Raw genomic sequence first — 56,661 nt, 5'->3', positions numbered from 1 at the left:
GGCCGATCACCTGGACCACTTCGGCACCACCGAGGCCTACGTACAGGTGTTCGACGACTTCGCCGCTGTGCTGCGCCCCGGCGGCGTGCTCGTGGCATGCATGGACGATCCTGGTTCGGCAGCCCTGGCTCGCCGAGTGGTCCAGAAGAATCTGCCCGGCGTGACCGTGCTCGGCTACGGGTCGTCCGACGTAGACGCCGGACCGGTCGACATGGCCGTTCGTCTGTTGGCGTGGGAGCCCGAGGACATCGGCGGCGTCGCGCAGCTGCAGATCGCCGGCGAGGATGCGGCGCGGACGGTTCGGCTCGGTGTTCCCGGACGGCACACCGCACTCAATGCGCTCGCAGCGTTCGTCGCCGCTCGTCAGGTGGGTGCCGGCACCGAGGAACTGTTGGCCGGGCTCACCGGCTTCGGCGGGGTTCATCGGCGTTTTCAGTTCACCGGCCGAGAGCACGGCGTCCGAGTGTTCGACGATTACGCACACCATCCCACCGAGGTGCGTGCGGTGTTGACCGCAGCGCAGGCTCTCGTCGCGGGCCAGGACCGCGCAGGTCTCGAGCGGGGGCGGGTGGTGGTGGTGTTCCAGCCGCACCTGTATTCACGGACCGCCACCTTTGCCGAGGAGTTCGGAGCGGCGTTGTCGTTGGCGGACGAGATAGTGGTGCTCGATGTCTACGGTGCACGTGAGGAGCCGTTGCCCGGTGTGACGGGTGCGCTGGTTGCAGCCTCGGTGACGAAACCGGTGAATTACCAACCGGATCTGTCGATGGTGGCCAAGCAGGTCGCGCAGCTGAGCAGGCCGGGAGACGTGGTCATCACCATGGGGGCGGGTGACGTGACGATGCTCGGTGGTCCGATTCTGGACGCACTTCGCTCGAAAACCGATTTCGGTGCTGCGACCGGCCGCAGTGAACCGAAGGATCGGCCGGCTCCGTGACCCGCCGCTCCGATCGAGTTCGTTCTTCCAGATCGGGAACAGCTGCAGTACAGGATGATTCGACGTCGCCGATGAGTGACAAGCAGGCGCGCGCCCGGGCCAGGGAAGACGAACGTACTCGGGTGAAGCGGTCGCGTCGCAAGGCCGTGCTGATTGCGCTTGCTGTCGTTGTCGTGGTGGTGGGATCGGCTGCGCTGGTGTACTTCACGCCGTTTCTGTCGGTTCGGAGCGTCACGGTCGCGGGGGAGTCCTCGGTGTCCGAGCAGGAGGTCCTCGACCTGCTCGACGTTCCCGCCGGTCTTCCACTGGTTCGAGTGGACACGGCTGCGGCGGCGCAGCGGGTGGCGACTATTCCGGCGTTGGCCTCGGTGCGCGTGCAGCGCAAGTATCCGTCGACCGTGCAGGTGACCGTCGAGGAGCGAACGCCCGTGGCGTTCTTCGATTCTCCGGACGGCACCCATCTGCTCGATTCCACCGGGGTCGATTTCGCGATCGCACCTCCGCCGCCGGGGGTTGTGCGGCTGGTGACCGAGAACCCGGTGTTCGGTGATCCCGTGACGAAAGACGCTCTCGCAGTGCTCGATACGCTGCCGCCGCTGTTGCGAGATCAGGTGGGTGAGTTGCGAGCGAGCACCCTGTCCGACATCTCGATTCTGTTGCTCGACGGACGAACCGTCGTGTGGGGTAGCAAAGACAACTCCGAACGCAAGGCCGCGGTGGCGATCGCGTTGCTGTCGCAGCCCGGGCAGATCTTCGATGTGTCGAGTCCGGATCTACCCACCACGAAGTAGTTCCAGCGCGAGTGACGCATATTTCCGGCGCGGCGTCGGCGCGCCTAATGGCGATAGCCGTCGGGGATGAATAGCGTTCCGAGCAGTTCAGTACTTGACATAACTCTAAGCCTGTGGTTTAGGTTGAGAGTTTTCCACATTTCACGCAACAACCCACGGAAGGCGAGAGCCCATGACGCCCCCGCACAACTACCTCGCCGTAATCAAGGTCGTCGGCATCGGCGGCGGCGGCGTGAACGCGGTCAACCGCATGATCGAACAGGGACTCAAGGGAGTCGAGTTCATCGCGGTCAACACCGACGCTCAGGCCTTGCTGATGAGCGACGCAGACGTCAAGCTCGACGTGGGTCGCGAACTGACCCGCGGGCTCGGCGCAGGAGCCGATCCCGAGGTGGGTCGCCGCGCAGCAGATGATCACAAGGACGAGATCGAAGAGGTGCTCAAGGGTGCCGACATGGTCTTCGTCACCGCAGGAGAGGGTGGCGGCACCGGTACCGGCGGCGCTCCCGTAGTCGCTAACATCGCGCGCAAGCTCGGCGCACTGACCGTCGGAGTCGTCACGCGGCCGTTCTCCTTCGAAGGCAAGCGTCGCGGCGGACAGGCCGATACCGGCATCCAGCAGCTTCGTGAGTCCTGCGACACGCTCATCGTCATCCCCAACGACCGTCTGCTTCAGCTCGGCGATGCCGCGGTGAGCCTCATGGATGCATTCCGCAGCGCCGACGAGGTTCTGCTCAACGGTGTCCAGGGCATCACCGACCTCATCACCACCCCGGGCCTGATCAACGTCGACTTCGCCGACGTCAAGGGCGTCATGTCCGGCGCAGGCAGTGCGCTGATGGGCATCGGCTCCTCCCGCGGCGAAGGTCGCGCGATCAAGGCCGCGGAATCGGCGATCAACTCTCCGCTGCTCGAAGCGTCGATGGAAGGCGCACGCGGAGTGCTCCTGTCCATCGCCGGCGGCTCCGATCTCGGTCTGTTCGAGATCAACGAGGCTGCGTCGCTGGTGCAGGAAGCAGCGCACATCGATGCCAACATCATCTTCGGAACGGTCATCGACGATTCGCTCGGTGACGAGGTTCGGGTGACCGTCATCGCCGCAGGCTTCGACGGCGGCACACCGACGCGCCGCCCGGTGGAAGCGGCCACGTCCACGCGCGGTCCGATCGGATCGGCCCGCTCCGGTGAGGTGTCCTCGCGCACGAACGAGAGCTCCGAGGGTGCTGTGTTCCGCGACCCGGTCGGTGCACCGAGTGGCAGCAGCCTGCCGCCGCTCAACTCGTCGAGCTCGTCCAACCGTGAGTCGTCCAGCCGTGAATCCGGCGGCGGTCAGGGTCGCGAGGGTGTCGGCTCCGGCCGTCGGGTGCCGATCGCCGAGGACGAGGGCGAAGACGAAGTCGACGTACCGTCCTTCATGCGGCGGTGAGCGGTACCGCATCCGCTGGTCCGTTCCGCGTTCGACGGGTGTCGACGTCGAGAGCGGGCGGTGTCTCGGCACCCCCGTTCGACACGTTCAATCTCGGTGATCATGTGGGCGACGATCCGTCCGCCGTCGAGGCCAACCGCCGTCGTCTCGGTGAGAGACTGGGGATGGGGGTCGAGCGGCTCGTCTTCATGGAGCAGGTTCACGGACGTACCGTCACGGTGGTCGACGGTCCCGTGGCCGAGCCGGTGCCTATGACCGACGCGTTGGTGACGACGCAGCGGGACCTCGGGCTTGTGGTGTTGACTGCTGATTGCGTACCGATCCTGCTGTCCGACGAGGAGGCCGGAGTTATCGCGGCCGTGCACGCGGGCCGGGTCGGTGCCCGTATCGGCATCGTGCCCCGAGTGGTGGAAGCGATGGTCGAGCTCGGTGCGCTGCCCGCGAGGATCGGTGCCTTTCTCGGTCCGGCCGCGAGTGGACGCCAGTACGAGGTGCCCTCAGTCATGCGTGCGGACGTCGACAAGCATCTTCCCGGCAGCGCGACGACGACGGTTCGGAATACGCCGGGACTCGACATTCCCGCCGGTGTCCGGGCCCAACTACTCTCGGCCGGAGTGTCCGCAGTGGCGCAAGATCCGCGCTGCACCATCGAGGACCGAACGTTGTTCAGCCATCGCCGGGAAGGGTCGACCGGCCGGATCGCCAGTGTGGTGTGGATGGACAGTGCATCGACAGACGATCGGCCTGCGACGGTCGATCGCTGAGCCGGCGGAAGAGGGATGTCATGACTGAACCCAGCGATGACGGCGGGCCGGTAGCCGACCGTGCCATCGAGATCGAAACGGCGTTGACGACGGTCCGGGAACGGTTGACCCGCGCGTGCGCCGACGCCGGACGCAACCCCGCCGAGGTCGCTCTTCTTCCGGTGACCAAGTTCTTTCCGGCGTCGGACGTGCGCACCCTGTACCGGCTCGGGTGCCGCGACTTCGGTGAATCCCGCGAGCAGGACGCGTCGCCGAAGGTTGCCGAGACGGCCGAGGATTTTGCCGGCGATCCGCCGCGGTGGCACATGATCGGACACCTGCAGCGAAACAAGGCGAAGTCCGTCGCGGGCTGGGCCCATTCCATCCATTCGGTGGACAGCGCGCGGCTCGTGACGGCACTGTCGAAAGCGGCCACATCGGCTCTGGACGAGGGTGTGCGCCGGTCGGAACTCGACGTACTTCTTCAGGTCAGCCTCGACGGGGACGTACACCGCGGAGGCGTCGAACGAGACGAGCTCCGCGGGCTGGCCGAGGCTGTGTCCGAGGCCGCCGGGCTGCGTCTGGCCGGATTGATGGCGGTACCGCCCCTCGACGCCGAGCCGGACGCCGCGTTCGCCGACCTCGAGAATCTCCACCGTCGTCTGTTGCTCGATCACCCCGAGGCGCTCGAGCTGTCTGCAGGTATGACCGGAGATCTGGAAGCTGCTGTGCGCCACGGATCGACGTGCGTGCGTGTCGGTACCGCAATACTCGGGGCGCGGCCGATAACCTCGCAATAACAGTCCAGGATCACATCAGTCACAACTGACACTTGCGAACCTGGGGATCGACGGTAGACACACTCCACGGAAGGCAGAACGATGAGCACCCTGCACAAGTTCAAGGCGTACTTCGGCATGGTTCCGCTCGCCGACTACGAGGACGACTACCTCGACGATCCGGACGCGCGACGCAACTCCCGTGGCGCGCGTGACGGTTACGACGACATCGACGAGCGCGAGTTCGTGAAGCCGTCCTTCGGCGGATCTCGGCACGCTCAGCTCGACGACGACTACGACGATTACGAGGCACCCCGGCCGGCGGCCACCCTGGCCCCGATCGGCGGCCGGGGACGTGCATCGGCACCGTCGACCCGAGGTACGGCCACGCGCGGAGCACTTGCCATGGACACTCGCATGGATGTGCGGGCGGAAACTCGTCGCAGCCCGATCGTCGACGACGGTGGTCCGTTGTCCAAGATCACCACGCTGCGTCCGCGCGACTACAGCGAGGCTCGCACCATCGGCGAGCGTTTCCGCGACGGCACCCCGGTGATCATGGACCTGGTGGAGATGAGCAACGCGGACGCCAAGCGACTGGTCGACTTTGCCGCCGGTCTGGCATTTGCGCTTCGCGGTTCGTTCGACAAGGTGGCGACGAAGGTCTTCCTGCTTTCGCCCGCCGATGTCGATGTATCGCCGCAGGAGCGCCGGCGCATCGCTGAGACCGGTTTCTACAGTCAGCAGTGAGAGTTTCTCTGTTCGGAGCGGTAGTTCGAGGCTGTGACCAGCGCACTTTGCTCAGCCTGTCGAAGTCAGGCAGAGTATAGCCGTGATCGTGTTCACGGTGATCAACATCGTATTGTTTCTTTTTTGGCTCCTCCTCATCGGTCGAATCATCGTCGAGTTCATCAGGACTTTCGCGAGGGATTGGCAACCGAGTGGAGTCGTCGTCATCTTGCTCGAGGCGATCTTCACGGTTACCGACCCGCCGGTGAAGTTTCTCCGCAGGATCATTCCGCCTCTGAATCTCGGTGGAGTTCGGCTGGATCTGTCCATCATGGTCCTGCTGTTCGTCGTGTTCATCGCGTGGAATGTGACCAGTGGTCTCGCGGCCTGAGGCCGAAGATGGAATGTTAGAACGCAGGACGCGCGCAAGCTGCGTGTCCTGTGTGACAGAATGGACGCCAGTTACAGTTTGATTGTTCTGCACTCGCGCGGAATGGCATATAACTGAATGCTTGCTCTACCGCCCCAAGACGCGTGAAGGGATCCTTCCATGCCGCTGACTCCAGCTGATGTGCACAACGTAGCGTTCAGCAAGCCGCCCATCGGTAAGCGTGGTTACAACGAAGACGAGGTCGACGCTTTCCTCGACCTCGTCGAGCAAGAGCTGTCGCGACTGATCGAAGAGAACGCCGATCTCCGGCAGCGAGTCGGTGAGCTCGATCAGGAGCTCGCGGACGCGAAGAGCTCGGTTCGGCAGAACCCGCAGCCTGCTCAGGTCGCGGCACCGAAGGTCGAGCCGCCGCGCCCGGTGGATCCCCCCAAGCCCGCGCCTGTGGTTCAGCAGCCGGCACCGGTGGCACCCGTGGCCGCAGCCCCGCAGCAGAGTGGCGACTCCAACATGCAGGCCGCAAAGATCCTCGGCCTCGCTCAGGAGATGGCCGATCGTCTCACCGGTGACGCCAAGTCGGAGTCCGAGCAGTTGCTCGGCAACGCCCGCACCAACGCCGAGCGTCTGGTGTCCGATGCACGTACGCGCTCCGAGTCGATGATGTCCGAGGCCCGGCAGAAGTCCGAGTCGCTGCTTTCCGATGCGCAGACACGCTCCGAGACCCAGCTTCGTCAGGCCAAGGAGAAGGCCGACGCACTGCAGGCCGACGCCGAGCGCAAGCACACCGAGATCATGGCGACCATCAACCAGCAGCGCTCCGTTCTCGAAGGCCGCATCGAGCAGCTCAAGACGTTCGAGCGCGAGTACCGAGTGCGTCTCAAGTCGTACCTCGAATCCCAGCTCGAAGAGCTCGAGAACCGTTCGTCGGCACTTCCTGTCGACAACGGCCAGGACAACTTCAATCAGGACAACCAGTCCTCCGGCTACAGCCAGTCGTACGCCAAGGGCAACTGACGCCCGACTGCGTCTGCCGACGCTGCCGTTGACGGCAGCGTCGGACCCGGTTGTCATGGCGAGTGGTGAGCGAGGAATCCCGTGTTGGTCCTGACTCTCGGCGCAGCGGCGATCGGCTTCGGATTCTTGGTTCTCGCCCTGATGACGGGGTCCGTCGTGTGGGCTTGGGCATGTATAGCGGTGTGTATCCTCGGAGCGATTCTGCTGCTGGTCGGTGCACTCACCGGCCGTCGACCACCGCCAGAGCTCGACGGGTAGCATCACCAACCGAATACACAGTTTCAGGTGCCGATCCGGCCATCACCGGGGAGCCTTCGGAAGAACGACGTGCTTGTGGAGCGCTCAGGTGCTTCGGATGGACGTTCAGTAGAACCGAACGGGTGAGCCCGTCACAGCTCACATGGAGTGGCTCGCGCCGCCGGTGACACCGGCGAGTGCGAGCAAGCGGGGTGGTACCGCGGTACTCGGCGTTCGACTCGCCGAGCGTCGTCCCCGTGCCAACAGATGTCGCGTTCCACGCGTCCGGCACGGAGGAGACAGAGATGACAGATTCGACCGCACGTCCCAAAGGCGATTCGTATCCATTGGTGGATCTGGCCGAGGGTCGGTCCGGAAGTGTTCCGTTCCCCGATCTCGAGCGCATCGTGCTGCACGAGTGGGCCGAGGACGGCACGTTCCGTGCCAGCATCGACAACCGCGCAGATGCCGAGGAATTCGTTTTCTACGACGGCCCTCCGTTCGCGAACGGCCTGCCCCACTACGGACATCTGCTGACCGGGTACGTCAAGGATCTTGTTCCGCGTTTCCAGACCATGCGGGGCAAGAAGGTCGAGCGGCGCTTCGGTTGGGACTGCCACGGTCTCCCCGCAGAGCTCGAAGCAGAGAAGCAGCTCGGCATCAAGGACAAGTCCGAGATCGACGAGATGGGCCTGGCGAAGTTCAATGCCTACTGCAAACAGTCGGTGCTGCAGTACACCGACGAGTGGCGGGACTACGTCACGCGACAGGCCCGGTGGGTCGATTTCGACAACGATTACAAGACGCTCGACGTCGACTTCATGGAGTCGGTCATGTGGGCGTTCAAGACGCTGCACGACAAGGGCTTGATCTACCAGGGCTACCGAGTGCTGCCCTACAGCTGGTACGAGCAAACCCCCCTGTCCAATCAGGAGACCCGTCTGGACGACGCGTACAAGATGCGTCAGGATCCCGCGGTCACCGTGACGATGCCGTTGACGGCACCCGGCTCACCGTTGGACGGTGCGAACGCACTGATCTGGACCACCACTCCGTGGACCCTTCCGTCCAACTTGGCGATGGCGGTTCACCCCGAGGTGCACTACGTGCAGGTGCGAGGCACCGACGGTGAGCGTTACGTGCTCGCCGCGGCGCGACTGGCGCACTACGCGAAGGAACTGGGGGAGGAGCCGGAGGTGCTGTCGGAGCACACCGGTGCCGAGTTGGTAGGACTCACCTACGCGCCGCCGTACGACTTCTTCCTCGGCCACGAGAACGCGCACCGCATGTTGCAGGCCGACTACGTCACCACCGATTCGGGCACCGGAATCGTGCACCTCGCACCCGCTTTCGGCGAAGAGGACATGGACGTGGCCACCGCGAACGGGATCGAGGTGGTGCAACCGCTCGATGCGGGCGGCAAGTTCACTTCCATGGTGCCGCCGTACGAAGGCCTGATGGTGTTCGACGCCAATCCGGTGATCATCAAGGATCTCAAAGCCTCGGGCCGCTTGCTGCGCCACGAGACCATCGAGCACTCGTACCCGCACAGTTGGCGTAGTGGTCAGCCGCTGATCTACATGGCGGTTCCGTCGTGGTTCGTCGCGGTGACGAAGTTCCGCGATCGAATGGTCGAGCTGAACCAGGAGATCACCTGGGTGCCCGAGCACATCAAGGACGGGCAGTTCGGTAAGTGGCTCGAAGGTGCACGCGATTGGAACATCAGCCGAAACCGGTACTGGGGCAGCCCGATTCCGGCGTGGACCTCGGACGATCCTGCCTACCCCCGTCTGGACGTCTACGGCAGTCTCGATGAACTCGAGCGCGATTTCGGCGTACGACCCAGCGATCTGCACCGGCCGTACATCGACGACCTGACGCGACCCAACCCGGACGACCCGACCGGTAAGTCCACGATGCGTCGCGTTCCCGAGGTGCTGGACTGCTGGTTCGAGTCGGGGTCGATGCCGTATGCGCAGGTGCATTTCCCGTTCGAGAACGAGGAATGGTTCCAAACGCACAACCCGGGCGATTTCATCGTCGAGTACAACGGGCAGACCCGTGGCTGGTTCTACACGCTGCACGTGCTGGCGACCGCGCTCTTCGATCGACCTGCGTTCAAAACTGTTGCCGCACACGGCATCGTGCTCGGCGACGACGGTCTGAAGATGAGCAAGTCCAAGGGTAACTACCCGGACGTCAAGGAGGTCTTCGACCGCGACGGCTCCGACGCCATGCGGTGGTTCCTGATGTCGTCGCCCATCCTGCGCGGCGGCAACCTGATCGTCACCGAGCAGGGCATCCGTGAGGGCGTGCGGCAGGCACTGCTGCCCATCTGGAATGCGTGGAGTTTCCTTCAGCTGTACGCCTCGACACCCGGCCGGTGGCGGACCGATTCGCCGCACGTGCTCGATCGCTACGTTCTCGCCAAGCTGTCGGCCACCCGCGACGCGATCACCGATGCGCTCGAGGGCAACGACATCGCCGGTGCGTGCGACGAGCTGCGCACGTTCTGCGATGCACTCACCAATTGGTATGTGCGACGGTCTCGTTCGCGGTTCTGGAGCGAGGATGCCGACGCGATCGACACCCTGCACACCGTACTCGAGGTGCTCACCCGCATCGCAGCTCCCTTGTTGCCGCTGATCAGCGAAGTGGTGTGGCGGGGCTTGACCGGCGGCCGCTCGGTGCACCTGACGGATTGGCCCGCGGCCGACGAACTGCCGTCGGATCCGGAACTCGTCGAGAGCATGGACGAGGTTCGTACCGTGTGTTCCACGGTGCTGGGTCTGCGTAAGGCCCAGAACCTGCGCGTGCGGTTGCCACTGCCCGAGGTCACGGTTGCCGCGGCCGATGCGGAGCGCCTGCGCCCGTTCGTCGACATCATCGCCGACGAGGTCAACGTCAAGAAAGTCGATCTCACCGAAGACGTTGCCGTGCACGGAAAGTTCGAGCTCGTCGTGAACGCACGCGCGGCCGGACCCCGGATCGGCAAGGATGTCCAGAAGGTCATCAAGGCCGTCAAGGCAGGCGATTGGGAAGAGGACTCCGACGGTGTCGTGAGTGCAGCAGGTATTGCGTTGCTACCGGAGGAGTTCACCCGCAAACTCGTTGCCGCGGAGCCGGAGTCGACGGCACCACTGCCCGGAAACGCCGGCCTGGTGGTGCTCGATTCCGCCGTCACCGAGGAGCTCGAGGCGGAGGGCTGGGCCAAGGACCGTATCCGCGAACTGCAGGACGCGCGTCGTAATCACGGACTCGACGTCTCGGACCGCATCGACATCGTCATCGAGGTGCCCGAGCACCGACAGGCGTGGCTGGACACTCACCGGGATCTGATTGCGCGTGAGGTGCTCGCACTCTCGCTCGTCGACGGACGTGTCGGAGACGACGGCAGTGATCTCGGTGAGGGAGTTCGGGCAGCGGTCACGAAGTCGTCGTGAGCGAAGGGCAGGTGACCGAGCAATCGGTGGACGGCACCGTCCGCGAGCTTCTGAACGGAGCCCGCGGCGGTGTCGTGCCGATCGTCGCCGCCGGTGATCCGGTTCTACGCTCGCGGGCAACCGCATACGACGGGCAACTCGACGCCGATACGTTCGCGGAGTTGATCCAGGTGATGCGGGCGACGATGCACGCCGCACCGGGCGTCGGGCTCGCTGCGCCGCAGATCGGCATCCCGCTGCAGATTGCGGTGATCGAGGATCTGTTCGACGTCGACCCGGCTGTCGCTCGGGCGCGGGAGCGAACCCCGCTGCCGTTCCGAGTGCTGGTCAATCCCCGGTACACCCCGGTCGGATCACGGACCGCCGGTTTCTACGAGGGGTGCCTCAGCGTTCCCGGCTACCAGGCCGTCGTGACCCGAGCAGCCGAGGTGCGGCTCGAGTGCACCGACGAATTCGGTCACGAGATCGACGAGGTGGTTCGCGGCTGGCCGGCCCGAATCGTGGCTCACGAGACCGACCACCTCGGCGGCACGCTGTATATCGACACCGCCGACACCCGATCTTTGACCACGACCGAGAACTACGGCGAGCTGTGGTCGGATCCGGCACCCGAACGCGCTGCTCGGGCGCTCGGCTTCACCGTCGACCCTCGCTGACCGTGCCGAACCTCGCCGACGACACCCTGCGGAGTCGCCGATGGGTGCTGCACCTGGACATGGATGCGTTCTTCGCCTCCGCCGAGCAACTGACTCGGCCCACACTCCGGGGCCGCCCCGTTCTCGTCGGCGGTGCGGGTGGGCGAGGTGTGGTGGCGGGCTGCAGTTATCAGGCGCGTGCGTTCGGGGCCCGCTCGGCGATGCCGATGCATCAGGCGCGTCGACTGGTCGGTGCGAGTGCGGTCGTACTGCCGCCGCGGTTCCCGCTGTACTCCGAGCTGAGCAGACGTGCCTTCGAGGCGCTTCGGGTTCGGATGCCCGTTCTGGAACAGCTCTCGATCGACGAGGCCTTCGGTGAGCCGCCCGAACTGGCCGGCGGGACGGTGGCCGAGGTCGAGCGGTTCTGTGCCGACCTACGTGCTTTGGTGTTGGCCGAGACCGGTCTGGTGGCCTCGATCGGTGCCGGATCGGGAAAACAGATCGCCAAGATCGCGTCGGGCCTGGCGAAGCCCGACGGAATCACCGTCGTCGCTCCGGGGATACAGGCCGAGCTGATGGCTGATCTGCCGGTGCGAAAGCTGTGGGGGATCGGCCCGGTAGCCGGAGAACGGTTGCGGCGCTTGGGAATCGATACGATCGGCAAGTTCGTGGCCACCCCCGAATCCGAGGTGGCATCGATTCTAGGTGCCACGATGGGGCCGAGCCTGCATCAGCTGGCGCGCGGCATCGACAACCGGGTGGTGGCCGAGCGCGCCGAGGCTAAGCAGGTCAGCGCCGAGACCACGTTCGCGCAGGATGTCATCTCGCTCGCTCAGCTACGGCCTGCCATCGAGGCGATCGTCGAGTCGACGCATCGCAGACTGCTGAAGGACGGTCGGGGAGCCAGGACGGTAGTGCTGAAGCTGCGCAAGTCCGACATGAGCATCATCACGAGATCGGCGACGTTGCCCTACGCGACCGTGGACAAGCACACCATCGTGGCCACCGCCCAGCGGCTGGCAGTCGATCCCGTCGACGTCGGACCGATCCGGCTGGTCGGCGTCGGTCTGGCCGGTCTGTCGGCCGTTCGGCAAGGATCGCTGTTCCCCGAGCTCGAACACGAACCGGTCGTGGACGTGGCAGCCGCGACGGAGGAGTCGGCGGCGCTGGTCGAGGCCGCCGCGGACGTCCTCGGTTCGGACGGCCCGCGGTGGCAGCCCGGCCTGGACGTCCGGCATCCTGAATTCGGTCATGGCTGGGTCCAGGGTGCCGGGCACGCGGTGGTGACCGTACGATTCGAGACGCGCACCACCGGGCCGGGGATCGCGCGTACCTTCGCCGAATCGGACGAGAACCTGGTCGTTGCCGATGTTCTCGACAGCCTGAAGTGAGTTGTGGCAGAGCTGTGGAAACTCTGTGAGGTTTCACAGGTAGGCGTTACGGGTTGTGTCTCGACCGATCCGAACTGACATAGTGGACTCCGGTCCGAGACGACCACTACCCGCAACGACCGACGAGTCACAGAACGATCGAGACGTGACTCAGAGTGAAAAGGACAAGCACTTGAAGCTTCGCAACACCCGACGGGCAATGGTTGCCGGTATCGCCATTGCCGGCGCACTGACTATGACCGCCTGCAGCTCCGGTGGCGACGAAACACCGACCGCGACGACGTCGGCTGTCACCACCTCTGCTTCTGCTCCCGCTCCCGCGGGCGGCGCTTACCCGCCGGCACCCACGGTCGAGGAGCTCAACACCCAGCTCATGCGTGGACTGGATCCCAACGTCCCGGTCGAGGAGAAGGCGGCTCTGATCCAGGGCGCGTCCGAGGACCCGGATCTGATCAACCAGGTCGCCGCGGCTGCTGTGGCCAACAACGCTCAGATCGAGATCACCAGCATCGACGACCTCGGCACCGGAGTTCTCAACGCGGGAATCACCATCACCCTCAACGGGCAGGCCAACCCCGGCACATTCCAGTTCGTCCCCGAGGACGGCGTGTGGAAGCTCTCCAAGGAGAACGCCTGCGGCATCGTTTCGCTCGCGCAGCTGACCAGCCCGGCGTGCCCCGCACCCTGAGTCCTGCCGATCGTCTCTGACCGAACCCGAACTGCCGGTGACATCTCCCCTGGGGGAGATGTCACCGGCAGTTCTTCGTTCGAGGGTTCGTTCCTACTCAGGCGCTCGGCGTGGCCGTTCGGATGCGGTTTGCAGCGGCCTCCGCCACAGCCGTGACAGTCGCGGGTTCGAGTCCACTCTGATCCGAGACGACGATCTGCACAACCGTCGAATCGACAACGGCCACCACGACGTCGGAGATCAACGTGAATCCCTCGCTGCTGGTGGTCAGACGAATGGAAGCGGACGCATCGCCGATCTGTGGCTGCTCGCGGCCTGCCAACGCGTACTCGACGCTCACCCCGTCCGCATCCGTGCCGGTGAACTCGGCGCATCCGGTCCACGCCTGCTGCACCGACGCGAACGCCTCTGCGGTCCCGGTCCCCGTGTAGCTCGCCGCGTCCTCGTCGATCGACGAGAAATTGGGACCCGAGAAGCGAGCCACCGCGGACGACGCCGCGCCGCCCAGTTGTTCCGAGACCGGGGCCAGTACGGCAGCGCATCCGGCCGGGTCGGTACTGGACTTGTCGGGTGAATCGTAGTCGGGGGCCGGGTCCAGCCCCAGGTCTCGGACCGGATCCGGAATCGAGGAGAAGCCGTCCGGCAGGTCGCTCGGGCCCAGCATCGATGCCGTCAGAACGCCGCTGTCGGTGATGGGCACGCCGAGCAGGGGATCGGGAGCGGCGACGGCTGCGGGTGCAGGTCCAGTGGCCTGCGACGGTTCGTCCGAGCTACATCCGGCGGCCGCGGCGAGTCCGACCATCGACAGCCCGGCCAGAAGACGTGTCGCGGTTCGTGTCATCGGTCACCCCAGGTGATCGAATCTCCGACCGTCTGCCGCAGCACTGTCGTGCTGTCCGGATCGGTGTACATCTGATCGCCACCCGCGGTGATCGACCCACCGACGGGAAGTGGCTGCGTCAGATCGATGTCCAGGGTTCCCGAGCCGGTATAGGTGTACGACGCGATGTTCAGCGTGCCGGAATTGTCGGGGAGGTTCCATACCGAAGATTCGGGCGTCTGCGTGATTGCGACGTCCACGGTCGCCCGGTCGCCGTCGAGGGCTCGCAGCGTGACGGTGGTGCGTTGGTTCAGTGTGATTCCGCTCAGCACCTGCTGATCGATGGTCCACACGGCACCGACACCGACTTCGGCGTCGGGAAAGGCGACCGAGCGGTACACCGCGGCGTTGAACGAGCGTTCGATCGCCGCCCTGGCGGTATCGAGCGCGGCATCGGCCGGCGTGATGTGCAACGCGGTGATCGCTCCGGAATCGGTGGCCGCCAGCCGCGCCGTCGAGCCCTCCGACGCGGACAGTGCATCGGTCAGTCCCTCGTCGGGAGACGTGGCAGCCCCGATGGTCAGGTCGATCGACCGCGTCGCGCCGGTCGAGGCGTCCTCTTCGGACACGGCATCGGCCGTCGACGCGCTCAGGGGCACCGTCAGTTCGGGACTGGAGAAGTCCTGCGCTGCACCGATATCGATCTGTTGTTGGACGCTGGACGTGGTCGTGAGGTCTATGTTCTGCGCGTCCGATTCGGCCGTGTCGAACGCCAGCACGCGTCGTGGCTCGGTACCGGGGTCGACGACGGTGGTGGTCGTCGGCGTCACCGCGATCGTCACCTCGTTCGTGGACGCCTGCTGCTCGGCTGCGGGTTCGGTGTCGGTACTCGAACATCCCGCCACCAGAGCCACCGCGCAGCATGCAGCGAGGAAACCGGCACGGACGGTGCTGGAGTGGACAGTGCTGGCGCGATCGGTCGACTTCACGGCCACCAGGCTACTGACAGCCCGTATCGCGCGACACGGATGAGTGTCCACCGCCGCCGATGCGCCATGATGGACGGGTGAGTGAAGACCGCGCCGACGACCCGACACCCGAGACCAGCGGTGTCTCGGCACCGAACGAGACCGCGGACGCGAAGGGGACCGACTCCGACAGCGCTGTCGCCAGGCCCGTGAAGCCACTGAAAACTCGACTGCTGATCGCCATCGCGGCGGTGATTCTGGTGTTCGATCTGGTGACCAAGATTCTGGTCGTGCACTTCGTGAAGCCCGGAAATCCGATCGAGATCTTCGGCGACGTGGTGACGTTGCGGTTGGTACGCAACCCGGGTGCGGCGTTCTCCATGGCCACCGGCATGACCTGGTTGCTGACGGTGGTGGCCGTCGCGGTCGTCATCGGTGTGATCAAGATCGGTCGTACCTTGCGGTCACCATGGTGGGCGCTGGGATTGGGTCTGGTTCTCGGCGGCGCACTGGGCAACTTGATCGACCGCTTCTTTCGCGCCCCCGGTCCGTTCCAGGGCCACGTCGTCGACTTCGTCTCGGTGGGCTGGTGGCCGGTGTTCAATGTCGCCGACTCATCCATCGTCTGTGGGGCGATTCTGCTCGTTGCGCTGAGCCTGTTCGGTTTCGAGCCGAACGGCGAACGGGTGACGAAGTCCGACGATCCGAAGAAGGCCGACTCATGAGGGAATCGCGTTCCATGCCGGTGCCCGACGGCTTGGACGGAATGCGGGTCGATGCCGGGCTTGCTCGATTGCTGGGGCTCTCGCGTACCGTCGCCGCAGCACTGGCCGAGGAGGGTTCCGTATCGGTCGATAGCGGTGCCGTCGGCAAGTCGGATCGTTTGGCTGCAGGTTCGTGGCTCGAAGTGACGCTGCCCGAGCCTGCGCGTGAGTTGACGATCGAAGCGGAACCGGTCGAGGGCATGGAGATTCTCTACGCCGACGACGACGTCGTGGCCGTGGACAAGCCCGTCGGTGTCGCCGCTCATGCCAGCGTGGGCTGGACCGGCCCGACCGTGATCGGCGGTCTGGCTGCTGCCGGGTTCCGAATCTCCACCTCCGGTGCACACGAGCGGCAGGGTATCGTGCACCGCCTCGACGTCGGAACCTCCGGGGTGATGGTGGTCGCGACGTCCGAGCGGGCGTACACCGTGCTCAAGCGCGCGTTCAAAGCGCGGACCATCGACAAGCGTTATCACGCTCTTGTGCAAGGACATCCGGATCCGAGCAGTGGAACCATCGATGCCCCGATCGGACGACACGGCAGCAACGACTGGAAGTTCGCTGTGCGCGCGGACGGCAAGCCGAGCGTGACCCACTACGACACCGTCGAGGCGTTCCAGGCCGCGAGTTTGCTGGACGTGCACCTGGAAACCGGCCGCACGCACCAGATTCGAGTGCACTTCTCGGCGCTGCGGCACCCGTGCTGCGGGGATCTGACCTATGGTGCCGATCCGCGCCTGGCCGAACGGTTGGGCCTCGAACGCCAGTGGCTGCACGCACGTTCGCTCGGCTTTGCGCATCCGTCCGACGGCCGCTGGGTGGAAATCGAGAGCAAGTATCCGGCCGATCTCGAACATGCCCTCGAGGTGCTACGGAAGGCGTGATGCGCGGATTCTCGGGCGTGGTCCGTCTCCTCACCGCCGCCCTTCTGGTGGTCGGGGGCCTGGCCGTCGTCGGGCACCTGAACCCGCAACGCCAACTGGGTGTCGGTACCGACCGGCTCGGTCCGGACAGCGGTGAGCAGGTCACCGACTACCTGGCTCGTGCCGAGACAAGCCTGCTCGCCGACGATGCCGAACCCCGCTGGGGCTCTGTGTCGTTCGATCGCGAACTCACCGCCGAACAGGCCTATGCCGCCGCGAACGACGTGCGCATCTCGATGGTGCTCTTCCGGGTACCGCTCGATCGCGTGCAAACTCCGATCCTCACGGTCGGCGTTCCGGGCAGTGAACGGTCGGTGCTGAACTCGACCGCACGCGCTGCCGGCCAGATCCAGGAATCGTTCGGCGCAGGGGACCGGCAGGCGCAGATAGAGGCCGTGTCGCAGCGCCGGCTGCTGGCCGGATGCGCGTGCGTGGTGACATTGGTGGTGCGGGGCACGCCGGCCGAGCTGAGCGAGGTGGCAGGCCGCGACGGAGTGCGAGCGGTGGAGGCGCTTCCGCCCGACGCGGTGTCCGGGAAGTTCGCCGTCGAGCCGTTGCTTCCGGAGTACGTCGACATCGTCGGACCGCTACCGGACGACGGGCCGATTCCAACCGAATGAGGTCAACTCCAGTCTCGTTCGTCACACGCGTCACGTCCTCCCAGGACACACCGACAGCTACGAAAATTCTGTCGGTTCCACCGCTTAGAGTGAGTTCATTCGCGGCTCGTATTTTCGAAAACGCGCGACCTTCAGGAGAGAACCTTCGTGGCCGATTCGTTCGTTCATCTGCACAACCACACCGAATATTCGATGCTCGACGGTGCCGCCAAGATCGGGGCCATGTTCGCCGAGGCGGCGCGGTTGGAGATGACGGCGGTCGGGATGACCGACCACGGCAACATGTACGGGGCCAGCGAGTTCTACAACGAGGCCAAGAAGGCCGGTATCAAACCGATCATCGGTATCGAGGCCTACATTGCCCCGGAGTCGCGGTTCAACAAGAAGCGCGTGCTGTGGGGCGATCGGAGCCAGAAGTCCGACGACGTCTCCGGTAGCGGTGCGTACACGCACATGACTATGGTCGCCGAGAACGCCACCGGCGTCCGGAACCTGTTCAAGTTGTCGTCACTCGCCTCGATCGAGGGTCAGCTCGGCAAATGGGCGCGCATGGACGAGGAGATCATCGCCTCGCACGCGGAAGGCATCATCGCCACCACCGGATGCCCGTCCGGGGAGGTGCAGACTCGGCTTCGTCTCGGTCAGGAGCGCGAGGCACTCGAAGCTGCCGCCAAGTGGCAGGAGATCTGGGGACCGGACAATTTCTTCCTCGAACTGATGGACCACGGCCTGTCCATCGAGCGACGTGTCCGCGAGGGCCTGCTCGACATCGGCAAAAAGCTCTCCATCCCGCCGCTGGCCACCAACGACTGCCACTACGTCACCAAGGACGCTGCCGAGAACCACGAGGCGCTGCTGTGCATTCAGACCGGTAAGACGCTGAGCGATCCCACCCGCTTCAAGTTCGACGGTGACGGCTACTACCTCAAGTCGGCCGCCGAGATGCGCGCACTGTGGGACGACCAGGTGCCCGGTGCCTGCGACAGCACGCTGCTCATCGCCGAGCGAGTACAGCCGTACGACGAGGTGTGGGCGCACCGAGACCGGATGCCCATCTTCCCGGTTCCCGAGGGTCATACACAGGGCACCTGGTTGCGTCACGAGGTCATGACCGGGCTCGAGCGTCGGTTCCCCGACGGCCCGGCCGAGGACTACCTCGCGCGGGCCGAGTACGAGATCAAGGTCATCCTCGAGATGGGCTTCCCGGCCTACTTCCTCGTGGTCGGCGACCTGATCAACCACGCCAAGGCCGTCGGCATTCGCGTCGGGCCGGGCCGAGGCTCGGCCGCTGGATCGCTGGTCGCGTACGCCATGGGCATCACCAATATCGACCCGCTGCCGCACGGTCTGCTGTTCGAGCGATTCCTCAACCCCGAGCGCGTGTCGATGCCCGATATCGATATCGACTTCGACGATCGTCGCCGCGGCGAGATGGTTCGCTACGCCACCGAGAAGTGGGGCAGCGATCGTGTCGCCCAGGTGATCACGTTCGGCACCATCAAGACCAAGGCCGCCATCAAGGACTCCGCGCGTGTGCAGTTCGGCCAGCCCGGTTTCGGCATCGCCGATCAGATCACCAAGGCGCTGCCGCCGCCCATCATGGCCAAGGACATCTCGGTGGCGGGCATCACCGACCCCGCGCACGAGCGCTACAAGGAAGCCGTCGAGGTCCGAGCGCTCATCGACTCGAATCCCGACGTCGCGACCATCTACAAAACGGCAAAGGGCCTCGAAGGCCTGATCCGTAATGCGGGCGTGCACGCCTGCGCGGTCATCATGTCCTCCGAGCCGCTCACCGACGCCATTCCGGTGTGGAAGCGCGCGCAGGACGGCGCGATCATCACCGGCTGGGACTACCCGTCGTGCGAGGCCATCGGCCTGCTCAAGATGGACTTCCTCGGCCTGCGCAACCTCACCGTCATCGGTGACGCGATCGACAACATCAAGGCCAACCGCGGAATCGACATCGACCTCGACGCTCTGCCGCTCGACGATCCTGCGACCTTCGACTTGCTGTCGCGCGGTGACACTCTCGGCGTCTTCCAGCTCGACGGAAGTGCCATGCGAGACCTGCTCCGCCGCATGCAGCCCACCGGCTTCGAGGACATCGTCGCCGTTCTCGCGCTGTACCGCCCGGGTCCGATGGGCATGAACTCGCACAACGACTATGCCGACCGCAAGAACGGTCGACAAGAGGTCAAGCCGATTCACCCCGAGCTCGAAGAGCCACTCAAGGTGATTCTCGGTGAGACGTACGGCCTGGTGGTCTACCAGGAGCAGATCATGCAGCTGGCGCAGAAGGTCGCCGGGTACACCCTCGGCCAAGCCGACCTGCTGCGTCGCGCCATGGGTAAGAAGAAGCTCTCCGAGCTCGAGAAGGCGTACGCCGGGTTCCGGCAGGGCATGTTGGACAACGGTTTCTCCGAGGCGGCCATCAAGGCCCTGTGGGACACCGTGCTGCCGTTCGCCGGTTACGCGTTCAACAAGTCGCACTCGGCGGGCTACGGCCTGGTGTCGTACTGGACGGCCTACCTCAAGGCGAACTACCCGGCCGAGTACATGGCCGGCCTGCTCACCAGCGTCGGCGACGACAAGGACAAGGCCGCGATCTATCTTGCCGACTGCCGCAAGCTCGGCATCACCGTGCTGCCTCCCGACGTCAACGAATCCGAGCTGAACTTCGCGTCGGTCGGCAAAGACATTCGGTTCGGCCTGGGTGCGGTGCGCAACGTGGGCACCAACGTGGTCGCCTCGATCATCAGGGCGCGATCGGAGAAGTCGAAGTACACCGATTTCTCGGACTACCTGGGCAAGATCGACGCCATTGCCTGCAGCAAGAAGGTCACCGAATCTCTCATCAAGGCAGGCGCTTTCGACTCGCTCGACCATCCGCGCAAGGGCCTGATGCTCATTCACGCCGACGCGATCGACGCAGTGATGGGCACCAAGAAGGCCGAGGCGATAGGTCAGTTCGATCTGTTCGGCGGCGAGGACGCCGACGAGTCCATCTCCGCGGTGTTCAACGTTCGGGTGCCGGACGAGGAATGGGAATCCAAGCACCGGCTCGCTCTCGAACGCGAGATGCTCGGCCTGTACGTCTCCGGCCACCCGCTCCTGGGCGTCGAGCACATGCTGGCCGCGAAGTCCGACTGCAACATCCCGACGATTCTCGAAGGTGACATCAAGGACGGCACTCAGGTCACCGTCGGCGGAATTCTGGCTTCGGTCAACCGTCGGATCAACAAGAACGGTCTGACGTGGGCGTCGGCTCAGCTCGAGGATCTGGCCGGTGGTATCGAGGTGCTGTTCTTCCCGCAGGCGTACTCGGTGTTCGGTGCCGATGTCACCGAGGACTCGGTGGTACTCGTCAAGGGTCGGGTGTCGGTGCGCGACGACCGGGTCTCCTTGATCGCGAACGACCTTGCGGTGCCCGATCTTTCGGCGATCGGTATCGACAAGCCGCTCGCGGTCAGTTTGCCGACGCGGCTGTGCACGGCGGACAAGGTCGGAGCCCTCAAACGAGTCCTGTCCAGCCACCCGGGAACCTCGGATGTGCACCTTCGGTTGGTCAGCGGTGACAAGATCACCACGATGAAGCTGGACGACAGCCTCCGCGTCACGCCGACATCGGCGCTGATGGGAGACCTGAAGGCGCTACTGGGACCCGGCTGCCTGACCGGGTGACGCAGGTGCCGTCGGGTGTAGCTCGGTGAGGCGCAGCGTCCACCAGGCCGCGACGGCAAGTGCAGCGCCGGCGAGTACCGCTGCGTGCAGCGAGCCGGAGAGGACGAGTGTTGCGACGAACACGAACGAACCCAGCGCCAGGGCCTCGAGTTTGTAGACCGGCCACGCGATGCCTGCCACGTCGACGCTGCGCAGGGCGGTGGGTCGATGGCTCATGCGGGTGCTCGTGAAGGTCATCGCGTTCTCCTCTGCTGCGCCCGGTGTGGTGATGATTCGGGTGTCCGGTGCGTGAAGTTCAGACTATACCCATCGAAAGATTCGGTTCACCGAACTTGACCGTCGGACCAGGCAATGTCGTCGATCTCGTGGCGTCACGCGCCCGGGAGGTGTTCACTCGAAGTCATGCCATTGACAGGAGAATACGAACCGAGTTCATCCGACTGGGCCCGTGAGCAGGCCGAGCGTTACGAGAACTCCGGCGGGACCGAAGGCACGACGATGAACGGGATGCCGGTCGTGTTGCTGACCACCAAGGGGAACAAGAGCGGCAAGCTGCGCAAGTCGCCGTTGATGAGGGTCGAGCACGACGGCGAGTACGCCATCGTGGCCTCTTTGGGCGGAGCCCCCAAGCATCCGGTCTGGTATCACAACGTCAAAGCCGAGCCGCTCGTCGAGTTGCAGGACGGAACCGAGAAGCACGACTACGTCGCTCGCGAGGTGACCGGCGACGAAAAGGCCGTGTGGTGGGAACGCTCGGTCGCGGCCTACCCCGATTACGCGGACTACCAGAAGAAGACCGATCGCGAGATTCCCGTCTTCGTTCTCGCGCGCGTCTGAAGGCGGTATCGCGCGCGTCTGCCCACTCGTTATTCGGATGCCCACCTGTCCAGCTGGGTATCCGAATATTCGGTGGGCACACGCTGAAGATCAGCACCGGTCGGCGCTCACCCGGTCCCGAGTGGGGGACCGTTCCACGCTGGTGGCAGCATGTGCTGGGTGTCTTCATCCCCTGACCTCGCCACCCAGCACCCATCGTCGGTAGCCGTCACCGCTGCCGATATCGATGCCGCTGCGGTGCGAATTTCGTCGGTGGTGGCTGCCACACCCCTGCAGTTGTGCGAGCGGTTGTCGGCGGAGACCGGTGCGAGGGTCTACCTCAAGCGCGAAGACCTGCAGATCGTGCGGTCGTACAAGATTCGTGGCGCCTACAACCTGATGGACCAGCTGACCGATGCGGAGCGGGCTGTCGGCGTGGTCACCGCGAGCGCGGGCAACCACGCTCAGGGAGTGGCGTTCGCGTGTCGCTCCATGCAGGTGCACGGTCGCATCTACGTTCCAGCGAACACCCCCAAGCAGAAACGTGACCGAATCCGAGTGCACGGCGGCGACTTCGTGGAGCTCATCGTCATCGGCGACACGTTCGATGCTGCGGCAGCTGCCGCAGCCGCGGATGTCGCCCGCACGGGTGCCACCATGGTCCCGCCGTTCGACGATCCGCGAACTGTTGCCGGGCAGGGAACCATCGCGGCCGAGATGATCGATCAACTGGGCGGGGCACCCGATGTCGTCGTGATGCCCGTCGGCGGAGGCGGATGCATCGCCGGCATCTCCAGTTACCTCCGTGAGCGCGCACCACAGACGTCGCTGGTGGGTGTCGAACCGTCCGGTGCCGCGTCCATGACCGCCGCGCTGATCGCCGGTGGTCCGGTGACGCTCTCCGAGATCGACCCTTTTGTCGACGGGGCTGCCGTCCGCCGCATCGGCGATGTGCCGTACGCAGCGTTGCAGTCCCTCGGCGCCACCGTGGTGTCCCATGCTTCGTTGCCGCTGATCACCGCTCCGGTGTTCGACAGTGCCGGCCCCGGTGCATTTCTGATCACCCAGATCGACGAGGGCGCGGTCTGCACCGCGATGCTCGAGCTGTACCAGAACGAGGGCGTCATCGCCGAGCCTGCAGGCGCGTTGGCTGTTGCAGCGCTGGAGCATCTCGACATCGCGCCGGGAAGCACCGTCGTGTGTTTGGTGTCCGGCGGCAACAACGACGTCTCTCGCTACGGCGAAATTCTCGAGCGATCGCTCGTTCACCTGGGCCTCAAGCACTACTTTCTGGTGGACTTTCCGCAGGAGCCCGGCGCTCTACGTCGTTTTCTCGACGAGGTGCTCGGGCCCGAGGACGACATCACGTTGTTCGAGTACGTCAAGCGCAACAACCGGGAGACGGGTGCCGCGCTCGTCGGTATTCAACTCGGCGCAGCTGACGGCCTTTCTTCCCTTCTCGAGCGCATGAGGTCATCGCACCTGCAGGTGGAGCAGCTGGAGCCGGGTTCTCCGGTGTACCGCTACTTGACCTGAGTCAGCGACCGAGCAGGCGGTCGACGACGCGTTTGTGCAGGTCGGGGTCCACGGCCGGTAGATCGAGTACGGCACCGAGGTAGATCCCGTCGCCGACAAGTCGGATGATTTCGGCCTGGACCGGATCGTCGATCTCCGTGCGTAAGCCCTCGTCCCACTGCTGCATCATGTCGGTGACGGCGTCTTGCACCTCGCCCGCATTCCCGTCGACGCTGCGCAGCGCCGCCAGTGTGGAGCGATACAGCGCGATTTCCTTCTCCGAGATGAGATCGGGTGGCTGCAGATACCATTCCGCCACGGAGGTGCCACCCTCGGCGGCGTCGGCGCGCTGTTGATCGGCCTGAACGGCGAGCCGCCGGACCATGGCCGCAACCAGGGCGTCCTTGGTCTTGAAGTGATATAGCAAGCCGCCCTTCGATACCCCGGCGGCTGCGGCGACGCTGTCCAGAGTCACTTTGGTCATGCCGTGCTCGAGGAGCAGCGTCTCGAGTGAATCAAGAATTCGGTCGCGGGTATCTGATGACATGTAAGTCACTTTACCGGCTGGACGGTTCGGGGTACTCTCGTTCACTGTACCGGCTGGACGGTTGGTGCGAGTGGACGCTACGGACCCGGTCATGGCCGGCACACCGAGCGCAGAACGTAGGAGACGTAGTGAGTGACATGCGCACCGGTTCGGTGCACGAGGCGACGGAAGCATTCGAGCATCGAGCCACCCCGAAGGACTGGGTGGGTTTGGTGGTCTTGGCGTTCGCCGTGTTGCTCATCGCTGTAGACGGCACCGTTCTCGATTTGGCGCTGCCCTTCATCAGTGCGGATCTGGCACCGACGAGCAATCAACTGCTGTGGATCATCGACGTCTACTCGTTCGTGCTGGCCGGCCTGCTCATCACCATGGGCACCCTCGGAGATCGAATCGGCCGTCGCCGATTGCTGTTGATCGGTGCCGCAGGCTTCGGTATCGCCTCGCTCATCGCGGCCGTTTCGACCAGCGCGGAGATGCTCATCGCAGCGCGAGTGTTGCAGGGCATTTCCGGCGCGACGCTCATGCCGGCGACGCTGGGCCTGATTCGGACCATCTTCCTGAACCCGCGGCAGCGAGTTGCCGCGATCGGCGTGTGGGGCGCGATGGCCGGTGGCGGTGCCGCTGCCGGTCCGCTCGTGGGCGGTTGGTTGCTCGAGCACTTCTGGTGGGGATCGGTGTTTCTCATCAATATCCCCGTGATGCTCGTGCTCATTGCGCTCGGCCCGCTGGTGATTCCCGAGTTCAAGGATCCGAACCCGGGCCGTTTCGACCTACCCAGCTCGGCACTGTCGATGCTGGCGATCGTCCCGATGGTGTTCGCGGTCAAGGAGATCGCAGCATACGGTCTTCATCCGGCCTACGTGGTGTCTGCCGTAGTCGGTGTGATCGCAGGTGTGCTGTTCGTCCGACGACAGCGAACTCTGGACGCTCCGATGATCGATCTGCGGCTGTTCGCCAATCGCGCGTTCTCGACGGGTGTGGCCACGAACTTCCTGTCCGTGTTCGCACTCGCCGGAGTGTTGTTCTTCGGTTCGCAGTACCTGCAGCTCGTACTGGGCAGCAGTCCGCTCGAAGCCGGGCTGCTGTTGCTACCGGGTACGGCCGCCAGCATCGTGACCTCACTGCTCGCCGCGGTTCTCGTTCGGTACTTCACCGTCGGCACAGTCCTCGGTGCAGGCATGTTCGCCGCTGCTGCGGGCGCAGGCATTCTGGTCGGTCTCGGAACGGACACCAGTCCGGCGTTGTTCATTGCCGGATTCGTTCTGGTGGGTGCAGGTGTCGGATTCGCGCTCACACTGACTTCGGACCTTGTGGTCAGTGCTGTCGAACCCGAGCGAGCCGGAGCTGCGTCCGCGGTGTCGGAAACCGCGTACGAGCTGGGGATCGCGCTGGGAGTAGCAATTCTCGGCACGGTCGTCATGGCGATCTTCCGCCGCGGGATCGATACCTCGCTGCTCACACCCGAACTCGGTGCCAGAGCCGCCGAAACGCTCGGTGGCGCGGACGCGGTGGCCCGGGAACAGCCGGACTCGGTGGCGACGGTTCTACTGGACTCCGCGCATGCTGCCTTCGTCTCGGGCATGCATGTCGCGGCCGTCGCCACCGCGGTGGTGCTGGCGATCACCGCCGTGTTCGTGCTGGTCAACCTACGGCAGCGTCAGGACTCCAGTACAGCGAAGGAGTGACCGGGAACCGTTGTGGCAGAGCCGGTCTTGTTCGATGTCGTGGGCTCCCACTCGAGCAGTGGTGAGCCGCCGACCGGCACGGTCACAGCGGATTCCGACAGGTTGCACACCACGCTGAGACGGCTGCGGCGAATGACGATCCACTTCGCGTCCTCGTCGTAGTCCACCTTCACGTGGTCCAGCCACGGGTCGGTCAGTTCGGTCCGGTCGCGGCGCAGCCTCAGCAGATCGCGGTAGACGGCCAGCAGTCGTGCGTGGTCGCCGTCGCCCAGTTCCGACCAGTTCAGCTTCGACCGGGTGAACGTCTCGGGATCCTGTGGGTCCGGGATATCGCTCTTGTCCCAACCGTGTTCGGCGAATTCCGCCTTGCGGCCCTCGGCGGTGGCCTTACCGAGCTCGGGCTCCGGGTGAGAGGTGAAGAACTGGAACGGCGTCGACGCTCCCCACTCTTCACCCATGAACAACATGGGAGTGTAGGGCGAGGTCAACACCAGTGCGGCCTTGATCGCAAGCTGGCCGGGGGAGAGGTAGAAACCCGGTCGATCGCCGATCGCGCGGTTGCCGACCTGATCGTGAGTTGTCGTATAGGTCACCAGCGAACTGGCCGGAATTCGGCGCGTATCCAGCGGGCGGCCGTGGACCCGGCCGCGGAAGCTCGAATACGTACCGGCGTGAAAGAACCCCTGCCGCAACGTGGTCGCCAAACCCTGAAGGGAACCGAAATCGCCGTAGTAGCCCTGCCGTTCACCGGAGACGGCCGCGTGGATCGAATGGTGAATGTCGTCGTCCCATTGTGCGTCGAGTCCGTAACCGCCACCCGACCGTGCGGTGATCAGCGAAGGATCGTTGAGGTCGCTTTCGGCGATCAATGTCAATGGACGACCGAGATGTGCTGACAGCTTTCGGGTTTCGATCGAGAGCTGCTCGAGCAGATGCACTGCTGTGTGGTCGACGATCGCGTGTACTGCATCCAGACGTAACGCGTCGATGTGGAACTCGGAGAACCAACGAAGAGCGTTGTCGAGGGCGTATCGCCGCACCTCGCCCGAGTCTGCGTCGGCATAGTTGATTGCCTGACCCCAGCTGTTGGCCCCTTCGGTCATGTAGGGGCCGAAGCGTTCGAGGTAGTTGCCGGACGGGCCGAGGTGGTTGTAGACCACGTCGAGGACGACGCCGATGCCGTGGCGGTGGCAGGCGTCGACCAAGCGCTGCATGCCTTCTGGGCCGCCGTACGCCTCGTGCACGGTGTACCAGAGCACGCCGTCGTATCCCCAGTTGTGTACGCCGTTGAATCCGTTGACCGGCATGATCTCGACGAACGTAACGCCGAGATCGACGAGGTGATCGAGCTTGCCGATGGCCGCGTCGAAGGTGCCTTCCTCGGTGAATGTCCCGATGTGCAGTTCGTAGATCGACGAGCCCGGTAGCTGACGCCCGGTCCAGGCCGCGTCGGTCCACAGCGTGGCATCGACGTCGAACACCTGGGACAGCTCGTGCACTCCGTCGGGCTGCCGCGGCGACCGCGGATCGGGCAGAGCTTTGTCTGCGTCGTCGAGCAGGAAGCCGTAACGAGAGTTCGGGGTGGCATCGACGTCGGCGCGCCACCACCCGTCGGAGGACCGCTGCATGGGATGCACCGTGTCGTCGAGTTGCAATCGGACCGTCTCGGGGGACGGTGCCCAGACCTCGAATGTCCGAGTCGCTGCCGAGGATGTCACTGCGCGGACCCTTCTTCGTTGTGACGCACCAGAAGTGCGACCGGGAGTGAGGCGAACAGCTCGGCCACCGAGACGGTGCCCGTGTGTTCGGAGTCTGTGATTCGATCGCGCCATCGGCCGTCGGGGAGCGTCACGGACGTCTCGCCCCAGCCCGTTTCGGATACGCCGAGCGAGAGTCTGGTCGCCAGTGCGATCACGTCGGCGTTTCCGGGAACCGGGCCGCGTGCGAATCCGACGAGGTGCTCGGCGGCAGATCCGTCCGCGACGATCGGCGCGTAGGTGCCGCCCACGAAGCTCTCCGGCCGCTCGCGGCGCACGTGCAACGCGGAGCGAACCACGGCCAGCTTGGCTGCACCCGTACTGATCGAGAGCGCATCGGTGTTCGACGCGGAGAGCATCGACCGACGGACCGAGTAATCGACCGGTCTGCGGTTGTCGGGGTCGACGAGCGAGTCCTCCCACAGCTCGGTGCCCTGATACACGTCGGGGATACCGGGGCCGGCCAGGTTCAACAACTTCTGCCCGAGTGCGTCGGAATGGCCGTGTGGAGCCAGCTTGTCGACCAGCATGGTCATCGAGCGAGCGACGGCACCGTCGAAGATGGCGTCGAGCCAGCCGTGTACCGCGGACTCGAACTCCTCGTCCGGAGCAGTCCACGTCGTGCGGAGGGCGGCCTCGCGAATTGCCTTCTCCGCGTAAGCATGAACGCGCTCACGGAACGTGGAGGTGATCACGCCGTCGACCGGCCAGACACCGAAAAGGTTCTGCCACAGGAACATTCCCGTTGTTCCGTCGGGGCTCGGGGTCAGCTCTTCCCAGTCGGTGATGCAGCGAGCCCACAACTCGGGGGTCTGTGACAGCACGCCGATGCGCGCCCGCACGTCCTCGCCGCGTTTGGTGTCGTGAGTCGACAGGGTGGTCATCGCCGCCGGCCAGCGTCGCGCCCGATCGGCATTGGTCAGGTGGTAGTAAGCAGTGCTGCAACCGAAGCGACTGGGATCGCCGCCGACTTCCTGCAGCGAGATGAGCCGGTTGGCTCGATAGAACAGGCAGTCCTCGACGCCTTTGGCGGTCACAGCACCACAGACCTGATCGAATCGGACCGGCGATTCTGCACCAGTGACCAGGGCGGTCGCCAGTGCGCCCAGACCGCCGGCCAGGTCCGGCTGCTCCTCGCCGACAGCAGCGATCACGCCCGGCAGCACACCGGCGAGCGGGGCGTAGTCGGTCCGGTAGACCGGGACGGCCACGACGACGGCAACTATCGCGTCGATGACGGACTCGAGTTCGACGGTGGTGCCGGACTCTCGAACCACGGCCCGAGCGAGGCGTCGCACCTCGGGTGACAGGTCGCCGCGCGCAACGGCGGTCTTGAGATCCAACTCTGTCTCGTGCAAGGTCTCGGCGTCGTAAGCGATGCCCGAGCGCACCTGGGACAGCGCGGTGAGCGCATGCACGCCCTCTGGGTCGACGAACACTCCGCCGACAGCGGCCAGGGCGTCGTATCCGGTCGTACCGTCGACGGGCAGCGACTCGTCCAGCGGTTCACCGTCGGCCAGAATCTTCTCGATGACCAGCCAGCGGTCGGGACCGAGCAGTCCACGCAGTTCGGTCAGGTAACCGGCAGGGTCGGCCAGCCCGTCGGGATGGTCGACGCGAAGTCCGTCGATCAGACCGTCCTCGATCCAGCCGGCCACCTGACGATGGGAGTCGGTGAAGACGTCGAGGTCTTCTTGCCGGATTCCTGCCAGGCCGTTCACGGAGAAGAACCGTCGGTATCCGATCAGCCCGTCGGACCAGCTCACTAATCGGTAGGCCTGACGGTCGTGTACGGCCTGCGCGTCGTCGCCGTCGGTGCCGTCTGCGATAGGAAAGCGGTGCTCGTAGAACGCGAGCAGAGGCTGCTCCTCGGAGCGGTCGACGGTCAGCTCACCCACGTCGCTCGAGCTACCGAGAACGGGGATCGCGATCTTGCCGTCGACGCCGTTGTCGGCTCCGAAGTCGATGTCGAAGTACGTCGCGTACTCGGAGTCGCGGCCGCGTCGCAGCACGTCCCACCACCACGCGTTCTGCCGCGGATCCTCCACTCCGACATGGTTTGGGACGATGTCGACGATTATCCCCATGCCCAGCTCTGCGGCACGAGAGTGCAACTGCGTCAACGCTTCTCGACCGCCCAGGGCGGGCGAGACCGTCGAGGTGTCGGTGACGTCGTAGCCGTGAGTCGACCCGTCGGTCGCGGTCAGGATCGGCGAAAGGTACAGGTGTGTGACCCCGAGATCGTGGAGGTAATCGACCACGTCGGAGGCGTCGGCCAGGGTGAAGGCATCGCCCCGCAGTTGTAACCGGTATGTACTGGTGGGCAGCGGCATGTGTCAGGCAGTCTTTCGTAGAACGAGCAAGGAACGAGCGGTGACTTCCACCGGTGTACCCGCTTCTATCGATTTCTCACCCGCTCCCGTTCGGGCTGCTGTGTCCAGGGCAACCGTCCACTCCTTGGCGTAGTTCCCGTCCGGGGTCACGAATTCGAGTGCCTCGTGATGTGCGTTGAAGCACAACAGGAACGAGTCGTCCACCACTCGCTCACCGCGCTGATTCGGTTCCGGAATTCCTTCGCCGTTGAGGAACACGGTCAGCGACTTGCCGAAGCCGCTGTCCCAGTCCTCGGGCGTCATCTCTTCGCCTGCAGGGGTCAGCCAGGCGATGTCACGTGCCTGCTCACCGGTTCGGATCGGACGGCCCTCGAAGAACCGGCGACGACGGAATACCGGGTGCTCGGCCCGCAGTGCGATGGCGTTGCGAGTGAACTCGATCAGTTCCGCGTTGGTCTCGGCCAACGACCAATCCATCCATGCCAGTTCGGAGTCCTGGCAGTACACGTTGTTGTTGCCCTGCTGAGTTCGCGCCATCTCGTCGCCGTGCGCGATCATCGGCGTGCCTTGGCTGAGCAGCAAGGTCGCCATGATGTTGCGGATCTGGCGGGCTCGAAGATCCAGAATTTCCGGATCGTCCGTCGGTCCCTCCACACCGCAGTTCCACGAGCGGTTGTGACTCTCGCCGTCGTTGTTGCCTTCACCGTTGGCCTCGTTGTGCTTGTCGTTGTACGACACGAGATCGTTGAGGGTGAATCCGTCATGGGCAATGACGAAGTTGATGCTGGCACCGGGGCGACGACCGTTGGACTCGTACAGATCCGAGGATCCGGTCAACCTCGACGCGAACTCGCCCAGAGTCGCGGGCTCCCCCCGCCAGTAGTCACGCACGGTGTCGCGGTACTTGCCGTTCCACTCCGTCCACAGCCCGGGGAAGTTGCCGACCTGGTAACCGCCCTCACCGATGTCCCAGGGCTCGGCGATCAGCTTCACCTGGCTGACTACCGGATCCTGTTGAACCAGATCGAAGAATGCGCTGAGGCGATCGACATCGTGCAATTCACGAGCCAACGTGGATGCGAGGTCGAATCGGAACCCGTCCACGTGCATCTCGGTCACCCAGTAGCGCAACGAGTCCATGATCAGCTGCAGCGTGTGCGGATGTCGCGCGTTGAGACTGTTGCCGGTACCGGTGTAATCCATGTAATGCTCGAGATCGCCGTCGACGAGCCGGTAGTACGCCGCGTTGTCGATGCCGCGGAAGCTGATGGTCGGGCCCATGTGGTTGCCTTCGGCGGTGTGGTTGTAGACCACGTCGAGTATCACCTCGATGCCCGCAGCGTGGAACGAACGAACCATGGCCTTGAATTCCGTGACCGCCGCACCGGGGGACTGCAGTGAGGAATACTCCGCGTGTGGGGCCAGGAAGCCGAACGTGTTGTAGCCCCAGTAGTTTCGCAGTCCCTTGTCCAGCAGAACCTGATCCTGCATGAACTGGTGCACCGGCATCAGCTCGATCGCCGTGACCCCGAGGTGGTTGAGGTGGTCGATGATCACCGGATGCGCCAACCCGGCGTAGGTGCCGCGCTCGGCCTCGGGAATCTCGGGATGGTTGATCGTCATGCCCTTGACATGGGCCTCGTAGATCACGGTCTCGTGATACGGGCGCTTGGGGGCGCGATCCGCCTGCCAGTCGAAGAAGGGGTTGATCACGACGGTGGTCATCGTGTGACCGAGCGAATCATGCTGGGGGAAGTCGTTGTTCGGCACGTCGTCGTGCGCGATGGGAGCTTCCTCGATGATCTCGTCGTCGGGATCGGCGAGATCGGTGGCGTCCTCGAACGGGGCTTCGGAGTCGAGTGAATCCGCGGATGCCTCGTCCATCTGCACCTCGGCCTCGGGCTCGGGGGCCGGCGCGTCCATGTTGTACGAGAACAGCGATCGGTCGCCGTCGAACGATCCCTCGAACGCCTTGCCGTACGGATCCACGAGCAGCTTGCTCGGGTCGCAGCGATGCCCGGCTGCCGGATCCCACGGGCCGTGAACGCGGTAGCCGTAGCGCTGCCCCGGCACCACCGTGGGCAGATATGCGTGCCAGACGTAGCCGTCGGACTCCTCGAAACGAATACGTGTCTCGGTGCCGTCCTCTCCGATCAGGCACAGATCCACTGCCTCCGCGACCTCGGAAAACAGTGCGAAATTGGTTCCTGCTCCGTCGTAGGTCGCGCCGAGCGGATAAGCGGATCCCGGCCATACTGCGATGGCAGGCGTGTCGTCGGAGGCTTCGTGCAGCATGGATCAACCCTACTGTGGCGGGTGGGCCCAGGCTTACCGAGCGCGAGCCGCTCGGCTCACGGTCCGGCCCACCAACCGGTGGCCGATCCGACCTGTCGGCCCAGCTCGGTGGTCAGAGTTCGCACGTAGGTGGCGGTGAGATGATGCTCGTCACGGTAGACGAGTACGTTGCCCTGCTCGACGCGGCAGACGGCGGTGTCGCAGACTGCATCGGACAGGTCGAGAGCGGAGAATCCGGGAAACCTGAACGAGGCCGCAAGCGCCGGATTGACCGGGTCGAGCGCTTCGTCCCTGGCAACGCCGCACGAGGTGGCGTCGCCACCGTCGGCCAGACAATCGATCGCCCGGTACGCAAGCCACGGGGTGTCCCGAACACCGAGTATTCCGACGCCGTCCGCAGCGAGTTGCTGCCACACCGCGGTGTACCAGGTGGGGGTGTAGTCGCCAGGGGAGTCCTCCCGCGGGCGGGTGGCGGTGGTGAACACGTAAGCAGGTTCCATGCCTGCGACCTCGGCGAGCACGGTTTCCGTCCAGTCGAGGCAATCCGGGTATTCGTTGGGGCCGAGCATCGGCATCGTGTCGATGCTCAACGGGCAGCCCATCTTGAGGAATGTGACGACCTTGAACCCGTGCTGGAGTCCGAGCGTATCGAGTGCCGTCACCCAGTGCTCGGCGTGTGAACTGCCCGCCAGCACGATGGTTCGGTTCGCTTCGAGGTCGCCGTAGCTACACGAGACCGCATCGCGTGTCTCGAAGTCGGCAATGCAGCCTTCGAGGGTGGTGGCGGGGAGATCCTCGGGAGCCGAGTACAACGGGGGACGGACGGCGGCCGGCTCGGCGCGAATCCCGTCGGTCAGTTCCAGTGCTCCCGGGTGAGACGGTTCGTCGACCGATTCGTCGGCCTGCACCGCGGTGATCGACCGGTCGATGTGGACGTTCCATCCGATCGAACCGGCCGTGACGACGACCGCGGCGATCCCAGCGCAGGCAGTGACCGCGATCCGTCCCGGCGTGAACGTGCTCGACTGTGTAGGGCGCTCGACCAGACGCACAGTCAGCCACGCGAGTGCAACCGAGGCTCCGACGATACCGAGACCCCCGAGCGCGTCTGCATGGGATCGTCCGGTCGCCGACAGATAGAAGATCAGCAATGGCCAGTGCCATAGATACAGCGGAAATGCGATCGATCCGACCCACGCAAAAAACCGGTTCGACAGTGTGGCCGCCACGGCGGTCTCGGACCCGGCGACGATCAACGCCAGGGTTGCGAGCACTGGAATCAGGGCCAGGGGACCGGGAAACGCCGTTACTCCGTCGACGACGAAACCGCACGCGACGATGACGGTCATGCCGACAACGGCCAGGACTCCGCGTGCCGCCGACGACAATCGGGTACGTCCGGGCGAGGCCGCAGCCACGGTGCCGTCGGTTCGCGCAGCGACAGTGCTGTCGCTTCGCGCTGCGAAGACCGCCGCGAGTGCGGCACCGAGCATGATCTCCCAGAGTCGCGCGCCGGTGTCGTAGTAGTTCCATGCCTGATGTCGCCGAATACCGTCCGCCGCGTACGCGAACGACAGCACGGCGATGAGCGCGAAGATCACAGCGAAGGTGCGTGGTCGAAGACTTCGTGGTCCCTCGGGACGGGCGATGCGTCGGACCCATGCGAGACCGAAGACGACGGCGATGGCCACCAGATAGAACTGGAACTGCACGGCCACCGACCACAGGTGTTGAACGGGGCTTACCGAGGGGTCAGCCGCCAGATAGTCGTTCGCCGTCGTCGCCAGCTGCCAGTTCACGTAGTAGAAAACACCGGATACGAGTTGATCGCCCAGGTCTGCCCAGCGGGTGCGCGGGAGCAGGAACACCGATGCGACAGCCACTGTGAGCAGCGTGATCAGCAGCGGCGGACCGAGTCTGCGCAGCACGCGCCTGATACGGGTGATCGGATTCAGGCTTGCACCGGCTTGGGCCGATCGGAGTAGAGATGCGGTGAAGAAGAATCCGGACAGCGTCAGGAAGACGTCGACGCCTCCCGATACACGACCCATCCAGATGTGGAACACGACGACGAGTGCGATCGCGACGCCGCGCAATCCGTTGAGATCTCGCCGCTGGGGTGCCCGACTCTGCTCTCGGGGAGTTGGATTCGACGCGTCCCGGACCGGTGTCGAGAGATCGACCGAGTCACTGTCGGTCGGGTGTAGATGCATGAAGGAGAAGTGGCTCCGGCTGTCGATCGACTACTCGGTCGGATGTGCGATACCGGGCAAACAATACGTGTACGGGCGGTGAAGCACTTCCCGGAGTCTGCTTCATGGCAATCGTCCCAGTTCGGGAGCGTCGACGTTGCTCGCGTGCATGGCCGTCTTGCGCACATAGAACGCGCGTGCAACTATTTGTGCAGCGCATGCAACTACACGCGAGCGCTAGATAATTACCTTCGCCACTCGTCTCAGGAGATTCGACATGCCACTCGGCCTGCTCGCCCTCGCAATCGGGGGATTCGGCATCGGCTTGACCGAATTCGTCATCATGGGCTTACTACCGGAGGTCGCGGCGGACTTCTCGGTCACCGAAGCCACTGCCGGCTGGCTCATCACCGGCTATGCGCTGTCCGTGGTTGTCGGCGCGCTCGTCGTCACCGCTGCGGTGACGCGGTTTCCTCGAAAGACCGTCTTGCTCGCACTGATGTGTCTGTTCATCGCCGGAAACCTGATTTCTGCACTCTCGGGCAGCTACGACGCGATGCTGCTCGGTCGTGTCGTCGCAGCGCTGTGCCACGGAGCGTTCTTCGGAATCGGTGCCGTGGTCGCGGCAGGGCTTGTCGAGCCTGCAAAGAAGGCGGGAGCGATTGCCATGATGTTTGCCGGCCTCACCGCCGCCAACGTTCTCGGTGTTCCGTTCGGGACGTTCCTCGGTCAGAGCTACGGATGGCGATCGGCGTTCTGGGCCATCACGGTGATCGGCATCGTCGCACTGATCGGCATTGCGGCCCTCGTTCCTCGCGAAACCGGCATCGGTGAGGAGAGCGATCTGCGCCGCGAAATGCGTGCGTTCCGGTCTACCCAGGTGTGGCTCTCCATCGTGACGACGGTGCTCGGATTCGGCGGCATGTTCGGTGCGTTCACCTACATCGCGTTCACTCTCACCGACGTCAGCGGTTTCGCCTCGAGCTCGGTGCCCTGGCTGCTCGTGCTGTTCGGCGGAGGCCTCTTCATCGGAAATTACCTAGGCGGCAGGGCCGCCGACCGCAACCTCACCGCCACGCTGCTGACTCTGCTCGGCGCATTGACTGTCGTTCTCGTCATCTTCGCGCTCACCGCAGAGAGTCGACCGGCCACTGTCGCCTCTCTCGTCCTGATGGGCGCTTTCGGTTTCGCGACGGTGCCGGGGCTGCAGATGCGGGTGATGTCGTTTGCTCCCGACGCCCCGACGATGGCGTCCGGTGCGAACATCGCCGCGTTCAACCTCGGAAATGCGCTGGGCGCGTGGCTCGGCGGCGTCACGATCTCGGCCGGCCTCGGCTACACCTCGCCCATCTGGGCCGGATCCGGTATCACGGTGCTCGCGCTGGTGGTCCTGTTGTTCGCAACCCGTTTGCTGCGCCGGTCCACTGCCGTGGCCGAGGTGGAGGGAGTGAGCGCAGCAACCAGTGCGGCGGGATCGTCCACCTGAACACCGAACGAGTGCGCGAAACCGGATATCTTCCATCGCTTCGATAGTGCGGGAACCACAACCTCTGTGGCAGTGGACAGTTCGATATCCACCGTGGTGCCGTCCTGGGTCGGCAGGACGAGCCGGCCTCCGTCGAGAGCGGGCGACACGATGCCGTAGCGACGGTGGATTCGGACCGACGAGATACTCGCGCGATGCACTCTCGCTACGACAGTGCCGGACATGCGCAGAACGAGGGCTTCGGTTGAGAGAACGTGGGGGTGCGCCCGACTCAGGGCGACCGATGTCGCGAGCAGAATCAGGGACGCGACCGACACGGCTGCAATCAGCGCACCGAGCCATAGCCACGGAATCAGCAGGTGCAGAACGACCATCTCGTTCACGGTCGCGGCTCCGAACATGACGGGTAATCCGAGCGTTCCGTGGGTTGCGGTGAACACGGTCGAGTCCGGAGCGATCGGCGCATGCTGCCCGCGCGTCCACAGCGCCAATGCGCGCCACCTACCGACTTGGACAAAGAAGTCGACCGTCATCGCATACCTACGGACGGTCGGTGCAGGCCGGCCTGCAGACGTTCGGTGGCGCGGACGATTACGGTGCGCTGGGCCGGATCGGGCACGATGTCGTCGATACTCAGCGAACTGATCTCATCGGTGTTCGCAGAAATATCGGACGTATCGGCGGCGAAGGAATCGAACTCGAGCATCGACTCCAGTTCTGCGGCGAGCGAATCGATATCGCTCTCGGCCTCGGACGGATCTCGGCCCTCGAGCGCGCTGAATCTGCGTAGAAGTCCGAGATATCGCTGGCGAAGGTCGTGGTCGCCGAGTGTCAGTGTCACCGTCTCGAAGAACGATGCTGGAACGGCACCCGATATCGCCATCACCTCGAGTAGATCACGTTCACGGATCAACGCTTCTCGGTCCGTCTCCGCGGAAGCGTCGATCAGCGCACTCATGGCGTCGGCGACCTCGCTCGGAAGGGCCGTCAGCGGACGACGCTCGACGGCGTCGTTCAGCAGTGCCGACAGGCGTGCGTGTTTGCGCGCCAGCGCAGACTGCTGCTGTTCTATGCCGCCGAGCAGCGCCCTCAGATCAGCCACCACATCTGTCTCGGCCGCCGGAGACTCACCGAGGGCGGCGGCTATCTCGCCGAGAGGCATCCCGCAGTCGGCGAGCCACCGGATTCTCATCAGACGAACCACGTCGTCGATCGTGTATTCGCGATATCCGTTGGACAGACGGCGCGGCTCGTCGAGCAGGCCCAGCCGGTGATAATGGCGCACCGTTCGCGGTGTCGTTCCGACGGCCTTTGCCAGAGATCCGATTCTCATGGGTTCAGTGTGAACCTTGACGTCGCGTCAACGTCAAGACCGTTTGCCATCGCCTTCCCAGGACCGGGCGCGGCAGCGCGGCGTATCGTCGGGGCGTCGTGTGAATCGTCGTGGCTCGCACCGTTCGAGGAAGAGACCTGGCTGAAGATGGTCGACGCCGATCGTTGGTACCGGGAGATGTTCGAGGCCAGCACGGTCGGATTGGCGCTCGCCGACGAAGACGGACTGCTCGTTCTCGCCAACGACGCTTACGCGGCCATCGTCGGGTGTCCTCGTGAACGCCTGCCTGGTAGGTCTTCTCGTGAATTCACCCACCCCGACGACTTGGCCCAGCACGCCGCCATGGAGCAGATCATGGACGACGCGAAAGCTCGAGGGGAATCGGTTCACGTCGAGAAGCGCTACCTGCATGCCGACGGCACAGTGCGGTGGGGTTGGATCTCGGCAAGCGAGGTTCCGGGACCGGAGGGCAAACGGTGGACGATGGCCGTCGTGCACGACACCACCGACCGGAGGCGCGTCGAGGACGACTTGCGCGTAGCCGCACAGACCGACGCCCTCACCGGATTGCTCAATCGGCGGGGGTGGCGAGATCGGTTGCGTCAGTTGACCACACCGTCGGGGTCCGAGGTCGCGGTTGCGCTGGCCATGATCGATTTCGACCGCTTCAAGTTGTACAACGACAAGTACGGCCACGGCCGTGGTGATCGACTGTTGGTTCGGTTTTCTGCTGCTGCGGCAGAGCTGCTCGGTGGTCGAGCCACGATCGCGAGATGGGGTGGAGAAGAGTTCGCGCTCGTGATGCCGGGAGTGGGATCGACGACGATGGACGCCGTGCTGACCGATCTCGCCGCCGTCGTTCCCGACCGGCAGACATTCTCCGCGGGGCACACAACGTTGCGACGGGGCGAGTCCGTGGACGACTGCTTCGATCGCGCAGACATGTTGCTCTTTCAGGCCAAGCGAGATGGTGGCGCGCGATCGTACAGCGACGGATCTCGCTGGCCCGGCGAGTGAGCGTCAGCTCGCCAGTCGGCCGAATCCGACCACGCCGGAATCAGATCCGTAGTGCAGGCTGTGGACTCGGATCCTTCCGGCCTCGTTGCCTCCGACGGTGATGGCTTCGTCGCCGTCGACCGCCACGATCACGTTGGTGTGCTGGCCGATCCAGCTGCGGTTGTCGTAGAGCACCACGTCGCCCACCGACGGTACGTAGCTGCCGACAGCTTCGAATCGACCCTGCTCCTGGTAGTACTCCTGCAGCGTGTAGACGCCGGGTATGCGCCACGAACCGGAATTGGGGTTCGAAAGCGGCATATCCGCTTCCTTCATGATCCAGCTGACGAAGTCGGCACACCAGGCTTCGTCCACACCCTCGGCATAGAACGTTCCCGGGCGCTGCTGCTCGTGCTCGGTGCGCAGGAGTTCCACCACTCGGGTTTGATCGGCCGTCAATTCACCGGAGTTCACGTCGGGAAACGCCTCGGTGTCCCACGGGAGGTATCGGCTCGGGGCCAGCCACAGGACTCCGACCACCGCGACCACGGCGACAGCCGTGAAGGCCGCCACCCACATCGGCCACCGTCGTCGAGTGCGCGCGCTGGTGTCGATGCTCATGTGACCACGGTAGCGCGGCCGGACACAGGGCTTGGCACAATAGGGCCGTGACCTTTGACCGAGACCTGCCGCGCGACTCTGTTCCAGAGCATGTGGTGGACGCTGCCCGCGCAGCGTCACGCGTCACCGTACTCACGGGTGCGGGTATGTCGGCCGAGTCGGGGATCGCAACCTTCCGGGACGCGCAAACCGGGTTGTGGAAGGACTTCGATCCCAAGGACCTCGCCAGCCCCGAGGGTTGGATGGCCGACAGTGATCTGGTGTGGGGCTGGTATCGATGGCGGGCAGAATTGGTTCGACGCTCCGAACCCAATGCCGGTCACGTGGCACTCGCGCAATGGCAGCAGCGGGCGCATGTCGACATCGCTACCCAGAATGTCGACGACCTTCACGAGAGAGCCGGGGCCACGGTGTTGTCACATGTGCACGGGTCATTGTTCGAGCCGTACTGCAGCGACTGTGGGACGCGAGCAGCCTTCGACGCCGGTGCCGCCGATGCACCGGCCGAGGCGGACCAGCGGGTTCCACCGCCGGAATGTCCGTTGTGCGGCGGGCTGATTCGGCCGGGCGCGGTGTGGTTCGGCGAATCGCTGCCCGAGGCCGCGTGGGACGCAGCCGAGGACGCCGTCAGAACTGCCGACCTAGTTCTTGTGGTCGGCACATCGGGAGTGGTGTACCCGTTCGCGGGACTGCCTGCGATCGCGCGCAGCGCCGGAGCCACGGTCGTAGAGATCAACCCGGTCGAGACGGAGGTCTCGGACATGGCCGATCACCGGTGGCGCACTACTGCGGCGGTGGGGCTGCCGGCTCTCGTTGCGAGACTGTGAACGTCGAAAACTACCGTTGCAGAAGTTATTTCGTCCATTGAGCTCTTTGGATCGTCGATCTGTGGAGGGCGGTGACCCGCCCTCGTCGCGTTGTTCGGAGAATACGGTCAGTGGGTGGTCAGGGCATCGACGAGTGCCCTCATTGCCGATGCGGCACTGTCGGTTTCGGTAGGTCCGAGAGCGGCGAGACTGGCGATGAGGGCCGCAATCTCCGGGACGGTCAGGCGCACCGGACGTGGATCGGCCACACTCGTCAGCCATGATCCACCGTGCGCCCCCGAGACTGCCTCGATGGGTATGCCGGATTCGCGCAGTCGGGCGAGATCGCGTTCAACCGTGCGCACACTCACTCGCAATCGTTGCGCGAGTTCGGGTGAGGTCAGCGGCCTGGGTGCTGCACACAGCCATTCGACGATCCGCTGTTGGCGCACGACGCGCCGTAGGGTGAGCGTGCTGTCGAGCGAGTGAGGCGAGTTCTCCTTCGGCACGACCGCAAATTCTTCCCGATTCCCGACGTAGGCGTGACGGGAATGAGTCGTAGCGTTCTCGGTATGACCTCCGATACCGAAACGATCGACCACTTCTTCGCTCGCTACACGGGGTATCTGACCTCGGGTGATCTCGACGGTCTGGCCGAGATCTACAACTATCCTGCTCTGGCTGTGACGGCGCGGGGTTGCGCTGCGATCGCCGCGCCGCAGCAAACGCGAGAGTTCTTCGAGCAGGGCCAGGCCTACTACCGATCGCGCGGGATACAGGGCGTGCGAGAGCGCGACATCGTCACCGAGATCGAGGTGCCGGGGGTGTGGGTCGGTCATCTGTTGCTGGAGAACCTCGACTCCGACGGCTCGCCGGTGCGAACCGAGCGCAATGCCTATCAGGTCGTGACGGCCGAGGACGGCACACGACGGATCGCGGTGACGACGCCCCTCGACGCGTAGTACTGCAGGTGGAGGTCGCGTGCGTCGAAGTCGTGCGATCAGGGGTGCAGGAGGCCCGCCACCAGGGCGTCGACAACCTCGTCCGTCGAGGTGTCCGGATCGATGGGGTCGGTCAGTCGGTCGAGCAGTAGGCCATCGATCGCGTAGTGGAAGAGTGCGATTTCTTGGCGACCCCCCGGTAGGCCTGCGGCGAGATTGAATTCGACGTCGGCAGAGAAGTTCGAGCGCTGCCAGCTGCCGAGGATGTCCCTGATCTCCGGTCGTCTCGATGCTTCGAGCCGCAACTCGAACAGCGCGAGCGTCACGTCGCGATTCGCGAGGAGCCGCGCAACGATGTCGCGGATGTACGCGCCGAACAACTCTTGGCTGGGAGGTTGCGCGGCAAGCGGTTCGTGGACCTCGGAGCTGGGGGCAAGTCTCTGACCGATGCGTTCGATCAGTCCGGCGATGACGTCGGCGCGGGTCTTGAAATAGTTCGATGCCGTTCCCTTCGGCACTCCTGCTTCCTCGTCGATCGCGCGGTGGGTGAGTCCGCGGGAGCCTTCCGCTGCGAGGAGGCGAAGCCCGGCATCGGCCAGTTCGGCGCGTCGGAGTGGGTTGCGAGCCATGGAAACAGGCTAGTGAAACCACTATGAATGTCGTAGTCTACAGCAACCACTACACCCGTCGTGATCGGAGAATTTCATGCGTGAACTGGTCTATTACGTCGCCGTCAGTCTCGACGGCTATATCGCAGCCCCCGACGACTCCTTCGACGACTTCCCGATGCAGGGCGACCACATCGACATGATTCTGCGTGACTACACCGACACCATTCCGACACTCGGTCTGCGTGCGACTGGACTCACCCCTGACCTGAGTCGCTTCGACACCGTGCTCATGGGATGGAACACTTACAAGGCCGGGGGAATTCATCCTCCCGAGGGTCCCTATGGACACCTGAGGCAGTACGTCTTCTCGCGCAACCACGGCGGCGTGGAACCGGCTGTGACACTGACCGGTGACGATCCCGTGGAGGTCGTGCGAAAGCTGAAGAGCGAGCGGGGAAGTGGGATCTGGCTGGCCGGTGGAGGAATTCTTGCGTCGGCGGTGGCGGGCGAAATAGACAGGCTCATCCTGAAGGTGAACCCTATACTCCTCGGCTCGGGTAAGCGCCTCTTCGCCGAGCGTGCGTACTCGCCGATCGGAAGTCGCCTCGTGGCCAGTACCCCCTTCGAGTCAGGAGTCGTGGTCAACGAGTACGCAGTCGATAGATGATGCAGACCCGAGGACGATGCCACACTCGGTACTGTGGAAAGGAACGTTCTTTCTTTCTCAGGTAGGGATTGCACATGGCATTGGGCTCCGACCGGTTCTGGCGTGTTCTCGGACGCTCTGCGCAGAAGGCCCAGAGCACCTCCCGTCAGCGCGTGGAGCGGGCCCAGGAGCACGCCGACTGGGCGGCTGCTCTGGACGACAGCGCCTTCGCGACAGAGGCGACCGCACTTCGCGTCGACTCTGCGGCGCGACTCGATGTTCCGCGGTACCTCGCACTGGTGCGTGAGGCGAGCGAGCGAACCCTGTCCATGCGGCCCTTCGACGTGCAGCTCCACGGTGCCGTGCGGCTTCTCGCCGGTGACGTAGTGGAGATGGCGACGGGTGAGGGCAAGACACTGGCCGGTGCCATTGCCGCCGTCGGATACGTGTTGTCCGGGCGTGCGGTGCATGTCGTCTCGGTCAACGACTTTCTCGCGCAACGCGACGCGCAGTGGATGAGGCCGTTGTTCGAGGTTCTGGGCATCACGGTCGGTTCCATCGGTGAGGCGTCGACCGCGCAGGAGCGTCGCACCGCCTATGCGCGCGACATCACGTACGCCTCGGTCAACGAGGTCGGCTTCGACGTCCTGCGTGATCATCTGGTGAACGATCGACAGGATTTGGTCTCGCCCGTTCCCGACGTCGCACTGATCGACGAGGCGGACTCCGTGTTGGTCGACGAGGCACTCGTCCCGCTGGTGTTGGCCGGTTCGGTGTCCGGTGACGTCTCGACGTCGACGGTGATGAACGCAGTCCGACTGTTGGACAAGGGTGTTCACTACGACACCGATGCCGAGGGAAGGAACGTGTTCCTCACCGACGAGGGCGCGTTGCGGATCGAGAAAGAGCTCGGCGGAATCGATCTGTACTCCGAGCAGCATGTCGGATCCACGCTGGTGGCGGTCAATGTGGCTCTGCACGCGCAGGTGCTGGTGCAGCGCGACGTCGATTACATCGTTCGTGACGGACGGGTTCAGTTGATCAACGCGTCGCGTGGCCGTGTCGCCGAACTTCAGCGCTGGCCGGACGGGTTGCAGGCAGCGGTCGAAATCAAGGAGGGACTTGCTCCCACCGAGACCGGTGAAATTCTCGACACGATCACTGTGCAGGCGTTGATCAATCGGTACGCCACGGTATGTGGCATGACCGGCACGGCGATGGCGGCGGGGGAGCAGCTTCGTACGTTCTACAGCCTCGGCGTCTCGGTCATCGAGCCCAACGTGCCGACGGCCCGCATCGACGAAGACGATCGTGTGTTCGACACACTCGAACACAAGAACGCCGCAATTGCTGTGCAGGTCAAGGAGATTCACGAGACCGGTCAGCCGATTCTGATCGGAACCCACGATGTCGCCGAGTCCGAGGCATTGGCCGAGACGCTTACCGCGGCGGGCGTGGACGTGGTGGTACTCAACGCGAAGAACGATGCCGAGGAAGCTGCGGTCATTGCCGCAGCCGGAGTGCACGGCGCGGTCACGGTGTCGACTCAGATCGCCGGTCGCGGAACCGATATCAAGCTCGGCGGTCCCGACGGTGCCGATCGTGACCGTATTGCCGAGCTCGGCGGTCTGTTCGTTCTCGGGACCGGTCGCCACACCACCGAGCGGCTCGACAACCAGCTCCGGGGGCGTGCCGGCCGGCAGGGAGACCCCGGTCGTTCGCTTTTCTTCGGCAGCTGGGAGGACGACGTCGTCAAGAACAACATAGGCGACAAGGATGCACCGAAGGGCATCGACGAGAGCGGGATGTTCACCTCGTCGGCTGCGGCCGATCGTGTGGATCATGCGCAACGCATCGCCGAGGGTCAGATGCTCGAAATTCATTCGCGTACTTGGCGTTACAATCAGCTGACCGCTCAACATCGTGAGATCCTGGATCGTCGCCGGGCCACGTTGCTGGACTCGGACGAGGCGTTGACTCTGCTCGAGCAGCAGTCGCCGACGCGCACGAAGGAGCTCCGCGAGACCGTGTCCGAGGAGATTCTGGTCGACGTCGCGCGCCAGATCGTCCTCTACCACCTCGATCGGTCATGGTCCGACTATCTCGCGCACCTGGCAGACGTGCGTGAGAGCATCCACCTTCGGGCGTTGGGGCGCGAGAATCCGCTGGACGAGTACCACCGCATCGCCGTCGAGGCGTTCAAGACGGTTGCATCGAAGGCGATGGATCTCTCACACGCCACCTTCGAGTCGGCCGACATCACCTCGGAAGGAATCGATCTCGACGACGCCGGTCTGCGTCGACCGACATCGACGTGGACGTACATGGTGCACGACAACCCGTTTGCGTCCCGCGGAAACGCCGGTGCGGCCGGGCTGGGGCCGATCTTCGGTGGCTGACGCGCGGCACGCGGTGGTCGTTCTCGCATTGGGATTGAGCGGGGTGGCGTCCGCGTGTGCCGACACTTACGGCGAATTTCCGGCCGACAAGACTTACTCGTCCATCGATGCGCCCGGCTCTTACTTGCCGGTGGACGGAACCACGATCAGGCTCGAATTCTCGGACGACCGGATTTCGGCAGAGGCCGGGTGCAACAGATTGTTCGGCACGGTCGATACCTCGCAGGGCAGGATCACCACCGATTCCCTCGGTTCCACCCGAATGGGTTGTCCTGGAGCATTGATGGATCAGGACGCGTGGCTCTCGGACTTCCTGATGTCCACGCCGCGGTGGTCTCGGAACGACGGCACCATGACCCTGGACAACGGCAGCGAACGGATCGTCTTCGCGGAGTCCTGATCTGCCGGAGCTCTAGCGCCGGATGCGATCGGTCGTCGAGTGCCGGACTCCGTCGACGAAGAGCCGCAATCCGAAATCGAATCTGCTGGTCGGGTCCGGACTCTCGAACATGGGGGACGCCTCGGGGGTGAGGGCTCCCGCGGAGTCCATCTGTAGACGCGATTGTTCGTCGACTGTTTGGCCGAGAACGTAGTACAGCAAGGTGTCGGCGGTCAGTTCCGCGTCGCGTCGCGGAAGTCCCGCGCGAATGCAGACGGCGGCAATGCGTTCGCGGATGCGATTGGTGGTCATCCTCGACGCGTAGGTCGCGGCGACCAGTTCGGCCCCGTCTCGGCGGGAGAGAAGCGCGTCGCGCAGTCGATGAGCGATCTGCTCGATTTGCGTGTCCCATGCGCCCTCGGTGGGCGGTGCATCGGCGCTGGACAGCAGATGGTCGGCGATCGCGCCGAGCAGGGTCTGTTTGTTGGGGAAGTGCCAGTACAGCGCACCGGGCTGCACGTGCAGGGACGTCGCCAGCCGGCGCATGGTCAGGTCGGCCAGGCCGTACTCGTCGAGGATGGCGATCGCGCCGTCCAGGACGTCTTGCCTGTTGAGTTGCACTGCTTCCCCCAAGTCGATCGACGCCTCGTCGCTTTGACAGTAGCCGAGCGCGGTGCCTAACGTGAACGCCGTTCAACTTGAACGGTGTTCAATACGTCGCCGTTCGACTACGAGGGGACCGGAATGGACATTTTGCGCACGGCGCGTACACAGGTGCTCGACGACGGAATTGCACTCGAACGATCTCAGGTTCTCGAGGTCCTCGAACTCGGCGACGACCGTCTCGAGGAGGCGATGCTGCTGGCGCACGAGGTGCGGATGAAGTGGTGCGGCCCCGAGGTGGAGGTGGAAGGAATCGTCAGCCTCAAGACCGGCGGGTGTCCTGAGGACTGCCACTTCTGTTCGCAATCAGGGCTTTTCGCATCTCCGGTGCGCGCTGCCTGGCTCGACATCCCGTCTCTGGTCGAGGCGGCCAAGCAGACGGCGAAGACGGGGGCCACCGAATTCTGCATCGTTGCGGCGGTCCGCGGACCCGACGCCAGGCTGCTCGCGCAGGTCGCTGCCGGAATCGAAGCCATACGAGGCGAGGTGGACATCGACATCGCATGTTCGCTGGGCATGCTCGAGCAAGATCAGGTCGATCAGCTCGCAGCTATGGGTGTGCACCGCTACAACCACAACCTGGAGACCTCTCGCTCGTACTTCCCCAAGGTCGTGACCACGCATACCTGGGAGGAACGGTGGAACACGCTTCGGATGGTGCGGGAGGCCGGCATGGAGGTGTGCTGCGGCGGCATCCTCGGGATGGGGGAGACACTCGAACAGCGAGCCGAGTTCGCGGCCGATCTCACCGCACTCGAGCCCGACGAAGTGCCGTTGAACTTCCTCAATCCGAGACCGGGAACCCCGTTCGGAGACCTCGACGTGCTGCCGGCATCCGATGCTCTGCGCGCCGTCGCCGCGTTCCGTCTCGCGCTGCCGCGGACGATTCTCCGATTCGCCGGCGGCCGCGAGATCACTCTCGGAGATCTTGGTGCCAAGCAGGGAATTCTCGGCGGCATCAATGCCGTCATCGTCGGTAACTACCTGACAACTCTCGGTCGTCCGGCAGAACAAGATCTCGATCTTCTCGGCGAGCTGCAGATGCCGATCAAAGCGCTCAACTCGACTATCTGATGGGCGTATTAGGGTGGGTCGAATGACGATCGTGACCCACTACGACCCGTACACCGGTCGGCCTGTCGACGCCGGAGCCGAGGTGGGTGCGGATTCGTTGTCGGTCGCCGTCCGGCTCGGGTTGGAGCCGCCGCGCTTCTGCGCAGAATGCGGTCGCCGCATGGTGGTCCAGATCGTCCCCGACGGGTGGACATCGCTGTGCTCGCGTCACGGCCTCGTCGATTCGGCCGCGACAGGCAGGCGCTAGGTGTCCATGTCGGAACTGCTCGAAAGTCCGCGGCGACTCAGCACCCGCCGAGTGCTGACCGTGGTGATAGCGATATCGGTGGCGCTGTCGGCACTGGGCGGCATGCTGTGGGGCCTCCTGGCACCCGCGCAGCAGTTGCTCGTTGTCTCGCAAGACCGTGGTGCGGCTCTGACCGGTGAGAGTCTGCACCGATTCGACGCCCTCGCGATGTTCTCCCTCGTCTCGTTCGCCCTCGGCCTCGTACTCCCGGTCGGTTGGTGGCTGTGGAAGTCGGAGCGGGGTCCACGTCTTTTCGCGGCAATCTTCGTGGGTGCGCTAGCGGGCTCGATCGCTGCGATTGTGGTGGGTAATGCGATTGCCGCCCTGCGGTTTCCGAAGGCGGCCGATCCTGCAGTGGGCTCGATCGTCACCGTGGCACCGAGTATCGAGACTCCACTGGTGTTGATCGTCCAGGCACTGACGGCGTCGTTGGTCGTGCTGCTGTTGGCGGCAATGAACCCCAACGACAATCTGCGATATGCCGAACCTGAACCCGAGGACGTGGATGGCGAGCCGTTCCCGCCGCCGTCGTTCGACTCGAATCGGGCCGACTGACACGGCGTCCAGGTTCACGCCTGCGGAGGACGCAACGCGGCGAACTCGTCCGTAACTCGAATGCTGTTGTCGGCAAAGCGAAACAGAGCCGGTGGTCGGCCGCCGGCTTTGCCCGACGGTGCCCGACGGCCGGTGGGTTCGATGACGCCGCGCCGGCTCAGTACTCGCTGCAGATTGGTCGCATCCACCTGATACCCCAATGCCGCACCGTAGATTTCGCGCAGAGACGAGATCGCGAAGTCGGCCGGAGCCAGGGCGAAGCCGATGTTGGTGTAGGACAGCTTCGCTACCAGGCGGTGTCGGGCGTGAGCGACGACGGTTCCATGATCGAACGACATGTCGGGCAGCGCCGAAACCGGGTGCCATGCGGTGTCCGAGGGGAGTGTCGGCTCTGCCGATATCGGCACCAGGCCGAGAAAGGTCGACGCGACTCGCCGATCTCCCGGTACGCGATCAGGTTCGCTGAAGATGGACAGCTGCTCGAGGTGCGCAACCGAGCGCACATCGACCTTCTCGGCGAGCTGACGGCGCGCCGACGCAGCGAGGTTCTCGTCGTCCCGCAGGGTGCCGCCGGGAAGCGACCAGGTGCCGACCTCGGGGTCGAGAGCGCGCTGCCACAGCAGCACCGCCAGTTCGGGGACGTCCGGGTCGGAAAAGGCTCGAACTTGGAACACCGCGATGAGTACTTCGTGGACGGTGCTACGATGAATCATGTTTTCGATCATAGGTCGAAAACTCCCTCGGAGGAAATTCGGTCACCGACGACCGGATGATCGGTGAAGGAGAACCGTCATGACCAGCAGCGCTACCCGGGTGAACATCCTGGACTCGGCATTCGCCGGAGTTCGCGACATCGTCGACGGAGCAGGTGGCTACGGGGGAGTGGAGGCAACTCCGGAGTGGGCCGCGGAAGTGCGACGGCTTGCCGATCTACGCGGCGCGACGCTGCTCGCGCACAACTACCAACTGCCTGCGATTCAGGATGTCGCCGACCATGTCGGCGACTCCCTCGCCCTCTCGCGCATGGCCGCCGAGGTCTCCGAGGACACCATCGTGTTCTGCGGAGTTCACTTCATGGCCGAGACCGCCAAGATCCTGAGTCCGCAGAAGACGATCCTCATCCCGGACCAGCGCGCCGGCTGCTCGCTGGCCGATTCCATCACCGCAGACCAGCTCCGCGAATGGAAGGCCGATTTTCCCGACGCTGTGGTCGTCTCGTACGTCAACACCACCGCCGAGATCAAAGCACTGACCGATATCTGCTGCACGTCGTCCAACGCCGTGGAGGTCGTCCAGTCCATCGACCCCAGCCGCGACATCCTGTTCTTGCCGGATCAGTTCCTCGGCGCACACGTCAAGCGGGTGACCGGACGCGAGAATCTGCATATCTGGGCCGGAGAATGCCACGTGCACGCCGGTATCAACGGTGACGAGCTGGCCGAAAAGTCGCGCACCCACCCCGACGCAGAGCTGTACGTGCACCCCGAATGCGGTTGCGCCACATCGGCTCTCTACCTCGCCGGCGAAGGATTCGTTCCGGCCGAGAAGGTCAAGATCCTCTCCACCGGCGGCATGCTCGACGCTGCCCGCACGACCGCCTCGAAGCAGGTTCTGGTCGCGACCGAGATCGGCATGCTGCACCAACTGCGGATGGCGGCACCGGACGTCGATTTCCTCGCCGTCAACGACCGTGCATCGTGCGGCTACATGAAGATGATCACTCCTGCAGCGCTGCTTCGCTGCCTCGTCGAAGGACGAGACGAGGTACACGTCGACCTCGAAACCGCGAACATCGCCAGCAAGTCTGTGCAGCGAATGATCGAAATCGGTACGCCCGGCGGCGGCGAGTGAATCCGTCCGTCGCGTGGGAGACCGGAGCGGATCTGGTCGTCGTCGGCGGCGGGATCGCCGGACTCACTGCGGCTCGTACCGCTGCCGCCAGCGGCCTTCGGGTGCTGACCGTGAGCAAAGGGGGGTCCACCGACACCGCGACGCAATATGCCCAGGGCGGGATCGCTGTCGTCGGAGCAGAATTAGACGATTCGATCGAATCGCATGTAGCCGACACGTGTGCTGCCGGTGCGGGACTGTGCGACGAGGACGCTGTGCGCTCCATCGTTGCCGGTGGGCGTGCGGCGATCGCCTCGCTCGAAGCTGCGGGCGCAGAATTCGATCGCGCTGCCGACGGCTCCGTCGCGCGCACCAGGGAAGGCGGCCACAGTGTGCGCCGCATCATCCACGCCGGCGGCGACGCCACCGGTGCCGAGGTGCAGCGCACACTCGACGGCGTCGTGCCGACGGTCCAGTTCGACACGACCGCACTGCGGGTGCTGACCACCGACGGTGAGGTTGTCGGTCTTCTCGTCCGCGGGCCTCGCGGCATCGGCGTCGTTCATTGCCCGACGGTTCTCCTGGCGACCGGCGGACTGGGACAGCTGTACTCGTGCAGCACCAACCCGGCCGGCGCGACAGCCGATGGCATCGCGCTCGCCCTCGACGCAGGTGCCCGCGTGGCAGATCTCGAATTCGTGCAGTTCCACCCGACGGTGCTGTTCGCTGCCGGGACGACGGGACGCCGTCCGTTGATCAGCGAGGCGGTACGCGGCGAGGGCGCCCATCTCGTCGATGTCGCAGGCCGTGCGTTCATGGCCGGAGTGCACCCGCTCGGTGATCTTGCGCCCCGCGACGTGGTGTCCCGGGCTATTGCCGAACTGCTGCACGACAGCGGCGACGACCACGTGCTGCTGGACGCCCGCCTCGTGGAGCACTTCCACCAGCGATTCCCGACCGTGACCGCCTCGTGCCTCGAGGCCGGTATCGATCCGGCGACGGACCTCATTCCGGTGGCACCTGCAGCGCACTATTCGTGCGGAGGAGTGGTGACGGACACGGCCGGCCGCACCTCTGTTCCTGGCTTGCTCGCCGCGGGTGAAGTGTCGCGCACGGGCTTGCACGGCGCGAACAGGTTGGCGTCGAACAGTCTGCTCGAAGGTCTCGTCGTAGGCGAGCGCGCTGCGATAGTCGCTGCTGAACGGGTCGGCAGGAAGGGCGAGGTCACCGACCTCGCGATGCCTACATATCGCCGCATCGAGCGCGGCGTACTGCAACGCACGATGACGGCCGAGGTCGGCGTCGTTCGTGATGCAGCGGGACTCGCTGCGGCACAACGCGTCCTGGCCCACGGTGTCGTGTCGGAACCGCCGGTCGATGCACGTGCCGTCGAGGATGCGGCGTTGACGGCTGCGGCGGAGGTCATCGTCCTTGCCGCGAACCATCGCCGCGAAAGCAGAGGGTGCCACACCCGACGCGATTTCCCCGAGAGTGCACCGGCGCAACGTCGAAGCCTGCACATCGAACGAGATCCCGACGGACTGTTGGCGATCGTGAACGACGACGTGATGACGGGAGCAAGCTGACATGTCCGAAATCTCGACCGAGGTGAACCCTGGCGTCGACCGAGCCGAGGTGCTCGCACTGATCCGGACGGCGCTGGACGAGGACTTGCGATACGGTCCCGACATCACCACCACGGCAACGGTTCCCGAGGACGCGGTGGCGACGGCCTCGGTGGTGTCGCGCCAGTTCGGCACGATCGCCGGCCTGGACGTCGGCCTTCTGGTCCTCGACGAGGTGATCGGTCTTGACGGGTACTCCATCGTGCATCGCATCGAGGACGGGTCGAGTGTCGAACCAGGACAGGCCGTTCTGACGGTCGAGGCCCCGACACGGGGATTGCTGACCGCGGAGCGCACGATGCTCAACATCGTGTGTCACCTTTCGGGAATCGCCACCGCGACAGCCGGTTGGGTCGCAGAGGTCGCCGATACCGAGTGCAAGATTCGGGACAGCCGAAAGACTTTGCCGGGCATGCGTTCGCTGCAGAAGTACGCGGTGCGCGCCGGCGGTGGCGTCAATCATCGAATGGGGTTGGGCGACGCCGCGCTCATCAAGGACAATCACGTTGCAGCTGCTGGTTCGGTCGTCGCTGCGTTGAACGCGGTGCGGTCGGCTGCGCCGGACATCGCCTGTGAAGTGGAGGTCGACAGCCTCGAACAACTCGACCAGGTACTTGCCGAGAACGTCGAACTCGTTCTGCTGGACAACTTTGCGCTGTGGCAGACGCAGATGGCGGTGCAGCGTCGTGACAAGTTCGCTCCCGAGACCAAGCTGGAGTCCTCGGGTGGGTTGACGGTCGACGTGGCACGGGACTACGCGCGGACGGGGGTCGACTTTCTTGCCGTGGGCGGTCTGACACACTCGGTGACAGTGCTCGATCTCGGCCTGGACATGTAACCCTGGACATGCAGCAGCGCCTCGCGATGTGAGGAATTCCTTCGAAGATGGAACTACAGAGTGCCCGCCTCGACAGCTGGATCTGGGCGGTGCGGTTGTTCAAGACACGGTCCGCGGCGGCCGCTGCGTGCCGTGGTGGGCATGTCCGGGTCAACGGAACGCCCGCCAAGCCTGGCCTGCGAATCGGTCCGAACGACGAGGTCCGGCTTCGCGTCGACGGCGTAGAGAAGATCGTCGTCGTCGTGCGGGCGATCACCAAACGTGTCGGTGCCGCTGTCGTCCCCGAGTGCCTGATCGACCGCAGTCCGCCGCCGCCTCCGAAGGAAGTTCTCGCCTCCGTACCGCGTCGTGATCGAGGAGCGGGTAGACCGACCAAGCGTGATCGTCGTGAGATCGATCGGCTGCGGGGCCTGGGTCTCTAGTGCGCCCGACTGTTTTCAGTTACCTTCGGTAACGACAGGTAGTTCGCACGCGCAAGGAGGTATGGCATGGACTCCGTCCTGTGGACCCCACGTTTCGCAGCCGTGTACTTCGTGGCAGCAGCGTTGCTGCTCATTCTGTTTCTGGCTATCGACGCGTCCCTCGCCATTGCCGCACCGCTTCTGTTGCTGTCGGTGGGACTCGGAATCGCAGTTCTGATTCGCAATCGAAAGCGTCACCCGGTTCGCTGAGGCGTTCTGGGGCCCTCTGAGCACAGCTGTGCCCTGATGCTGGTGTGGGTCGTCATGCGGGTTGTCGTGGTTCCTCGTCGCCGGCATGGCCGGTGTCGTGGTGGGTGTCGGGTGGGTAGAGGACTTCTTCGGGGTGGTGTGCGTGATTGATGAGCCCACGCCTGCGTGGGTCCATTCCGGTGGGTGGGTGCCAGAGGGTGCGGCCCGGGTAGCGATGTGCTGCTCCGGTTTTGGTGGTCGCCCATTTTCTTGGTCCGGTGCCGACGAGGGCGTGGTGCATGTCGCAGCCGAAGGTGAGGGCGTCGATGTCGGTGGGCCCGCCCTCGACCCAATCGTCGATGTGATGGGACTGGCACCAGGTCGCCGGGCGGGTGCAGGAGGGGAAGCTGCAGCCGCGGTCGCGGGCGATGAGCACGATCCGTTGGTCGGCGGAGGCGATGCGTTTGGATCGGCCGAGGTAGAGGGCGCGTCCGTTGTCGTCGAAGATGGTCAGGTAGTGGCGGGCGTGGGAGGCCATGCGGATGGCGTCGCGGATCGAGACGCGGGATCCGGTGCCGGTCATGGCGTATCCGCAGCCCGATTCGAGGTCTTTGAGGCTCATGGTGACGATGGCGGTGACGGGTAGGCCGCGGTGGGTGCCGAGGGTGCCGGAGGCGAGGGTGTGCCGCAGTGCCATTTTCAGGGCGTCGTGGCGGCGTTCGTTCTGGGTGCGTCGATCCCGCGCGGCGGCAGCATCGCGCGTAGCGTTGTCCGGACCTGCATAGTCGCCGCCGGCATCGGCCCCAGGCGAGTTGTCTGATTCAGCAGTGCCATCGGATTCGGCGCAGTCATCGTTGCCGTCGGGTGCTGTGCCACAACCACAGTCGGCACCGTCGCACTCACCGCAGTCGTCGCCATCGTCGCAGTCCGTCTCATCCCACAGGCCCGAATCGTTAGACCCCGCATCGCTGGAGTCTGCATCGCTGCAGTCTGCATCGTGGGTGGTCGGCTCGGGCTTCGGCGCTGTGGCACTGCCGTTCTCGCCGTCTTCGTCGTCGTGGACGACCGATGTCGGGTCGGCAGGGTTGTTGACGCCCGGTTTCGCGGCTTTGGAGAACAGAGCCTCGAGGTAGGCGCGTAGTTCGGAATCGACGCAGAACTTCCCGTCCGACATCCCGTCGGCACCTTGCTCACCGAGGTAGAAGAACGCATCCCGACGCTTCTTCGGCTTGGGCTTACCGTCCTCGTCCTCGTCCTCGTCCTCGTCGTAGTCGCCGTCGGGGCTGAGGATCGAATCCAGGTGAGCCACCAGCGGCGCGAAGTCGTCTGGACGTCGGGTGCAGGCGTAGCCCACCAATTGCTGTTCGGCGAGATCACGGGTCTGCGGATCGACACTGGCCGGCAAGTGCTTGAAGAATTCGCGGATCATCTGCACGTGTTTGGCATCGAGCAAACCCGCCCGCAGCGCTGCCGCGGTGTGCGGCAACAACGCAGGCAGGACTTCACCGGACAGCGCGGTGCGATCCCCCAACTCCGCAGCCAGACGCACCCGCGCCCCGGCGGCGCGTGGGGTGATCCGCAGCATCCATGCCACCGAGCACGGTACCGAGCCGGGATACACCTCGAGGCCGCGCTGATCGATCAGTTCGTTGAGCCAGGTGTACGAGTGCGCCGTCAGCGACCGCGACACAGTTTCGATGCGTTGGATCACCGCACGCCGGTCGGCGTTCGTCCACGACACCGACCCCTGTTCCGCCAGTTCGGCGACCGCGGACTCGACCCGGTCGATCAGCGCCGACAGTGCGGGATCGGACACGACAGGGGGAGGCGGCACCGTCTCGATGCCGTCCACCCCTGATCCGCCGTCCCCCGAAAGCATGATGCGAATCTAGCGCGACACACCGACAGACTTTCGAACACATGTTCCCGCGGACTGGAAGCGACGTGGGGAGATCGACTCAGCGCCGTTTGCCGCTCCGTCGGGCGTTCGTCTTCGTCTTGGCAACCGGGCGAGCCGGCTTGGAGGGGTGCGCCTTCTTCTTCTTGACCGGCGCGTCGTCTGCCGAACCTCGTGAACTCCGGGTCGACCGTCCTCGGACGATGCCGATGAACTCTTCGATGCGGTCGTCCTCGTGTTCGGCGACCCAGGCCAACGCAATCTGGGACTGCTCGATGTCGGTCACCGGGCGGTAGACGAGATCTTTGCGCGCGTTGAATCGGGCCACCGAATGCGGCACGATCGCCACTCCGAGGCCGGCAGCCACGTACTCGAACGTCTCCGCAGTGGAATTCATCGGAGGCAGGGCAGGGCGATTGCCGACTTCGAGTTCCGTTGCCACAGCAGCCCATTCGGGCACCGTCGCAGGATCGGCCAGCAGATGCTCGTCGGCGAGATCGCTCGCGGTGACGGAATCGAATGCTGCGACGGCGTGGTCTTTCGGCACCACCACAACCTGGACTTCCTGATACAGGCCGATTGCATTGAGACCCTCACGATCGATCGGCGGTCGGACGAAGCTCACATCGACCGTCCCGTCGCGCAAACACGACACCTGTGTCTCCGGCGTTGTCGCCGTCACGGACAGCGTGACGTCCGGGAACCGATCCGCCCAGATTCGCGTCCACTTCGTCAGCGTCACACCTTCGGCGTAGCCGATGGTGAACGCCGTCGGCTCGGCAGCAGCCACCTGAGCGAGCTTCGACAGCCGATCGTCCTCGGCAATCTTCACCAGAGCCCGCTCGAGCAGAGCGCGGCCGTCCTCGGTGAGTTCGGTGGGTGAGACCCCCGGCACGAACAGATCGACGCCGAGCTGCTCCTCGAGTTCCACGATGGTCTTGCTCAGGCGGATTCGCGAGATTCCGAGCGACTGAGCGGCGCGGGCGAAATGCAGTTGTTGCGCCACCGCGGCGTACCAGCGCAGTGTCTGCACATCGATATTCACGGAGTCGAGCCTATGGGACGGCGCGCAACGTGCAGGACGGTGGCATCCAGACCGCGGAATGCCGGATAAGCTGGTCGGGTGAGCCCGGAGAACAAACAGCAGACCATGAAGCCATTGACCGCGGCGAACAAGCTCGGCATCTATCTTCCCGCAGCGCCCGAAGAGTTTCAGAACTCGATGGTCAGCAGGTCCGACCTGGACGCGTTGCGGAACGATCCGCCACAGTGGTTGACCGACTTGCAGACCAACGGGCCCTTCCCCCGCGACGTGATCGCGAAGAAGCTGGGCGTGTCCATCGCAGGCCTGGCCCGCGGCGGTGTCACCGAGGCCCTGACCAATGACGCCATCGAGGAGCTCGTCGCCAGCCCGCCGCAGTGGCTCGTTCGTGAGCGCCGCACGCAGATCCAGGTGCGCAAGGATGCCGAACGCATCAAGGAAAAGCAGGAAGCGCGCCGTACGGCGGGGAACCGGCCGACCAAGCTGCGCAACCTCTAGGGCGAGACAACTCCGTCGAGATAGAGCCAGCGACCGTCGACCCGGACGAAGCGGCTGATCTCCGACATCGTGCCTGGACCGTCGGGGTGCTTGTACCGAGCCTCGAACTGCACGGTGCCGGTCTCGTCGAACAGGCCGCCCGCATAGGAATGAAGAATGTCGAGTCGGTACCACCTCTGATCGGAATCGAGATCCAACTCGTGCGGAACCGTGTCGGGATGCCACGACTCGCGTAAGTGGGCCACATCGCCGACGGCGAAAGCGGTGAAGCGCGAGCGCATCAACTTCTCGGCAGTCGGTGCATCCGCATCGCCGCGCAGATACGGCTCGCAACACGCGTCGAACGTGTCACCGCTCGAACACGGGCACCGTCCGCTCACTCGTCGACAACTTCGACTGTGTAAGTGCCGAGTTCGTGTTCGTCCCGCTTGCCGACGTCCTGAATCCACGTGTTGGCTTCGAGCAGAGTGTCGAACAATCCCAACGGAATCGGGTCTCCGCCGAGCGCGTTTTTCATGATCACGCGGTACTTCCTCACGGTGTCACCCGCCGAACGGTCGCGAGGAACGTTGCGGCAGCGAAGAACATCCCTGCGAACGTGCGATTCATCGTCTTCTGTTGGCGCTGCGAGCGCATCAGCCGCAGTACTCGAGATGCCAGCGAGGTGTAACCGGTCATCACCAACATGTCGACCGCAACCATCGTGGCTGCGATGACCAGGTACTGAGTGAGCAGGGGCCGTGCCGGATCGAGGAACTGGGGAAGTACGGCAACCATGAATACGACGGCCTTCGGATTACTGGCGTTGACCAAAAATCCTCGTGCCAGCATCGTCGTTCCGCGATCGGCCACCGCGGGGGCGTCGGCGACGTCGGTGGGAGCCGCGCGCCACTGGCGGACACCAAGGTAGACCAGGTAGGCAACACCGAACCACTTGATTGCCGTGAACGCGAGCGCCGAGCTCGCGAGAACTGCACCCAGTCCGACGGCGACGATGCCGATCTGCAGGAGCAACCCGATCTGCAGACCGAAGATGTTCCAGTACCCGCGGCGCAGGCCGTATCGAAGCCCGGTGGACATCGAGGCGATGGCACCGGCACCGGGGGACAGACTGATGACGATGCTCGCACCCAGAAACGCGAGCCACACTGACCAGTTCAACTGTCTCCCATCACGTACTTGGACCACATCGAAGCGTTCGGCGGTCCGACCGGTGATTCTGCCATGACGCGCAGCGGTCGAGCAGCCGCTCACCGGGCGTACCCCTGTACTAGAAGTGTCAGGCACCACGGCTACGCCGGTTCGTCACCTGTGTTCGGTGCGCCACCAGTTGATCGGACCGCGGTTCGATGCGTCGAAATGTGA

General features: G+C 64.6%; 55 protein-coding genes (1 of these 55 cut by a window edge). 36 read left to right on the top strand and 19 right to left on the bottom strand.

Going from position 1 to position 56,661, the window contains the following annotated elements; genetic code table 11:
- The 13 genes from murC to AC5WEY_RS23675 form a co-directional block, all read left to right on the top strand.
- On the top strand, positions 1-937 hold the 3' portion of the coding sequence (murC, locus tag AC5WEY_RS23735; protein WP_057476121.1) for a UDP-N-acetylmuramate--L-alanine ligase. 569 nt of this gene lie to the left of the window's left edge; only the last 937 of its 1,506 coding nucleotides appear in the window; its start codon lies beyond the left edge, outside the window; its stop codon occupies positions 935-937.
- Positions 938-1,008: 71 nt separating this feature from the next.
- A complete protein-coding gene (locus AC5WEY_RS23730; protein ID WP_495647778.1) occupies positions 1,009-1,728 on the top strand; it encodes a cell division protein FtsQ/DivIB in 720 nt (239 codons plus the stop codon).
- Between the two features lie 172 nt (positions 1,729-1,900).
- Positions 1,901-3,154, top strand: a complete 1,254-nt coding sequence (gene ftsZ / locus AC5WEY_RS23725) for a cell division protein FtsZ (protein ID WP_032403952.1) — start codon at positions 1,901-1,903, stop codon at positions 3,152-3,154.
- Positions 3,151-3,918 carry a peptidoglycan editing factor PgeF gene (gene pgeF, locus AC5WEY_RS23720; RefSeq protein WP_495647777.1) on the top strand — a complete coding sequence of 256 codons (768 nt, stop codon included), beginning with the start codon at positions 3,151-3,153 and terminating at the stop codon, positions 3,916-3,918. Before ftsZ ends, pgeF begins: the two co-directional genes overlap by 4 nt.
- A 20-nt stretch (positions 3,919-3,938) precedes the next feature.
- A complete protein-coding gene (locus tag AC5WEY_RS23715) occupies positions 3,939-4,697 on the top strand; it encodes a YggS family pyridoxal phosphate-dependent enzyme (RefSeq protein WP_495647776.1) in 759 nt (252 codons plus the stop codon).
- A gap of 81 nt (positions 4,698-4,778) precedes the next feature.
- Positions 4,779-5,426, top strand: coding sequence for a cell division protein SepF (locus AC5WEY_RS23710; RefSeq protein ID WP_057476124.1), 648 nt, complete (start codon positions 4,779-4,781; stop codon positions 5,424-5,426).
- Positions 5,427-5,508: 82 nt separating this feature from the next.
- On the top strand, positions 5,509-5,796 hold the full coding sequence (locus AC5WEY_RS23705; protein ID WP_057476125.1) for a YggT family protein: 288 nt from the start codon (positions 5,509-5,511) through the stop codon (positions 5,794-5,796).
- A gap of 159 nt (positions 5,797-5,955) precedes the next feature.
- On the top strand, positions 5,956-6,807 hold the full coding sequence (gene wag31 / locus AC5WEY_RS23700; protein ID WP_032379035.1) for a DivIVA-like cell division protein Wag31: 852 nt from the start codon (positions 5,956-5,958) through the stop codon (positions 6,805-6,807).
- Positions 6,808-6,888: 81 nt separating this feature from the next.
- On the top strand, positions 6,889-7,065 hold the full coding sequence (locus AC5WEY_RS23695; RefSeq protein ID WP_200936513.1) for a hypothetical protein: 177 nt from the start codon (positions 6,889-6,891) through the stop codon (positions 7,063-7,065).
- A gap of 284 nt (positions 7,066-7,349) precedes the next feature.
- Entirely contained in the window at positions 7,350-10,487 is a 3,138-nt protein-coding gene (ileS, locus tag AC5WEY_RS23690; RefSeq protein WP_495647775.1) for an isoleucine--tRNA ligase, read from the top strand.
- The gene (locus AC5WEY_RS23685) at positions 10,484-11,143 is read left to right on the top strand and encodes a peptide deformylase (RefSeq protein WP_495647774.1); all 660 of its coding nucleotides are present in this window, start codon (positions 10,484-10,486) and stop codon (positions 11,141-11,143) included. The genes ileS and AC5WEY_RS23685 overlap by 4 nt, the downstream gene beginning before the upstream one ends.
- A gap of 59 nt (positions 11,144-11,202) precedes the next feature.
- A complete protein-coding gene (locus tag AC5WEY_RS23680) occupies positions 11,203-12,513 on the top strand; it encodes a DNA polymerase IV (RefSeq protein ID WP_495647810.1) in 1,311 nt (436 codons plus the stop codon).
- Positions 12,514-12,712: 199 nt separating this feature from the next.
- On the top strand, positions 12,713-13,201 hold the full coding sequence (locus AC5WEY_RS23675; protein ID WP_495647809.1) for a WKL family lipoprotein: 489 nt from the start codon (positions 12,713-12,715) through the stop codon (positions 13,199-13,201).
- 97 nt (positions 13,202-13,298) lie between these two features.
- Here the strand turns inward: AC5WEY_RS23675 and AC5WEY_RS23670 are convergent, their stop codons facing one another.
- Together AC5WEY_RS23670 and AC5WEY_RS23665 are read right to left on the bottom strand one after the other, a co-directional pair.
- The gene (locus AC5WEY_RS23670; protein ID WP_495647773.1) at positions 13,299-14,042 is read right to left on the bottom strand and encodes a hypothetical protein; all 744 of its coding nucleotides are present in this window, start codon (positions 14,040-14,042) and stop codon (positions 13,299-13,301) included.
- Complete coding sequence (locus tag AC5WEY_RS23665; RefSeq protein WP_495647772.1) at positions 14,039-15,010, bottom strand: hypothetical protein; 972 nt, start codon at positions 15,008-15,010, stop codon at positions 14,039-14,041. The genes AC5WEY_RS23670 and AC5WEY_RS23665 overlap by 4 nt, the downstream gene beginning before the upstream one ends.
- Positions 15,011-15,069: 59 nt before the next feature.
- Between AC5WEY_RS23665 and lspA the strand changes: the two genes are divergently transcribed.
- The 4 genes from lspA to dnaE all read left to right on the top strand — a co-directional run bounded on the left by lspA (position 15,070) and on the right by dnaE (position 20,980).
- Positions 15,070-15,714 (top strand): signal peptidase II, encoded by a 645-nt coding sequence (gene lspA / locus AC5WEY_RS23660; protein ID WP_495647771.1) that lies wholly within the window; start codon positions 15,070-15,072, stop codon positions 15,712-15,714.
- Positions 15,711-16,637: an RluA family pseudouridine synthase gene (locus tag AC5WEY_RS23655; protein WP_057476129.1), complete on the top strand. Its 927-nt coding sequence runs from the start codon at positions 15,711-15,713 to the stop codon at positions 16,635-16,637. The genes lspA and AC5WEY_RS23655 overlap by 4 nt, the downstream gene beginning before the upstream one ends.
- Complete coding sequence (locus AC5WEY_RS23650; RefSeq protein ID WP_495647770.1) at positions 16,637-17,296, top strand: hypothetical protein; 660 nt, start codon at positions 16,637-16,639, stop codon at positions 17,294-17,296. The genes AC5WEY_RS23655 and AC5WEY_RS23650 overlap by 1 nt, the downstream gene beginning before the upstream one ends.
- A gap of 147 nt (positions 17,297-17,443) precedes the next feature.
- Entirely contained in the window at positions 17,444-20,980 is a 3,537-nt protein-coding gene (gene dnaE / locus AC5WEY_RS23645) for a DNA polymerase III subunit alpha (RefSeq protein WP_057476131.1), read from the top strand.
- On the opposite strand, the gene AC5WEY_RS23640 is transcribed toward dnaE, so the two are convergent.
- Positions 20,951-21,217 carry a hypothetical protein gene (locus AC5WEY_RS23640; RefSeq protein ID WP_495647769.1) on the bottom strand — a complete coding sequence of 89 codons (267 nt, stop codon included), beginning with the start codon at positions 21,215-21,217 and terminating at the stop codon, positions 20,951-20,953. The genes dnaE and AC5WEY_RS23640 overlap by 30 nt on opposite strands.
- Before the next feature lie 165 nt (positions 21,218-21,382).
- On the opposite strand from AC5WEY_RS23640, the gene AC5WEY_RS23635 reads away from it, so the two are divergent.
- Together AC5WEY_RS23635 and ilvA are read left to right on the top strand one after the other, a co-directional pair.
- Positions 21,383-21,817 carry a nitroreductase family deazaflavin-dependent oxidoreductase gene (locus tag AC5WEY_RS23635; protein WP_032379532.1) on the top strand — a complete coding sequence of 145 codons (435 nt, stop codon included), beginning with the start codon at positions 21,383-21,385 and terminating at the stop codon, positions 21,815-21,817.
- A gap of 159 nt (positions 21,818-21,976) precedes the next feature.
- The gene (gene ilvA, locus AC5WEY_RS23630; protein WP_495647768.1) at positions 21,977-23,332 is read left to right on the top strand and encodes a threonine ammonia-lyase IlvA; all 1,356 of its coding nucleotides are present in this window, start codon (positions 21,977-21,979) and stop codon (positions 23,330-23,332) included.
- 1 nt (position 23,333) lies between these two features.
- On the opposite strand, the gene AC5WEY_RS23625 is transcribed toward ilvA, so the two are convergent.
- The gene (locus AC5WEY_RS23625; protein ID WP_495647767.1) at positions 23,334-23,858 is read right to left on the bottom strand and encodes a TetR/AcrR family transcriptional regulator; all 525 of its coding nucleotides are present in this window, start codon (positions 23,856-23,858) and stop codon (positions 23,334-23,336) included.
- 137 nt (positions 23,859-23,995) lie between these two features.
- Between AC5WEY_RS23625 and AC5WEY_RS23620 the strand changes: the two genes are divergently transcribed.
- Positions 23,996-25,543 carry an MFS transporter gene (locus tag AC5WEY_RS23620; RefSeq protein ID WP_495647808.1) on the top strand — a complete coding sequence of 516 codons (1,548 nt, stop codon included), beginning with the start codon at positions 23,996-23,998 and terminating at the stop codon, positions 25,541-25,543.
- Here the strand turns inward: AC5WEY_RS23620 and treZ are convergent.
- Genes treZ through AC5WEY_RS23600 form a run of 4 tightly spaced genes read right to left on the bottom strand, consistent with a single transcriptional unit; the run spans position 25,516 to position 34,141 of the window.
- Positions 25,516-27,261, bottom strand: a complete 1,746-nt coding sequence (gene treZ / locus AC5WEY_RS23615) for a malto-oligosyltrehalose trehalohydrolase (RefSeq protein ID WP_495647766.1) — start codon at positions 27,259-27,261, stop codon at positions 25,516-25,518. The genes AC5WEY_RS23620 and treZ overlap by 28 nt on opposite strands.
- Complete coding sequence (gene treY / locus AC5WEY_RS23610) at positions 27,258-29,633, bottom strand: malto-oligosyltrehalose synthase (RefSeq protein ID WP_495647765.1); 2,376 nt, start codon at positions 29,631-29,633, stop codon at positions 27,258-27,260. Before treY ends, treZ begins: the two co-directional genes overlap by 4 nt.
- A gap of 3 nt (positions 29,634-29,636) precedes the next feature.
- Positions 29,637-31,928 carry a glycogen debranching protein GlgX gene (glgX, locus tag AC5WEY_RS23605; RefSeq protein ID WP_057476135.1) on the bottom strand — a complete coding sequence of 764 codons (2,292 nt, stop codon included), beginning with the start codon at positions 31,926-31,928 and terminating at the stop codon, positions 29,637-29,639.
- Positions 31,929-31,984: 56 nt separating this feature from the next.
- Positions 31,985-34,141, bottom strand: coding sequence for an acyltransferase family protein (locus AC5WEY_RS23600; protein WP_495647764.1), 2,157 nt, complete (start codon positions 34,139-34,141; stop codon positions 31,985-31,987).
- A 256-nt stretch (positions 34,142-34,397) separates the two neighbouring features.
- On the opposite strand from AC5WEY_RS23600, the gene AC5WEY_RS23595 reads away from it, so the two are divergent.
- Positions 34,398-35,606: an MFS transporter gene (locus AC5WEY_RS23595; RefSeq protein WP_495647763.1), complete on the top strand. Its 1,209-nt coding sequence runs from the start codon at positions 34,398-34,400 to the stop codon at positions 35,604-35,606.
- 529 nt (positions 35,607-36,135) lie between these two features.
- On the opposite strand, the gene AC5WEY_RS23590 is transcribed toward AC5WEY_RS23595, so the two are convergent.
- Complete coding sequence (locus AC5WEY_RS23590) at positions 36,136-36,939, bottom strand: helix-turn-helix domain-containing protein (protein WP_495647762.1); 804 nt, start codon at positions 36,937-36,939, stop codon at positions 36,136-36,138.
- Positions 36,940-36,948: 9 nt separating this feature from the next.
- On the opposite strand from AC5WEY_RS23590, the gene AC5WEY_RS23585 reads away from it, so the two are divergent.
- Complete coding sequence (locus tag AC5WEY_RS23585; RefSeq protein WP_495647761.1) at positions 36,949-37,956, top strand: sensor domain-containing diguanylate cyclase; 1,008 nt, start codon at positions 36,949-36,951, stop codon at positions 37,954-37,956.
- 3 nt (positions 37,957-37,959) lie between these two features.
- Here AC5WEY_RS23585 and AC5WEY_RS23580 read toward each other — a convergent pair whose 3' ends face one another.
- The gene (locus tag AC5WEY_RS23580) at positions 37,960-38,556 is read right to left on the bottom strand and encodes a CHAP domain-containing protein (RefSeq protein WP_495647760.1); all 597 of its coding nucleotides are present in this window, start codon (positions 38,554-38,556) and stop codon (positions 37,960-37,962) included.
- 47 nt (positions 38,557-38,603) lie between these two features.
- On the opposite strand from AC5WEY_RS23580, the gene AC5WEY_RS23575 reads away from it, so the two are divergent.
- Entirely contained in the window at positions 38,604-39,383 is a 780-nt protein-coding gene (locus tag AC5WEY_RS23575) for an SIR2 family NAD-dependent protein deacylase (protein ID WP_495647759.1), read from the top strand.
- A 107-nt stretch (positions 39,384-39,490) separates the two neighbouring features.
- Here the strand turns inward: AC5WEY_RS23575 and AC5WEY_RS23570 are convergent, their stop codons facing one another.
- The gene (locus AC5WEY_RS23570; protein WP_495647758.1) at positions 39,491-39,871 is read right to left on the bottom strand and encodes a helix-turn-helix transcriptional regulator; all 381 of its coding nucleotides are present in this window, start codon (positions 39,869-39,871) and stop codon (positions 39,491-39,493) included.
- A 63-nt stretch (positions 39,872-39,934) separates the two neighbouring features.
- On the opposite strand from AC5WEY_RS23570, the gene AC5WEY_RS23565 reads away from it, so the two are divergent.
- Positions 39,935-40,324 (top strand): DUF6841 family protein, encoded by a 390-nt coding sequence (locus AC5WEY_RS23565; RefSeq protein ID WP_495647757.1) that lies wholly within the window; start codon positions 39,935-39,937, stop codon positions 40,322-40,324.
- 38 nt (positions 40,325-40,362) lie between these two features.
- Here AC5WEY_RS23565 and AC5WEY_RS23560 read toward each other — a convergent pair whose 3' ends face one another.
- Positions 40,363-40,932, bottom strand: coding sequence for a TetR/AcrR family transcriptional regulator (locus tag AC5WEY_RS23560; protein WP_495647756.1), 570 nt, complete (start codon positions 40,930-40,932; stop codon positions 40,363-40,365).
- A 76-nt stretch (positions 40,933-41,008) separates the two neighbouring features.
- On the opposite strand from AC5WEY_RS23560, the gene AC5WEY_RS23555 reads away from it, so the two are divergent.
- The 3 genes from AC5WEY_RS23555 to AC5WEY_RS23545 all read left to right on the top strand — a co-directional run bounded on the left by AC5WEY_RS23555 (position 41,009) and on the right by AC5WEY_RS23545 (position 44,359).
- Positions 41,009-41,581: a dihydrofolate reductase family protein gene (locus AC5WEY_RS23555; protein WP_057476144.1), complete on the top strand. Its 573-nt coding sequence runs from the start codon at positions 41,009-41,011 to the stop codon at positions 41,579-41,581.
- Positions 41,582-41,655: 74 nt separating this feature from the next.
- Positions 41,656-43,959: an accessory Sec system translocase SecA2 gene (gene secA2, locus AC5WEY_RS23550; RefSeq protein ID WP_495647755.1), complete on the top strand. Its 2,304-nt coding sequence runs from the start codon at positions 41,656-41,658 to the stop codon at positions 43,957-43,959.
- On the top strand, positions 43,952-44,359 hold the full coding sequence (locus AC5WEY_RS23545) for an META domain-containing protein (RefSeq protein ID WP_495647754.1): 408 nt from the start codon (positions 43,952-43,954) through the stop codon (positions 44,357-44,359). The genes secA2 and AC5WEY_RS23545 overlap by 8 nt, the downstream gene beginning before the upstream one ends.
- A 12-nt stretch (positions 44,360-44,371) precedes the next feature.
- On the opposite strand, the gene AC5WEY_RS23540 is transcribed toward AC5WEY_RS23545, so the two are convergent.
- The gene (locus tag AC5WEY_RS23540; RefSeq protein WP_057476147.1) at positions 44,372-44,959 is read right to left on the bottom strand and encodes a TetR/AcrR family transcriptional regulator C-terminal domain-containing protein; all 588 of its coding nucleotides are present in this window, start codon (positions 44,957-44,959) and stop codon (positions 44,372-44,374) included.
- 123 nt (positions 44,960-45,082) lie between these two features.
- On the opposite strand from AC5WEY_RS23540, the gene bioB reads away from it, so the two are divergent.
- The 3 genes from bioB to AC5WEY_RS23525 are packed head-to-tail and all read left to right on the top strand — an operon-like array spanning position 45,083 to position 46,916.
- Positions 45,083-46,075 (top strand): biotin synthase BioB, encoded by a 993-nt coding sequence (gene bioB, locus AC5WEY_RS23535; RefSeq protein ID WP_057476148.1) that lies wholly within the window; start codon positions 45,083-45,085, stop codon positions 46,073-46,075.
- A gap of 22 nt (positions 46,076-46,097) precedes the next feature.
- Positions 46,098-46,322 (top strand): biotin synthase auxiliary protein BsaP, encoded by a 225-nt coding sequence (bsaP, locus tag AC5WEY_RS23530; protein WP_495647753.1) that lies wholly within the window; start codon positions 46,098-46,100, stop codon positions 46,320-46,322.
- A 6-nt stretch (positions 46,323-46,328) separates the two neighbouring features.
- Positions 46,329-46,916: a DUF2567 domain-containing protein gene (locus AC5WEY_RS23525; protein ID WP_057476251.1), complete on the top strand. Its 588-nt coding sequence runs from the start codon at positions 46,329-46,331 to the stop codon at positions 46,914-46,916.
- A 14-nt stretch (positions 46,917-46,930) separates the two neighbouring features.
- Here AC5WEY_RS23525 and AC5WEY_RS23520 read toward each other — a convergent pair whose 3' ends face one another.
- Positions 46,931-47,629: an NUDIX hydrolase gene (locus tag AC5WEY_RS23520; RefSeq protein ID WP_495647752.1), complete on the bottom strand. Its 699-nt coding sequence runs from the start codon at positions 47,627-47,629 to the stop codon at positions 46,931-46,933.
- Between the two features lie 79 nt (positions 47,630-47,708).
- Between AC5WEY_RS23520 and nadA the strand changes: the two genes are divergently transcribed.
- The 5 genes from nadA to AC5WEY_RS23495 all read left to right on the top strand — a co-directional run bounded on the left by nadA (position 47,709) and on the right by AC5WEY_RS23495 (position 51,880).
- A complete protein-coding gene (gene nadA, locus AC5WEY_RS23515; protein ID WP_052065879.1) occupies positions 47,709-48,767 on the top strand; it encodes a quinolinate synthase NadA in 1,059 nt (352 codons plus the stop codon).
- A complete protein-coding gene (locus AC5WEY_RS23510) occupies positions 48,764-50,332 on the top strand; it encodes an L-aspartate oxidase (RefSeq protein WP_495647751.1) in 1,569 nt (522 codons plus the stop codon). The genes nadA and AC5WEY_RS23510 overlap by 4 nt, the downstream gene beginning before the upstream one ends.
- Before the next feature lies 1 nt (position 50,333).
- Positions 50,334-51,209, top strand: coding sequence for a carboxylating nicotinate-nucleotide diphosphorylase (nadC, locus tag AC5WEY_RS23505; protein ID WP_495647750.1), 876 nt, complete (start codon positions 50,334-50,336; stop codon positions 51,207-51,209).
- A 47-nt stretch (positions 51,210-51,256) separates the two neighbouring features.
- A complete protein-coding gene (locus tag AC5WEY_RS23500) occupies positions 51,257-51,631 on the top strand; it encodes an RNA-binding S4 domain-containing protein (protein WP_057476152.1) in 375 nt (124 codons plus the stop codon).
- A gap of 66 nt (positions 51,632-51,697) precedes the next feature.
- Positions 51,698-51,880 (top strand): hypothetical protein, encoded by a 183-nt coding sequence (locus AC5WEY_RS23495; RefSeq protein WP_057476153.1) that lies wholly within the window; start codon positions 51,698-51,700, stop codon positions 51,878-51,880.
- A gap of 52 nt (positions 51,881-51,932) precedes the next feature.
- On the opposite strand, the gene AC5WEY_RS23490 is transcribed toward AC5WEY_RS23495, so the two are convergent.
- Complete coding sequence (locus AC5WEY_RS23490) at positions 51,933-53,738, bottom strand: HNH endonuclease signature motif containing protein (RefSeq protein WP_495647749.1); 1,806 nt, start codon at positions 53,736-53,738, stop codon at positions 51,933-51,935.
- 79 nt (positions 53,739-53,817) lie between these two features.
- Positions 53,818-54,801, bottom strand: coding sequence for a LysR family transcriptional regulator (locus AC5WEY_RS23485; protein WP_495647748.1), 984 nt, complete (start codon positions 54,799-54,801; stop codon positions 53,818-53,820).
- Positions 54,802-54,879: 78 nt separating this feature from the next.
- Here AC5WEY_RS23485 and AC5WEY_RS23480 point away from each other — a divergent pair, with 78 nt between their 5' ends.
- Positions 54,880-55,296 (top strand): DUF5997 family protein, encoded by a 417-nt coding sequence (locus AC5WEY_RS23480; protein WP_495647747.1) that lies wholly within the window; start codon positions 54,880-54,882, stop codon positions 55,294-55,296.
- Here AC5WEY_RS23480 and AC5WEY_RS23475 read toward each other — a convergent pair.
- From AC5WEY_RS23475 to rhtB, 3 genes are read right to left on the bottom strand one after another with little or no spacing between them, the layout of a single operon-like run.
- Positions 55,293-55,676 carry a YchJ family protein gene (locus AC5WEY_RS23475; protein WP_495647746.1) on the bottom strand — a complete coding sequence of 128 codons (384 nt, stop codon included), beginning with the start codon at positions 55,674-55,676 and terminating at the stop codon, positions 55,293-55,295. The genes AC5WEY_RS23480 and AC5WEY_RS23475 overlap by 4 nt on opposite strands.
- Positions 55,673-55,819 carry a hypothetical protein gene (locus tag AC5WEY_RS23470; RefSeq protein WP_155292933.1) on the bottom strand — a complete coding sequence of 49 codons (147 nt, stop codon included), beginning with the start codon at positions 55,817-55,819 and terminating at the stop codon, positions 55,673-55,675. Before AC5WEY_RS23470 ends, AC5WEY_RS23475 begins: the two co-directional genes overlap by 4 nt.
- An 11-nt stretch (positions 55,820-55,830) precedes the next feature.
- Positions 55,831-56,457: a homoserine/homoserine lactone efflux protein gene (gene rhtB, locus AC5WEY_RS23465; RefSeq protein ID WP_495647745.1), complete on the bottom strand. Its 627-nt coding sequence runs from the start codon at positions 56,455-56,457 to the stop codon at positions 55,831-55,833.
- Between the last annotated feature and the right edge of the window lie 204 nt (positions 56,458-56,661).

The sequence above is a fragment of the Rhodococcoides sp. S146-33 genome (assembly GCF_059489205.1).
Note: the sequence above shows the minus strand (reverse complement) of the source record. Positions and strands in the feature narration are given on the sequence as shown.

Bases quoted from the DNA above. Each gene is read 5' to 3' on its own strand.
- AC5WEY_RS23730 (WP_495647778.1), top strand. From the start codon at position 1,009: ATGAGTGACAAGCAGGCGCGCGCCCGGGCCAGGGAAGACGAACGTACT.
- ftsZ (WP_032403952.1), top strand. From the start codon at position 1,901: ATGACGCCCCCGCACAACTACCTCGCCGTAATCAAGGTCGTCGGCATC.
- AC5WEY_RS23715 (WP_495647776.1), top strand. From the start codon at position 3,939: ATGACTGAACCCAGCGATGACGGCGGGCCGGTAGCCGACCGTGCCATC.
- AC5WEY_RS23710 (WP_057476124.1), top strand. From the start codon at position 4,779: ATGAGCACCCTGCACAAGTTCAAGGCGTACTTCGGCATGGTTCCGCTC.
- wag31 (WP_032379035.1), top strand. From the start codon at position 5,956: ATGCCGCTGACTCCAGCTGATGTGCACAACGTAGCGTTCAGCAAGCCG.
- ileS (WP_495647775.1), top strand. From the start codon at position 7,350: ATGACAGATTCGACCGCACGTCCCAAAGGCGATTCGTATCCATTGGTG.
- AC5WEY_RS23680 (WP_495647810.1), top strand. From the start codon at position 11,203: ATGGATGCGTTCTTCGCCTCCGCCGAGCAACTGACTCGGCCCACACTC.
- AC5WEY_RS23675 (WP_495647809.1), top strand. From the start codon at position 12,713: ATGGTTGCCGGTATCGCCATTGCCGGCGCACTGACTATGACCGCCTGC.
- AC5WEY_RS23670 (WP_495647773.1), bottom strand. From the start codon at position 14,042: ATGACACGAACCGCGACACGTCTTCTGGCCGGGCTGTCGATGGTCGGA.
- lspA (WP_495647771.1), top strand. From the start codon at position 15,070: ATGCGCCATGATGGACGGGTGAGTGAAGACCGCGCCGACGACCCGACA.
- AC5WEY_RS23655 (WP_057476129.1), top strand. From the start codon at position 15,711: ATGAGGGAATCGCGTTCCATGCCGGTGCCCGACGGCTTGGACGGAATG.
- AC5WEY_RS23650 (WP_495647770.1), top strand. From the start codon at position 16,637: ATGCGCGGATTCTCGGGCGTGGTCCGTCTCCTCACCGCCGCCCTTCTG.
- AC5WEY_RS23640 (WP_495647769.1), bottom strand. From the start codon at position 21,217: ATGACCTTCACGAGCACCCGCATGAGCCATCGACCCACCGCCCTGCGC.
- AC5WEY_RS23635 (WP_032379532.1), top strand. From the start codon at position 21,383: ATGCCATTGACAGGAGAATACGAACCGAGTTCATCCGACTGGGCCCGT.
- AC5WEY_RS23625 (WP_495647767.1), bottom strand. From the start codon at position 23,858: ATGTCATCAGATACCCGCGACCGAATTCTTGATTCACTCGAGACGCTG.
- AC5WEY_RS23620 (WP_495647808.1), top strand. From the start codon at position 23,996: ATGCGCACCGGTTCGGTGCACGAGGCGACGGAAGCATTCGAGCATCGA.
- treY (WP_495647765.1), bottom strand. From the start codon at position 29,633: ATGCCGCTGCCCACCAGTACATACCGGTTACAACTGCGGGGCGATGCC.
- glgX (WP_057476135.1), bottom strand. From the start codon at position 31,928: ATGCTGCACGAAGCCTCCGACGACACGCCTGCCATCGCAGTATGGCCG.
- AC5WEY_RS23600 (WP_495647764.1), bottom strand. From the start codon at position 34,141: ATGCATCTACACCCGACCGACAGTGACTCGGTCGATCTCTCGACACCG.
- AC5WEY_RS23595 (WP_495647763.1), top strand. From the start codon at position 34,398: ATGCCACTCGGCCTGCTCGCCCTCGCAATCGGGGGATTCGGCATCGGC.
- AC5WEY_RS23590 (WP_495647762.1), bottom strand. From the start codon at position 36,939: ATGAGAATCGGATCTCTGGCAAAGGCCGTCGGAACGACACCGCGAACG.
- AC5WEY_RS23580 (WP_495647760.1), bottom strand. From the start codon at position 38,556: ATGAGCATCGACACCAGCGCGCGCACTCGACGACGGTGGCCGATGTGG.
- AC5WEY_RS23565 (WP_495647757.1), top strand. From the start codon at position 39,935: ATGACCTCCGATACCGAAACGATCGACCACTTCTTCGCTCGCTACACG.
- AC5WEY_RS23560 (WP_495647756.1), bottom strand. From the start codon at position 40,932: ATGGCTCGCAACCCACTCCGACGCGCCGAACTGGCCGATGCCGGGCTT.
- AC5WEY_RS23555 (WP_057476144.1), top strand. From the start codon at position 41,009: ATGCGTGAACTGGTCTATTACGTCGCCGTCAGTCTCGACGGCTATATC.
- secA2 (WP_495647755.1), top strand. From the start codon at position 41,656: ATGGCATTGGGCTCCGACCGGTTCTGGCGTGTTCTCGGACGCTCTGCG.
- bioB (WP_057476148.1), top strand. From the start codon at position 45,083: ATGGACATTTTGCGCACGGCGCGTACACAGGTGCTCGACGACGGAATT.
- bsaP (WP_495647753.1), top strand. From the start codon at position 46,098: ATGACGATCGTGACCCACTACGACCCGTACACCGGTCGGCCTGTCGAC.
- AC5WEY_RS23525 (WP_057476251.1), top strand. From the start codon at position 46,329: ATGTCGGAACTGCTCGAAAGTCCGCGGCGACTCAGCACCCGCCGAGTG.
- AC5WEY_RS23520 (WP_495647752.1), bottom strand. From the start codon at position 47,629: ATGATTCATCGTAGCACCGTCCACGAAGTACTCATCGCGGTGTTCCAA.
- nadA (WP_052065879.1), top strand. From the start codon at position 47,709: ATGACCAGCAGCGCTACCCGGGTGAACATCCTGGACTCGGCATTCGCC.
- nadC (WP_495647750.1), top strand. From the start codon at position 50,334: ATGTCCGAAATCTCGACCGAGGTGAACCCTGGCGTCGACCGAGCCGAG.
- AC5WEY_RS23500 (WP_057476152.1), top strand. From the start codon at position 51,257: ATGGAACTACAGAGTGCCCGCCTCGACAGCTGGATCTGGGCGGTGCGG.
- AC5WEY_RS23495 (WP_057476153.1), top strand. From the start codon at position 51,698: ATGGACTCCGTCCTGTGGACCCCACGTTTCGCAGCCGTGTACTTCGTG.
- AC5WEY_RS23490 (WP_495647749.1), bottom strand. From the start codon at position 53,738: ATGCTTTCGGGGGACGGCGGATCAGGGGTGGACGGCATCGAGACGGTG.